Consider the following 54,642-nt stretch of genomic DNA (forward strand, 5'->3'; position numbering starts at 1 on the left):
CCCAGTCTCTCCCGAGCGTCCCACCGTCTCTCCGATGCGTCCGCGCCGTTCCCAGCGCCCCAACAACAACCTCAGCTGCGCCGGTGAAGGGCGTTCTAAGTATAACGCTTCCGGACCGCAAGAAGAAAAATCGGAAAATGGCAAAAAATCACGTACTTTATATTTTTATAAATTGAATCAATGACTTTGCTTCGCAACCAGCGACCACTTGGGCTTTAAATCGTCAGGCATTTTCTCGGGAAACAGGTTTTGCACAAGCTTACCCACAGACTCGGGGCCGGATCACGTGGAATCGGCTTGCCTCCACCGAGTCAGGAAGGCTGCAAACGGAACGCGCAGTGCCAGCAAACCACAGATCACTGCCAGATAGAGCAGAGGTTCAATCTGGAACCCTTTGGCCTGCATGACATAATGCACGCCACCCAGAATAGCTGCGGGATAAACAAGGCGCTGCAAACTGCGCCATCGTGAACCCAAACGCCTAACGGACATGTTGTTCGACGTGGCAACAAGCGGAATCATCAGGACGAAGGCCGCCATGCCCACAGTGATATAAGGTCGCTTAACGATGTCTGCCCAAATCTGGCTGGGAATCTGCACGTCCAGGACCAACCAAACCAACAAATGCAAGCTGACATAGACAAAGCTCAGCACACCCAAAGCGCGGCGGAACTTGAAAAGGTTTAATCCCACAAAGCGGCGTAGGGGTGAAACAGCCAGAACACTGATCAGAAGTTGAATCGCCAGTTCGCCATACCGATGCTCCAACGCCTCGATCGGATCGACGCCTAAACCGCCGGTCAGGCCAAGATAGAAGAGCCACAGGGCAGGAAGCACCCCCAATAGATAGACGGCCCAGACGGGGATATGGCGGAGTATCCGGTTAATGGTCTGCATGCGGTCAGTAGTATTTCGACAAATCCATGCCTTCGTAAAGGCCCGCAACCTCGGTCTCATAGCCGTTATACATCAGCGTCGGAATACGTTTCGAGAACAACCCCCCGCCAATCGTGCGTTCGGACGCCTGCGACCAGCGTGGATGGTCAACATTTGGGTTCACGTTGCTGTAAAATCCGTATTCACGCGCGTTGGCCATATTCCAACTGGTCGGCGGCTCTGTATTAGTCAGCGTAATCCGAACAATCGATTTGATCGATTTGAATCCGTATTTCCACGGCACCACCAGCCTTAAAGGCGCTCCGTTCTGGTTCGGAATTGGCCGATCATAGATACCTGTGGCCATAATGGTCAGCGGGTGCATCGCTTCGTCCAACCGCAGACCTTCGCGATAAGGCCAATCCAACACCGGATATTGAACGCCGGGCATTTCGTCGGGTCGGTACGCCGTTTCGAAAGCCACATATTTTGCGTCTTCCTGCACACCCGCCATGTTCAGCAAGTCCGCCAGTTCAAAACCGTTCCACGGGATGACCATCGACCACGCCTCGACGCAGCGGAATCGGTAGATGCGCTCCTCCACCGTCATCTCGGACATAATGTCCTGGAAGTCATACTCGCCCGGACGGTCTACCAACCCGTCGATCTTGACGCTCCACGGTTCAGTGACCAGCGTGTGGGCGTATTTAGCCGGGTCCTCCTTGCGGGTGCCGAACTCATAATAGTTGTTGTATGACGTGATTTCTTCCCAGCTGTTGGGTTCCAGTGCCTCTTCGGCGGCCCCTTTCTGCGCCAGACCAGCCAGTCCGACACCCGCAAGCCCGGCCATGACCTGCCGCCGGTTCAGAAACGCCAACCGGGGGGTTACGTCGGCATGTGTCAGTGTGTTGGTCCAGCGATGCGCCATTAAAGTCTCCGTCATCCTTATTTCTCAGCCAGCAAGTAATGCGGTCTTAGCACAGGACCAAGGCAACATGCGTCACGTTTGGGCGACGAGGCTGTAACGTTTGAGCGTCGCAAAGCGGTCGTTTGCCCTGCGCGACTATTCTGAACGGGGTGCCTTTCCCTGAGTTTTGAGCGTTTTTGACGCCAGAACCTAGCGTCAAGTACGCGATTGATGCTGGCCATAAAGCCAAACCGAGGCGTAAGTTTCATGATACGACGCAAAGGGACGGACCAATCGGAAGCTGCCGATTGATGACATGGAATGCGTCGGGACAGAACGTATACAGGTTTGGAAAGGACGAACGATGAAGATGAAGATGGCCGCTGGTCTTTCGCTGGTGCTGTTTGTTGCAGCTTGCGGTGAAAAAGAGACCTACCCGATCACCGGTTGTGACGCGAATGAGCAATTCCCGATCACATGTGAAGACATCGGTGAGGGCAGCCAACAGAAGGATTCCAACGCTCAGGACCTGAACGCTCTGCCCACCGGCGCGTAACTTCCGAACTTGATCGTCAGATTACATGTGATCTGGCTATATGGTATGAAAAAGCCCGCCGGACCGGCGGGCTTTTTTGGTTTTGCGCCTGTACGCGACGTCCGTCAGTGGACGACGGCGTCATCCGGGCGGGGCCGATCCGAGGTGCCCAACCGGTCACCAATGATCAAACCGTCGGCACCGGCGGATACTGGAACAGCTTCGCCATCCTTGATCTCACCAGCCAGCAGCGCCTCGGCCAGTGGGTTCTGCAAAGCGCGTTGGATCACGCGTTTCAACGGGCGGGCCCCGAAGACCGGGTCATAGCCTTCGTTGGCCAGCCATTCCTTGGCACCGCCGTCCAAAGCCAGTTCGATCTTGCGGGCGGCCAGACGTTTCTGCAAACGCGCCATCTGGATATCGACGATACCATCCATATCGGCCCGCTTGAGTCGGTCAAAGATGATCGTCTCATCCAGACGGTTCAGGAATTCCGGCCGGAAATGCGCCCGGACCGCATCCATCACATCCCTCCGTGCCTGCGCGCTGTCCGCCCCTTCGGGCAGTTGGCTGAGCGCCTGTGATCCAAGGTTCGACGTCAGGATGATCAGCGTCTGCTTGAAATCCACGGTGCGACCCTGACCATCGGTCAGAACGCCATCGTCCAGAACCTGCAACAGCACGTTGAACACATCCGGGTGCGCCTTTTCGACCTCATCAAACAGCACGACCTGATAGGGCCTGCGCCGCACGGCTTCGGTCAGCACACCGCCTTCATCATACCCGACATAGCCAGGAGGGGCACCGATCAAACGGGCGACCGCGTGTTTCTCCATGAACTCAGACATATCGATGCGCACCATCGCGTTGTCGTCGTCGAACAGGAAGTTCGCCACAGCCTTGGTCAGTTCGGTCTTACCCACGCCGGTCGGGCCGAGGAACAGGAACGAGCCCAACGGGCGGTTCTCGTCGTTCAAACCGGCGCGCGCACGGCGCACAGCATTGGCGACGGCGGTGACGGCGGCATCCTGCCCGATCACGCGGGAATGCAGATCGTCTTCCATCCGCAGCAACTTCTCGCGTTCCCCTTCCAGCATCTTGGCGGTTGGAATACCGGTCCAACGTTCGACCACGGATGCGATCTGTTCCGGTCGCACCGTTTCCTCGGCCATCATGGCGTTGCTTTCGGCGTTTTCCGCCTCGGTCAGCTGTTTCTCAAGCTCGGGGATGATGCCATAGGACAGCTCACCCGCCTTCGCCAAATTGCCTTCACGCTTGGCGATTTCCAGATCAGCACGGGCTTTGTCGAGCTGTTCTTTCAGATCACGCGCGCCTGCCAGCTTGTCGCGTTCAGCCTGCCATTGGGCGGTCATCTCGGCGGATTTCTCCTGCAGGTCGGCCAGATCCTTTTGCAAGGTTTCCAGACGATCCTTGGAGGCCGCATCGTCCTCAAGCTTCAGCGCTTCTTCCTCGATCTGCATTTGCAAGATCTGGCGATCCAGCTGATCGAGCTCCTCGGGCTTGCTGTCCACCTCCATCCGCAGACGCGACGCCGCTTCATCGACAAGGTCGATGGCTTTGTCGGGCAGGAACCGGTCGGTGATATAGCGATGCGACAAGGTCGCCGCCGAGACCAACGCCGAGTCCGAGATGCGCACGCCATGGTGCAGCTCATACTTTTCCTTGATGCCGCGCAGGATGCTGATCGTGTCCTCGACCGTGGGCTCCTGTACCATCACGGGTTGGAACCGGCGCGCGAGGGCCGCGTCTTTTTCGACGTATTTGCGGTACTCATCCAGCGTAGTCGCGCCGATACAGTGCAGCTCACCCCGGGCAAGCGCAGGCTTGATCAGGTTGGCGGCATCCATCGCGCCGTCGGATTTGCCCGCGCCGACCAACGTGTGCATCTCGTCGATGAACAGGATGATCTCACCGGCGGCGTCGGTTACCTCGGTCAGAACCGCCTTGAGGCGTTCTTCGAACTCACCGCGATACTTCGCCCCAGCGATCAGCGCGCCCATGTCGAGCGCGAGCAGCTTCTTGTCCTTCAGGGATTCCGGCACGTCACCATTGATGATGCGCAGGGCCATGCCCTCGGCAATCGCGGTTTTACCAACGCCGGGTTCCCCGATGAGAACCGGGTTGTTCTTGGTTCGACGCGACAGAACCTGCATCGAGCGACGGATTTCCTCATCCCGCCCGATGATAGGGTCAATCTTGCCTTCAGCCGCAGCCTCAGTCAGATCGCGCGCATATTTCTTGAGCGCGTCATAGCCCTCTTCCGCCGAAGCGGTGTCCGCGGTGCGGCCCTTACGGATATCATTGATGGCTTCGTTCAGTTTCTGAGCAGACACGGCCCCGGCCTCCAAAGCGTCCTTGGCTTTGGATTTGACCATGCAGAGCGCCATCAGCACCCGTTCCACGGGCACAAAGCTATCGCCCGCCTTGGTGGCGATCTTTTCGGCCTCGTCCAGAACCTTGGCGGTCTGGCCATCCATGTAAATCTGGCTCGCGTCGCCGCTGACCTTCGGGATTTTCCCCATCGCGGCATCCAATGCCTCAACCACGCGGTTCGGCGCGCCGCCCGCGCGGGTGATCAGGTTGCTCGCCAGCCCCTGATCGTCATCCATCAATGCCTTGAGTATATGTGTGGGCTCCAGCCTCTGGTGCCCCTCGCGCAGCGCAATGGTCTGCGCCGCCTGCACGAATCCCCGTGCCCGCTCCGTGAACTTGTTCAAGTCCATGTCGTTCTCCTTCGTCTCAAGCGCCCCTTATGATCTGCGCCCGCTTGGCGGCACGCGAGGGTTGGGGCCTCACATTCAATCTGGGAAATATCTTCGAAGGTTCAAGAGCCATCGTAGATTATCTGCGTGGCACGGAATAGACCGTGTAACCCCCTGTTTCCGCCACCTGTCGAGCGGTATTCATGTCCACCAACGAGACGGCCGCATCACTGCCGGTCGGACAGGATACCAAGTCCGCCGCATCGTCCAGAAAATCAATTGTGAACGCCGTTTCTCCGGTCAGCTGGCAATCATCATCAGTGGCGCGATATCCACCAACGAACCTGAGATCATCATTCGGCGGCACAACCGCTGGGACCGGGGTCTCGGACGGCGTTTCCTGACACGACATCAGTAAGAAACATGGCACGACAAGCTTTTTCATTTTGTCCCTTTCAAAGAATAGCGGAACCTTATCACAGAACCTGTGCACTGCATGGACAGATGCGCGCGAACCCGCTAGGACGCAGACGTTTGCCATAAACGGAGCCCGCCCCATGTCCGATGACCGCCTGATCGTAGCCCTCGATGTCCCGAACGCCCTGCAGGGGCTGGCCATGGCCGAACGGCTGGGGGACGCCGTGTCGTTCTACAAGATCGGGCTGGGCATGCTGACCGGTGGCGGGTTGGCGCTGGCTAATGAGCTGAAACAGGATCACGGCAAGCGGATCTTTCTGGACATGAAGTTGTTTGACATCGGCAACACGGTGGAAAATGCGGTGCGGGGATTGGCGCAGTTCGATCTGGACTTCCTGACCGTGCATGGCGACCCGCATGTGGTGCGGGCTGCCAAAGAAGGGGCGGCGGGTAAGGACCTCAAGATTCTCGCCGTGACCATCCTGACGTCTCTGAACCGCGACGACTTGGATGCAAGCCTTTTGAAAGAGGGCGACGTGCAGGAGCTTGTTGTGGAACGCGCCGCCAAAGCGCTTGAGGCCGGGGCAGATGGCGTCATCGCCAGCCCGCAAGAGGCCGCACTGATCCGTGCCCTGCCCCAGGCCGAAGGTCGTTTGATCGTAACCCCGGGTGTGCGCCCCGCTGGCGCTGAGCTTGGAGATCAAAAACGTGTGGCAACGCCCGCCAACGCGATTGCCGACGGTGCAGATCATGTGGTGGTGGGTCGCCCGATCTATCAGGCGGATGACCCGAAAGCCGCGGTTGAGGCGATTCTGGCCGAACTGTCTTCGCCTCAGGCCGCCATGCCCAACCGGGCTTAATGCCACAAAATTAGTCATGCGTTTCCGGCCGCCAACTTTGGTCATCGGGTAGGAAATCTGTCCGAAGCGACCCAAATTTTTACGCCAACCAGTTGACCTTGCGTCAATTTTTGGAGTTTCCGCGCCATTTTGTCCCTGTGCCTCAAAGCACACATGAAAAACACGAGTTATGAATGCGTCCGCTTGACCCTACCGAATTCCTCGATTTTGAGCGACTCTAAGGACGAGACACTCCCCGACGGACCGCTTCTTCCTGAGGTTCGTTACCTTCCCCCCGCAGCTGCGGGGGGTCTTCTTTTCGAAGGCGAAAATCCTAAGGCCGGTCTATTTCAGGGCTTTTGTTCCACGTCAGAGCTTGTGTAAAAATGAGTGCTCATCTGATCCAAGGAATTCGGAACTTGCCGCATGCCCGGTCTTTGCCGAGATTGCCTGACCACTTTTTCTGATCAAAAGCGTTGCCCGTCCTGTGGCAGCCCAAGGGTGACGATCCATCCCGAGCTATTTGACCTTAGAATTGCGCATATGGATTGCGATGCGTTCTATGCCTCGGTCGAAAAGCGCGACAATCCGGATCTGGCCGACAAACCGGTGATCATTGGCGGCGGCAAACGTGGCGTGGTGTCGACCGCCTGTTACGTGGCGCGCATTCGGGGCGTTCGATCCGCGATGCCGATGTTCAAAGCCCTAAACCTGTGTCCAGACGCCGTAGTGATCAAACCGCGCATGTCTGTCTATGCCGAGGTCTCTCGCCAGATCCGGGCGATGATGGACGAATTGACCCCGGATGTGGAACCTCTCTCGCTGGACGAAGCATTTATGGACCTCTCCGGAACGCAACGGCTGCACGGAGCGCCGCCCGCCGTAATGTTGGCGCGTCTCGTGAAGCGTATGAAGGACGAGTTGGGTCTGACCGGGTCCATCGGTCTGAGTCACAACAAGTTTCTGGCCAAGGTTGCCTCGGACCTCGATAAACCGCGCGGATTTTCCGTCATCGGTAAGGCGGAAACCGCCGATTTTCTGAACGACAAACCGGTGCGCTTGATCTGGGGGATTGGCCCTGCCGCGCAAGAATCGCTGGACCGAGCGGGCATTCGTACCTTTTCGGACCTTTTGCGCTGGGATCAGGAGGCGCTAACCGCCCGATTTGGCGCGATGGGGTACCGGTTATGGCACCTTGCACGCGGTCAGGACAAACGGCGTGTCTCGGCCCATGAGCCGATGAAATCCATCAGCAACGAGACCACGTTTTTCGAAGACACTGCGAATCTGGACATTCTGGACGGGCATCTGTGGCGCATGGCCGAAAAGGTCGCCGACAGGGCCAAGGCCAAGGGTCTGGCCGGTCGGGTGGTAACGCTGAAGCTCAAACGGGCCAACCACAAGATTATCACCCGCAGGGTTTCATTGCGCGACGCGACCCAGATCGCCGACCGCATTTATCGCACAGCGCGAGGTCTTTTTGACCAAGTCGGCGATCAGGGACCTTACCGACTCTTGGGATGCGGATTGTCCGATCTGTGCCCCGCCCAGGACGCGGATGTGTCAGGTGATCTGCTGGATCCGGGTGCTTCGCAGCGATCGCAGGCTGAAAGGGCAACCGACGAAATCAGAAAACGGTTCGGCACGGATGCAATCGTGAAAGGGCGCGCGCTGAGGTAGCGACTATTCTGCCGCCAACCGGGCTGGTTCAGCACCTATTCCTGCGATCTCGGCAATTACCGATCGCAGGATATTGCGGAACGCCTCAAAGTCCCCACTCGGCTGAATGGTGGCTTCGTTCATGTACAACGAACGGTCAATCTCGATCTGAACTGCGTGTTGATGACGTGCAGGGCGACCATAGGTTTGCGTAACATAGGCGCCGGCAAAGGGCGCGTTGCGCACCACCTTCAGGCCCGCTTGCGCAAAGGCGGCTTCGATCTGGTCTACGATCACGCCGGAAGCGGCAGCCCCAAATCGATCGCCAAGTACCACTTCGGGATGCTTGCCACTCCCGGTTCCGGCCATCGCAACGGCCTCGTGCGGCATGGAGTGACAGTCGATCAGAATCGCCTGCCCGAACGCATCATGCGACTCGGCCAACAAGGATTTCAGACGGGTATGATACGGGCGCCAGTAGGTGTCGATGCGCAGCCGCGCCTCGTCCATGGTCAGCTTACCGCTGTAGATTGCACGCCCGTTGGCGACAACCCGAGGGATCACCCCCAGGCCCGACGCGACCCTGGGATTGTGCCCGTGCCGACGCGCCCCTTCGATCAGAGCCGGGTCCAACTCGTCTGCGCTGCGGTTCAAATCCAGATATGCACGCGGCATCGCTGCGGAAATGAGCGGCGCGCCGCAAGATGCGGCCGCGTCAAACAGCTGATCGACATAGGCATCTTCGGATGATCGAATCATGTTGCGGTTCAAAACGGAACGCTGCAACAACGAAGCCGGATAGATTCGCCCGCTATGTGGCGAAGAGAATATCACGCAGGAACTGCGGTCCGCGGGCATATCCAGGGCATAGGCTGCGTTGGGCATGGGTTCTCCTTGTTCGGGTTGAACATAGACCGGAAAATAGTTCTTCCAAACCCCTTGATCCCCCTAACGACTCCTTTTATAGACCCCGCTACCGGCGCGGAGTTCCGCGCCCCATTTCGTTGTGGGGCAGGGCACGCAAAGGTTTCATGGGCGGTTAGCTCAGCGGTAGAGCACTTCGTTGACATCGAAGGGGTCACAAGTTCGATCCTTGTACCGCCCACCATGAATTCACTGTTCCGGGTTTCCGGGGCACCCGATTAACCCAGGCGCTGGCCACGTCTTTGATGAAGGCGCCGCAGATTGGAGACAGACCCATGAAGGTCAAGAACTCGCTCCGCTCGCTCAAGAACCGGCACCGTGATTGCCGGGTTGTGCGTCGCAAAGGCCGCGTCTACGTGATCAACAAGACGCAGCGCAAGTTCAAAGCTCGCCAGGGCTAAGAACGCCGCATACCAAATCCAAAAGCCGCGCCATCGAGCGCGGTTTTTTCTTGGTCGTCTGCACTTTTCAGATGCACACTGTGATTGTTGAACTTGTACCCATCACTGGTCGTTCGGTGCGGCGCCAAGAGCGGCTCGCGCCGTCGCGCTAACGCGGTCAAGTTCATCCGTTATGTGAAGCCAGGACAAGCGCTCCGCCTCGTGCGCGTGCACGCTTGGTGGCAGGTCCTCTGCCTGGTCAATGACGCCAATAGGGACATATACCTGGTTCGGAAGATAGTCGTAGCGCCCCGTGAGCGATGATCCGCAAGCCCCGCAAAACGTTCTGGTGACGCCCGGATTGACGGTGACACGCTGCCCTTCGTTCGGCTCGAACGCAATCGCGCCTTCGTCAAAGGCAGCAAATGCTGCAACCGGCCCGCCGGTGGATCGCCGACAATCATCGCAGTGACAATATGCGACCGTCAGTGGATCGCCTTGGCTATGAAACGTAATCGATCCGCAGTAACACCTGCCGGTAATTCTCGTTGTTGCGCGATCTGGCATGGGTTCACCGTCAATATGCCTCCAATGCTCAGCATGGCGGCGATGCCTTTTGTCCAACAACTACACATCAATTTCGCGGGTTTGCGCAAGCACTCAGTGGGTCGCGACCATTTGACCGACTAATTTTGTCGGAATTTCTTGCATCCCCCTCAGAATCGTTTAATTGACCAAATCAGTCGGGTTATTGCCCGACACGAATTTCAATGTTGGGACACATGATGCTGAAATCCTCTACTTGTATCGCCGCCGCTCTGACGGCCCTGATCGCAACGTCCGTTGCCGCCGAAGGCGAGCTGAACCTGTACTCATCGCGCCACTACGACACTGACGAGCGCCTCTATTCCGATTTTGAGGACGCCACCGGCATCACCATCAACCGGATCGAAGGCAAAGCCGACGAACTGATCGCGCGGATGGAGGCCGAAGGCGCAAATTCGCCGGCCGATATTCTGCTGACCGTCGATACCTCGCGGCTGGCGCGCGCCAAAGAGGCCGGTATCCTGCAGTCTGTCGACAGCGCAACTTTGGAAGAGCGTATCCCCGCAAACCTGCAAGACGAAGACAACCAGTGGTACGGATTCTCGCAGCGCGCGCGGATCATCTTCTATGACAAGGCAGAGGTCGCGAACCCGCCAGCGACTTATCTGGACCTTGCCAAGCCGGAATATGAAGGTTTGGTCTGTATCCGTTCGTCCAGCAATACCTACAACCAGACCCTGCTGGCCTCGATCATCACCAACCACGGTGCCGAGGCCGCTAAGAAATGGGCCGAAGGCATTGTCGCCAACATGGCCCGCGACCCACAAGGCGGTGATACAGACCAACTGCGCGGTATCGTTTCTGGTGAGTGCGAGATTGCGGTTTCGAACTCGTACTACTTCGCCCGCGCCCTGCGTAAGGATGTCAAAGGCCTGAGCGCAGATATCGACATGATCGGTGTGCAGTTCCCCTCGCAGGATGCAGAAGGTGCGCATATGAACCTGTCCGGTGCTGGCGTTGCGGCCCACGCACCCAACAAGGACAATGCGGTCAAATTCCTGGAATACCTGGCCAGCGATCAGGCGCAGGTCTATTTCTCAAACGGCAACGACGAATTCCCGGCTGTTCAGGGCGTGGCGCTGGCTGACAATGTCGCCGCGCTGGGTGAATTCAAAGCCGACGAAGTGAACCTGTCCAAGGTCGCCAAGAATATCCCCGAAGCTCAGAAAATCTTCAACGAGGTTGGTTGGAAGTAATCTACTGAGGCAACAGAGTTTGAATGGGCGCTGGTTTCCGCGCCCATTTTTTTCTTGAGAATCCATCGGATTTGAGAGATATTCCCATATACAGGAGATTTTCTCTTATCTGAACTATGCTCGACAACCTTTCACACCGCCTTGCTGCCCGCCTGAACGAACTTCGCCACGATCGGGGCTGGTCCCTGGATCAACTGGCCGAACACAGCGACATCAGCCGCGCCACCCTGTCCCGCATGGAAAAGGGTGAGGTGAGCCCAACCGCCGAGACGCTTGGTCGGTTATGCGCCGCCTATGGTCTTCCGATGTCGCGGCTGTTGATGATGGTTGAAGACAGTTTTGATGCGCGCGTTCCGACGGATCGGCAACCTGTGTGGCGCGATCCTGAAACCGGTTTCACGCGCTGCTCTGTCTCACCTCCCGCGCATGGCTTAAGCGGAGAAGTATTGGAAGGATACCTGCCTCCTGACACCGCCATTTCGTATGACGCGCCGCCAAGGCCCGGGCAGGAACATCACCTGATCATGCTAGAAGGAGAGCTGACCGTGACTGTTGATGACACACCCCACGCTCTGAGTGTCGGGGATTGCCTGCGCTACCACCTTTCCGGTCCGACACGGTTCCAAACACCCTCGACCCATGCGGCGCGCTATCTTCTGGTACTGATATGATCACACGCCTTTCTGAATCCTATTTTGACGAAACACTGGATGATCTGGCGGATATCCTTCACGCCTGCGTGCACAAAGGTGCCAGTATCGGGTTCATCCTGCCGTTCTCAGAACACGAGGCGCGGGCATATTGGCAAGACAAGGTCTTCCCCGGTCTGCAATCAGACGGCCTGGATTTGTTTGTGGCATATGACCGGGGACGCGTGATGGGCACCGTTCAACTGATCCCAGCGGTCATGCCAAATCAACCGCATCGGGCGGACGTAGCCAAGCTGTTGGTTCATCCGGATGCGCGACGTCGCGGACTTGCCCGGCGGCTCATGCAGGCCCTTGAGGCGCGCGCTAATGAACTAGGCCGGACCCTTCTTGTCCTGGATACACGCAGCAGCGATCCGTCGCGGATTCTCTACCAGAATATCGGATTTCAAATCGCCGGAGAGATTCCGCAATACTGCCGCAACCCATTCGAGAATCTCCTCGAACCCACGACATTCATGTATAAATCACTGGCCTAAGCGGTCGCACTTCGGCCGTTCGTAGCAATGCAATGGTCGCATCCGTGGGCCATCTTTGTGAATGTCGAGGCAGGTTAGCACGGCAAACAGGATGTGATCGACGGGGCATCTTCGGCGACAAGGATTATTCCCTGGCCATGCGAACACACCCGCTTTCATTGGGATTGGACGGGATCAGGAACCGGCAGGTTCGGCATTTGCATCGCGGCTCAAAACCGCAGGAAAGGCAGACGATGTCCGGCTGGCAAGGCCGCGGTTTCGGCGGGGATCACGGCAAGACCATCGGCCTGCGCCAGCAAGGCGACCCTTCCGCTGTAGGACGGGTCCATCAGATGCAGACGCACGGTGCCATCGGGGTTAGTACCGTCGATTGTGACGGGGCGATATTCTTCGCGCCCGGCGTGACGGACAAGCGGTTCTGACAAAACGGCCTGCTCTGGCGTCTGAGGCGCATGGCGCAACCCCGCGCGACGCGCCATCATCTGCGACCCGATGATTTTCCATGTGACAAAAGCCGAGACAGGATTGCCCGGCAGACCGACATACAAGGCACCTCCACGGCGACCGAACATGATCGGCTTGCCCGGCTTCATCGCGACTTTCATCACATCGGTTTGCCCGCCGATCTTGGTGAAGAGGCGCGGCATGTGGTCCTCATCCCCGACCGAGACGCCGCCCGTGGTGACAATCAGATCGGCACCGCCGCAGGCATCGCGAAGCACCTTTTCCAAAAGTGCCGGGTCGTCCTCGACCGGGCCTATGTCGGTCAGAGCGATCCACGGTTTGTTCAGCAGCGCTCGCAGCATATAGCGGTTCGAGTTGTAGATCTGACCGGGACGCAGCGCCTCGCCGGGTTCGCTCAGCTCGCTGCCGGTGGAAAAGATCGTGACCTTGAGCTTGCGGAAAACCGTGACTTCTCGGTAGCCCGCAGACGCCAACGCGGCGGCCTCGCGCGCAGTGATTTCGCAACCCCGGCGCAGGATCGGAGCACCGGCCTTAAGGTCTTCGCCCGCGCGCCGGATGTGCTGGCCGGGCTTGGGGCGGCGGTCAAATCGGATTGTGTTGGCGATCGTGTCGCAATCTTCCTGCATCAACACGGCATCGAAATCGGCAGGCACCGGTGCGCCGGTGAATATCCGCACCGCGCTGCCCGCTGGCGCGGCATGAGACCCGCTGTCCCCGGCGGCGATACGCCCCGCAACAGGCAATTCATAAAGTGGTCCATCACCCAGATCGTCCGTCCGGACCGCGTAGCCGTCCATCGCCGAATTGTCGAAGGCGGGCATGTCTACCTTGCTGGGGCAATCTTGGGCCAGCACCCGACCAGTGGCCTTAATCAAGGGCAAGGTCTCTGCATCGCGGATCGGATCAGCAACGGACAAGCCACGGGTCAGAGCTTCGGATACCGTCAGGTACATGTCAGCATGACTGTCGCAGGCGCACCCATCAGTCATTTTGGCCTGCCAGATGTTCGAACACCCCGGTTAACCCGGCCTGGCCCGGTTTCAGTGAAACATTCATCTGCCCCTCCGAGGCTTCACGCAACATGCGCGGGGTCTCCCGGCACGTCAGCCAATGCGCCGATTGTGACCAGCCAGCGCGCAGAAGTTATTGTCACGCAATTTGACCGGCAGTTCGCGACCAAAGGACACAAACGGCCGAGTATTGTCCTTGACATAGGTCACTATCCGCTGCTCGGGGTTGATCAGCAATGTGGCCGTCGCAAATTGGGGTCGCAGGGCGGTAGTGATCGTCATAGAGCCGATGTCACGCCTGCCGGGGTAAGGCTTCAATCTGCTCTTGTCCCGCCATCGTTCCCGCCCGCAAATGCTTAGACGTCGATATCCAGTGCCAAAGCGTGAATACGCGGCACGATATCACCAAGCGCAGCATGCACCGCTCGGTGACGCGCGATGCGGGATTGACCGGAAAACGCCTCTGACCGGATGCGCACGTTGAAATGACTTTCACCGCCGTCTTGATACCCGGCGTGGCCGCGATGGCTTTCGCTGTCGTCGATAACCTCAAGCTCGCGCGGGTCAAAAGCGGCCTGCAGCCGGGTGCGGATTTCATCGGTCACGGTCATTTTTCTGCTCAGCGGCAAATTTTTTGCCGCGCCCCTCTTCTACTCTGTGACACTTACGTTAAACTGCTGCCTCCGAGTCGAAAAGACGTGTTCGCAGGAGCAGGCCCATGGTGAAATCAGACCCTTTCGGATTCGATATGTCCGTATCCAGCGCAAAGAAAAAGAAGCCGCGCGGACGTCGGGGCATGTCGGGCGCGTCCGAAACATCGACCCGACTCTGCGATCACCCCGGCTGTGAAGAGGCTGGAAAATTTCGCGCACCCAAAGCGCCGGACGTGTTGGACGATTTCTACTGGTTCTGCCAGCAGCACGTGCGCGAATATAACCAGAAGTGGAACTTCTTCGACGGCACGACCGAGGCCGAGTTGAACGCGCAACGGTCGAAAGACAAGGTGTGGGAGCGTGAAACCAAACCGATGGGTGATCCCGAAGCCCGCGCGTGGGCCCGTCTTGGGATCGAGGACCCGCATCAGGTGCTGGGCGCAAACGGGACGCAGAACAAAGGTCGCACAACGGGTGGAGGCGGCCGCCGCCTGCCGCCGACCGAACGCCGCGCGATCGAGATTCTGGAGGCCAATGACAGCTGGACCAAGGCCGAGGTGCGCAAGGCGTACAAAAAGCTGATCAAAGTGCTGCACCCGGACATGAACGGTGGCGACCGATCTCAGGAAGAACAGCTGCAAGAGGTCGTCTGGGCCTGGGATCAGATCAAGGACAGCCGGAACTTCAAATAAGCGCAGCGCAACGTGTTGACAGCGCGGAATAAGTTTCCAAACTGACAACACGAGGTCGCAGAGGCCTTATCTGGCAGTTTAGTCTCAGGGGCCTGGTCAGTGGGGCGCAAAAAGCAAAAACCTCTTCGGGCCAAACTTACACCGGATCATCCGTTTTTTGAGATTGTCAGCGATGCCTATCGGGTGTTCTCTTACCCCAAACCACAAAGCATCGGGGTATGCGAAGGTTGCTGCATGGACGCGCGGATCGAAGCTGATTTCTTTGCACCACCAATCGAAGAACTGCCGCTGCACTATTTGCAGGATTGGTTCTTTGCCGCCTATGACCCGAACGGCATCTCCAAAACCACATGGGGCTATTTACTGCCAAGGGTGCTTGAAGTGCTGGCCGTGGGGGAAGAGTTGGCGAGTGTCGGCCTCGAAGTCAGTCTGAACCGTTTTGATACCGGAAACCCCGCCAAATGGTCAGAGGAAGAGTGGCAGGTTCTGGACCGGTTTCAACGCGCTTACCTAAAGCGCGAGATTGCGGGAACCGGCGATTATCTGGACGACACTCTGTGTATGTTCTCGCTTGCGGGCTGGTCGCTTGATGACTTGCTGCATCAGGTTGCCGCGACTCCGGATGAGTTGCTTGTCCCGCGGCTCTGGACTGACTGGTGCCGCGGCTGCGTGCCGGGACGTGAGGCCATTTGGATTACTGCATTCTGGAACAGCCCTGAGAATACGAAAGTCTATCAGTTCTATACCTCAAAAGCCTTGTACGACAGGGTTGCGAAACTGGCGCTGGACGACAAAACCCAACCTGACCTAGCGCAAAAAGCCGTGGCCATCGCGCAAGTCATCGAAGATGCAAACAGATAGCGCCAATGTAAGCAGGACATGTTGGCGCGTCGGCCATCCATTAAGACATCAACCAGCGCGGGCGCGCAAAACCGCTTTCGACCGGTCGTTAAGCCACCGATAATACCAGTTTGAAAGAAACCGCAGCCGAAGTCCCGCCACCGGTGTCTTTCCCTTGCCCTTGCCCGCAATATGTTGCACCACACACAGGTTCAAACCCGGCGACGCGGGCCAAAGTATAAGGACAAGGCAGATGGCTGACGGATCGATCGATATCAACGCAAAACCAACCGAGGACATCTCGGTCCGTGAGGTGTTCGGCATTGACAGCGACATGGCCGTCAAAGGCTTTGCCGACCGCAGCGATCGTGTGCCGGTCATTGACCACACCTACAAGTTCGACCCCGAAACGACGCTGGCGATTCTGGCGGGTTTTACTCACAATCGCCGGGTAATGATCCAAGGTTATCACGGCACCGGGAAATCCACCCATATCGAACAGGTCGCCGCTCGTTTGAACTGGCCTGCCGTGCGGGTGAATCTGGACAGCCATATCAGCCGGATCGACCTGATCGGCAAGGACGCAATCAAACTGCGCGACGGCAAGCAGGTAACGGAATTCCACGAAGGCATTCTGCCCTGGGCGCTGCGCAACCCTGTGGCCATTGTGTTCGATGAATACGATGCCGGCCGTGCCGACGTGATGTTCGTGATCCAGCGCGTGCTGGAGCATGATGGTAAGCTGACCCTGCTGGACCAGAACGAAATCATCACGCCGAACCCGAATTTCCGCCTGTTCGCGACGGCCAACACCGTGGGTCTGGGGGACACGACCGGCCTCTATCACGGCACGCAACAGATCAACCAGGCGCAGATGGACCGCTGGTCGCTGGTCTCGACGCTGAACTACCTCAGCCATGATGCCGAGACGATGATCGTGCTGTCGAAAGCCCCGCATTACAATACCGAGAAAGGCCGCAAGACCGTCAGCCAAATGGTAACCGTCGCCGATCTGACCCGGACCGCATTCATGAACGGCGACTTGTCCACCGTCATGAGCCCCCGCACGGTGATCAACTGGGCGCAAAATGCCGAGATTTTCCGCGACGTGGGCTACGCGTTCCGCCTGTCCTTCCTGAACAAATGTGATGAGTTGGAACGTCAGACTGTGGCCGAGTTCTATCAGCGCTGCTTTGACGAGGAACTGCCGGAAAGCGCGGCGAGTGCGAGTTTGGGTTAACCTGCTGAATTGCGCCCGTGCCGGGCGCATTGCCTCCGGCGGGGATATTTTTGGCCAGATGAAGGGGGATCCGGTTTCGCGTTAGGGCGGCGGGTCTGCGCAACACAAAGGGCGTTTGAACATGGTGCAGAAGAACGACAATCCTGCTGATCCGTTCAAGAAAGCCTTGGCCGAGGCCACCAAGGTCATGGCCGACGATCCCGAACTGAACGTAACCTATACGGTTGATCCCTCGGGTATGACGGGTGAATCGATGCGCTTGCCGCAAGTTTCGCGACGGATGACGCGGGAAGAGGTGTTGCTGGCGCGCGGGACGGCGGATGCCTTGGCTTTGCAGCGCAAATACCATGACGATGCGACCCATGCGCGTTATGCGCCTCCGGGCGACATGGCGCGCGATTTGTATGAGGCCATGGAGACCGCCCGGTGCGAGGCGATGGGTGCGCGGGATATGCCCGGCACGGCCTCGAATATCGACGTCAAGATCGGGCATGAGGCGATCCGACGGGGGTATGACCAGTGCAAGCAGCCTGCGGATGCGCCTCTGGCCGTCGCCGCCGGTTACCTGATCCGGCATCTGGCGACGGGGCGGGAAATGCCGCCTGCCGCCGAGAACGTCATGAACCTGTGGCGCGGGTTTATCGAGGAACAAGCCGGGGGTGTGTTGGAAAACCTCGACGAGGTGCTCTCGGACCAGGCCGAATTTGCCAAGTTCGCGCGCCAGATGATCAAGGATCTGGGCTATGGAGACCAGCTGGGCGATGACCCGGATGAGCTGGACGAAGATCAGGAAGATCAGGCCGAGGACGACGCCGAGGAACAGCCCGATCCCGACAGCACCGGGCAGGATGATCAGGACGAACAGGACGCCGACGCCACGCCTGAGCAGAGTCAGGAAGAGCAGCAGGATCAGTCCCAGGCCCAGGTCTCGATGGATGAGATGGCCGATGAAGAAATGGGCGATGAGGCGGAGATGCCCGAGGGCGAGGCTCCGTTGGAGCCCCCTGCCCCGCCGCCTGCATCCGAGGCTGACCCGGACTACAAGGTCTACCTGAACACCTATGACGAAGAGATCGCGGCTGAAGATTTGGCGGAACCTGCGGAGCTGGAACGCCTGCGCGCCTATCTGGACCAACAGCTTGAGCCGTTGAAAGGCGCCGTCAGCCGTTTGGCCAACAAGCTACAACGCCGCTTGCAAGCGCAGCAGAACCGTAGCTGGGAGTTCGACCGCGAAGAAGGCATTCTGGACGCGGGCCGTTTGGCGCGTGTTGTCGCGAACCCGACCACGCCGCTCAGCTTTAAGGTCGAGAAGGATACCGAGTTCCGCGATACAGTAGTGACGCTGCTACTGGACAATTCGGGCTCGATGCGCGGTCGTCCGATTTCCATCGCGGCAATTTGTGCCGATGTTCTGGCGAGAACGCTGGAACGCTGCAATGTGAAGGTCGAGATTCTGGGCTTTACGACCCGTGCTTGGAAAGGTGGTCAGGCGCGTGAGGCGTGGCTGAACGATGGCCGCCCTCAGCAGCCGGGGCGTCTGAACGATCTGCGCCACATTGTCTACAAGGGCGCGGATGCGCCTTGGCGGCGGGCGCGGCCCAATCTGGGCCTGATGATGAAAGAGGGCCTTCTGAAGGAGAACATCGACGGCGAAGCGCTGGAATGGGCGCACCGCCGGATGATTGCGCGGCGCGAGCAGCGTAAGATTCTGATGGTGATTTCAGACGGTGCGCCGGTTGATGACTCTACGCTGAGCGTGAACCCTGCGAATTACCTGGAAAAACACCTGCGCGATGTGATCGCGATGGTCGAGAAGCGCAATATGGTCGAATTGCTGGCCATTGGTATCGGACATGATGTGACCCGGTATTACGACCGCGCCGTGACGATCACGGATGTTGAACAACTGGCGGGCGCTATGACGGAACAACTGGCCGCACTGTTCGACAGCGACCCGCGCGCGCGGGCAAGAGTGATGGGAATGAAGAAGGCCAGCTAAGTCCGGCCTTGCCAATTTGGAGGTTTTCCAAAAACTATTGCGGGCAAATCCCCAGTTAAACGAGGTATGGCATGTTTCAATCCTTCGCAGTGACCGCGCGCCCCGAACAAGGGCCGCCAAGACTGGCGGCTTTGCGGGCCGAGATCGAACGCGAAGGGTTGGACGGGTTTCTTATCCCGCGTGCTGATGCACATCAGGGTGAATATGTTGCCCCTCGCGACGAACGCTTGTCCTGGTTGACAGGGTTCACCGGCTCGGCGGGATTTTGTGCGGCACTTGTCAACGTGGCGGGTGTCTTTATCGACGGGCGATACCGCACGCAGGTCAAGGCGCAGGTCGCATCCGACTTTACGCCGGTCCCATGGCCGGATGTCAGCCTGAGCGCTTGGCTGCGCGACCAGCTGCCTCAGGGTGGCAAGGTTGGGTTTGATCCGTGGTTGCATTCGACCGGTCAGATTTCCTCGACCCGGTCAGAGCTTGAAGGCAGCGGTGTCGAACTGATCCAGTGCGGCAATCTTGTAGATCGGGTGTGGGATGACCAACCAGGCCCGCCCATGAATCCCGTTAAAGTTCATCCCATTGAATTCGCAGGGGAAACGGCACAAAGCAAGATCGACCGGCTGGCTGCCGCCCTGCGCCAGGCCGAACATTCAGCAGCGGTGATTACACTGCCGGATTCGATCATGTGGCTTCTGAATATTCGGGGTTCGGACATCGCGTATAACCCCGTGGCGCATGGGTTTGCCATTTTGCATGCCGATGGCCGCGTTGATCTGTTCATGGCGAAAGAAAAACTGACCGAGGTGCGCGACTATCTTGGCGGTCTGGTTTCGCTTCATGATCCGGAAGAATTTCTGGATGCCCTTGGAACACTTGAAGGCCGTGTTCAAGTCGATCCGGGAACCGTGCCGCAGATCGTTGCGGAGGCGCTCGGTGAAAAGATGACCGATGGCGGTGATCCGTGTGCCTTACCGAAGGCGCGCAAGAACCCCGCTGAAATCGCGGGGACGGCCGAAGCACATCTGCGCGACGCAGTTGCCGTGGTCGAGACTTTGTGCTGGCTGGATGCACAGACTCCGGGAACGCTGAGTGAAACGCAGGTCGTGGCCCGACTGGAAGAGAACCGCCGCCGGGACAATGCGTTGCAGGACATTTCGTTCGATACGATTGCGGGGACCGGACCAAATGGCGCGATCATGCATTACCGGGTCACCGACGAAACGGACTCGCGCTTGGAAAACGGCCATTTGCTGGTGCTGGATAGCGGCGGCCAATATCTGGACGGGACCACCGACATCACGCGCACGATCGCGATCGGAGAGGTTGGTGATAACGAAAAGGCCTGCTTTACCCGCGTTCTCAAAGGCATGATCGACCTGTCTATGCTGCGTTGGCCTGTGGGTCTGGCTGGACGGGATATCGAGTGCGTTGCCCGCCTTCCGATCTGGGCTGCGGGACAGGATTTCAACCACGGCGTAGGCCATGGCGTCGGCACCTATCTCAGCGTCCACGAGGGCCCGCAGCGTCTTTCGCGCATCAGCCACGTGCCGCTTGAACCGGGCATGATCCTGTCCAACGAGCCGGGGTATTACCGCGAGGGCTCCTTTGGTATCCGGATAGAAAACCTTGTCGTCGTGCAAGAGGCACCGCCGCTGCCTGGCGCGGATCCCGAACGTGCCATGCTGACTTGGCGGACACTCACATATGTGCCCGTTGACCGTCGGTTGGTTGTGACCGACATGTTGACGCATGAGCAGCGCAACTGGCTGAACGCCTATCACCGTGACGTTGCGGAAAAAATTCGCTCAAGGCTAAGCGCTGAGGCGCAACTGTGGTTGGATGAAGCGACCGCGCCGATCTGACATCGGTCTGTTACAAGCAATTGGCAGAACGTTGGGCCTTGGCCCTGAAGGGAAGGAACAAAAATGTCTGAACATATCACGATCCGCAAGGCTCCCGGCAAATGGAGCGTCCGCTCCGGTGGTGCCATTCTGGGCGAGACAACGAACGCGCTGGAATTGCTTGAGGGTGATCGGGAACCCGTAATCTATTTTCCACGCGCGGACATTGCGATGGCCTTTCTGGATCAAACCGACAAGGTGACCCATTGTCCGCACAAGGGCGACGCGACGCATTTTTCGATCGTCAACAAGTCCTCGGTGACTGACAACGCGGTCTGGAGCTACGAGGACCCGATCCCGAGCGTCGTCGAGATCAAGGAACATCTTGCTTTCTATCGGACGGACTCCGTCAAGGTCGAACAATTGTAAGCTCTGAGGTAACGTCTGGGCGGTCCAGCAAACCCCACAGGTCCCGAGAATTTGCAGGTTTCGGCCACACCGCGGACCGTAGCCGAGAGGATGAGCGCATGACACGGAATGAGTTCAACACCTTCTGCGCCTCGCTCAAGGCGACCACCCATGTCGTGCAATGGGGCAATGCGGATGTGTGGAAGGTTGGCGGCAAGGTTTTTGCGCTCTGCGGCTGGAACGACGGCAAGGATGCGTTCACCTTCAAGGCCACCGATCTGGCCTTTGAGGTGCTGAGTGATGAACCCGGCATCCGCCCAGCGCCCTATCTGGCCTCACGTGGCATGAAATGGCTGCAGGTCTATGAGCCACGCGGGATGAGCGACGCGTCCCTGCGCGAGCATATCGTGACCTCTTATGAGATGGTTGCGGCGAAACTGACCAAGAAGGTCCGTGCAGAGTTGGGGCTATAGGAGGGGTGGCACCCCGTCCCACCTGCTAACCGCTTAGGAAAGCTGAGCGCCAGCGCAGTCACGAAAGATGCGAACCTGCGGTGCCGCACCGTCCAATGGAAACTCGGTAATTGTATCCTGCGTAAACGCATAGGCGGTCCGGTTGTATTCCAACCCATTCAAAACATTTCCGAACCCGGTATCCGTGACGGTCAGCGACGCGGCGTTTTCGGACAAAACATGACGCGGAGTTGCGATCTCAATGGGGTTCGGACCGTCAAACCGCATGGCGAACCACGGGGCTTGAGTCCAACCCTCGGCCTTGTGGGTGATGGTCAGCGTATAGAGCGGTTTCGCGGGGTCGTAGGTCAGGAAGATCTCTGCCGTGCTCGTGTCATGTGACAGGGTGCAGATTTGCCCGACCGTTGCCTCCCATGCAGCGGCTGGGGTGGCGAGGAGTAGAGAGAACAGGACGGCGCGCATGAGCGGGTATCTAGGTGACGATGGGCCTTGGGCAAGGGTGCTGATCTGCCTCAACGATGGGGGCTGGACTGTACGCGGCGGCCTGATTGAAGGCGCTGACGGATTTTCCGTAGAACCGCGCCAGATCCTCGGCCAGCACCACGCGGGTGCCGCGCACCCAGTGAATGGCGCTTTGGACCTCATGCGTGCTGGGCAGGGTGTTCGTCATGGCAACCGTTTGGAATCACAATTTGCGATTTCAAACGTGGAGGAGGGTGAGGTGGGGTGCAAGTTTGAAGTGTGGTGGATTTGGGGAAGACGCAGCAAATGAAACTGGAATGTAGATTGCACTTCTGCTCACCGAAACCCTGATGCCTTCACGAACTAGCCTTTGGAGTATTGGCTTCTTTGGTCCACCAACTAGCTCTTTTTCCAATACTCGGATTTGGAACTGCTAGAAGGCTGTGGAACATCCCATGCCATCCGTTGGTTTCGCTTATAAGACAATCATATACTCCGGCCTCGAATAAGCTGGGGTCCTCTTCTCCAACAACCATTTTGTGATTGTCCTGCCTAACGCTGTTCCAAACAGCGTCAATTTGACGAGGTTCAATTGGAACCAAGCGCCAGCGAAAAGAAACGTAGAGTTCAGGCTGTAGCTTCCACACACCTAAGATATTGCTATTCAACCAAACTTCTGATTCCCAATTGAGTGGGTCGGATTTCGAATAAAAAGCACATACTTCGGTGCAAGCACCATTCGGCGGGTACGGCAGTGGTTTCGAGTTATCACAGACACTGTGCCCAGAGGACACTCCCTTTGTTATGGGTACAAATCGGATCGAAAGAACCTGCGATTGGAGTATGTCCTCAAGGTTCATTTCTCGTCGCCATCTAAGAATTACACGGTCCGAATTCGGGAGGCCGGGATACTGTTTCCCTAAGTTTTCAGTAAGGGCGTAACGACACACACCGCTGGCGTGAAGACTAATCTTTGAAGTGCTCCCCAGACGACCAGTGGCCAAGTAAACATCAAGACCATTCCGAAAAACCGTCCATCTGTCGGAAAATGCACGGTTCTTAGATTGGATTTGAAAGCGTATTTTCGCGTTTTTGCCAAGCGAACGGATCAATTATTTTCTCCGCCGCTTCACATTCCCACCCCGCTGCCCCGGCCTGCCAGCCGTTGACCGTCCGCGCGACTTCACCGCATCCTCAGACGCCTTCTCGACCGCCCATTGGCGCGCCATGGGGTCGTCGGCGACGGCCAGATCGACCGCTTCCAGACGTTTGATCTCATCCCGGATATTGGCGGCCTCTTCGAATTCGAGGTTCTCGGCGGCTTTGCGCATTTGGTCCCGCAACCCGTCCAGATGGGCCTCGAGGTTCGCGCCGTGCATCGGTTTGTCGATGGTGGCGGTGACGCGATTCATGTCGACGTCGCCTTCGTAGAGACCGGCCAGAACGTCCTCGACATTCTTCTTCACCGTCTCGGGCGTGATGCCGTGTTCCTCATTATAGGCGAGCTGTTTGGCGCGGCGGCGGTTGGTCTCGCCCAAGGCGCGCTCCATGGAACCGGTGATCTTGTCGGCATACATGATCACCCGGCCATCGGCGTTCCGCGCGGCGCGGCCGATGGTCTGGATCAGCGACGTTTCTGAGCGCAGGAACCCCTCCTTATCCGCGTCCAGAATGGCGACCAGCCCACATTCGGGGATGTCGAGCCCCTCGCGCAGCAGGTTGATCCCGACCAGCACGTCGAACGCCCCCAGCCGCAGGTCGCGCAGAATCTCGATCCGTTCCAACGTGTCGATGTCCGAGTGCATGTAGCGCACCTTGATGCCCTGTTCGTGCAGGTATTCGGTCAGGTCCTCGGCCATGCGTTTGGTCAGAGTGGTGACCAGCGTGCGGAATCCATTGGCGGCCACCTTGCGCACTTCGTCCAGCAGGTCGTCCACCTGCATCGAGACAGGGCGGATTTCGACCTCGGGGTCCAAGAGGCCCGTGGGACGGATCACCTGTTCGGTGAAGACACCGCCGGTCTGTTCGATCTCCCACTTCGCAGGCGTGGCCGAGACGAAGACGGATTGCGGGCGCATGGCGTCCCATTCCTCGAACTTCAACGGACGGTTGTCCATGCAGGACGGCAGGCGGAACCCGTGTTCGGCCAACGTGAATTTGCGGCGGTAGTCGCCCCGGTACATGCCGCCGATCTGAGGGACGGAGACATGGGATTCATCGGCGAATACGATGGCGTTGTCGGGGATGAATTCGAACAAGGTCGGAGGCGGCTCGCCCGGCGCGCGACCAGTCAGATAGCGTGAGTAGTTCTCGATCCCGTTGCAGACACCGGTGGCCTCTAGCATTTCCAGATCGAAATTGGTGCGTTGCTCCAGACGTTGTGCTTCCAGCAGTTTGCCTTCGCCTACCAGTTGGTCCAGCCGGATGCGCAGTTCCTTTTTGATGCCGATGATCGCCTGCTGCATCGTCGGTTTCGGCGTCACGTAGTGCGAGTTTGCATAGACCCGCACATGCTCCATCGTGGCGGCGCGTTCTCCGGTCAGCGGGTCGAATTCGGTGATCTGTTCCAGTTCCTCACCGAAGAAGGATAGCTTCCAGGCGCGATCCTCAAGGTGGGCGGGCCAGATCTCCAGCGAGTCACCCCGAACCCGGAAGGACCCGCGCTGAAACGCCTGATCGTTGCGCCGATATTGCTGAGCGACGAGATCGGCCATGACTTGCCGCTGATCATATTCGCTGCCGACCTTCAGATCCTGCGTCATCGCTCCGTAGGTCTCAACCGAACCGATACCGTAGATGCAGGACACCGAGGCGACGATGATCACGTCATCGCGTTCCAGCAGCGCGCGGGTGGCCGAGTGGCGCATCCGGTCAATCTGTTCGTTGATCTGGGATTCTTTCTCGATATAGGTGTCCGACCGCGGCACATAGGCCTCGGGCTGGTAGTAGTCGTAGTAGGACACGAAGTATTCCACCGAGTTCTCGGGAAAGAATCCTTTGAACTCACCATAGAGCTGCGCGGCCAGCGTCTTGTTGGGCGCAAGGATGATGGCGGGGCGCTGAGTTTCCTCGATCACCTTGGCCATGGTAAAGGTCTTACCCGTCCCGGTCGCGCCCAGCAGCACCTGATCGCGCTCGCCCTCGTTTACGCCTTCTGCCAATTCCGTGATCGCCGTCGGCTGGTCACCTGCAGGCGCGAACTCTGTGTGCATGACGAACTGCTTGCCGCCCTCCAGTTTCAGGCGAGCGCGGACATCATCGGCGGTCAACTGGGTCTTGTCGGAATGGGCGTAGGGCATAGGCAAGCTCCGGGATCAGGCCCTTACATTTGTTCTTATTTTGTCCAACTGCAAGGGCTGATCCGGGGTGAAAGTTTAGATTCAGTAATAGGCCGGTTGCGCATCCGGAAGGAGATCCAGACTCACTTTGTCGTTCAGCGCTTTCAGGTTGCCTTCCAGCACCCTGGCAATCATCAATCTCAACACCGTTTGGCCCAAAAGCCAGCCAAGGAGGCCATGTTTCACAGCATAATCCATGCTCCATGCTACCTTGGCGCGATTTCCAGCGACTGGTTCGATGACAATCGTGGCATGGGCCTCAGTCAGAGGCATCGCAGACATCTCGGATAGTCGCACGCTGTAGCCGCTGTTGGGTTCCCATTTGGTGACCTCTTCAACCAGCGAGGTACCGTTCTTAAAGTAGCAGCGGCGTTTTGACCCGACGCCACCTGAACCATGGGTTAGGGCCTGGACCTGCGCAACCTGAGGGGCAATCTCATCAATCTGCATAAACCGGCTCAGTATCGCCCAGATAGCCTCTGGGCGGGCATCGATTTCCAGCCTGCGTTTGTGATAAATCATCTGTCTGGTCCTGTGGTTGATCTTTGTATGATCATAGGCGGGGCTAGTGTCAGATTTTGTCATCAGGCACCTCGGATGCCCGCGACATTTGTTATCTTGTCCCGAACCGCGCTGTGACGCATAAACACACTCAGCCAAGTGAGTACGGAGAGGCGACATGCGCGCACGGATTTACCAGCCCGCAAGAAATGCGATGACTTCAGGGATGGCCAAAACCCGGAAATGGGTTCTGGAATATGCACCGGCGTCGGCGCGTGAGGTCGATCCGCTGATGGGCTGGACGTCTTCGAACGACACGCAAACTCAAGTGCGGTTGAAATTCGACACTAAGGAAGAGGCGCTGGACTACGCCAAGGACAACGGCATCGATGCGCAGGTCAGCGAGCCGCACAGCCGCAAGCCAAATCTGCGTGCGCGTGGCTATGGTGAGAACTTTGCGACCGACCGGCGCGGTCCCTGGACACACTGAATGATCGAAATTCGCGAGGCGGACCCAACGTCGGACGCGCTGCGCCCGGTGATTGAGGCGCATTTTGCCCATAGCGAAACCGCCGGTCCCGCCGAAAGCAACCACACGATGGACGCAGAGACGCTGGCCGGTCCGGGATTACGCTTTTGGGCGATCTACGATTCCGAAAAGCCCGTTGGCTGCGGTGCGCTTAAGGCTCTTCCGGACGGAACGGCCGAGGTGAAATCGGTGCACATCATTGCCCAGGCACGTGGCCGCGGTTTGGCGCGTGTGATGATGCAGCATCTGGCGGAACTAGCGCGCAGCGAAGGAATTTCTGCGCTGGTTCTGGAAACCGGTGCAGCGCATCTGCCGGAATATGACGCGGCCCGCAAACTCTATGAGGCGCTGGGTTATTCCTATTGCGGTCCGATCTTTGGCTATACGGAAGACCCAAACAGCGCCTTCATGCGCTTGGCCCTTGAACCCCGCACGTAAAAACCGCAAGAAGGGCCCAGCGGTCCCTTAGCTCAACTGGATAGAGCAGCTGACTTCTAATCAGCAGGTTGAGGGTTCGAGTCCTTCAGGGATCGCCAAATGCAGACCGTGTTCATTTCGTGAATCCCACCTGAGGCGTTGGTGACATGGCCAGCAGGGCTTGCCAATTCCCTACCCGCCGGGCGATGTGGTCGCTTGCACAAGGGGCACGAGCCGAATGGTCTGAGCGCCGCTTTCGAACTCGCAAATATGAATCAGGTTGGGCTGTCGCTCTGCACCGCCTGCTTTGACAAAATCCACCTTATGTTCACCACCAGACAGGGCGCAGTCGGCCTTCCAGACTGCGGTGGCCTGTTCTTCTGTCATGGACCAGCCGAGGCCGGGCATCAGGATTAAGGTCAAAAGCAGTGTCTTTTTCATGATCGTTACCCTTTTTACAAAAAACAGTTTGCTAGCTGAACCACTTGCGTCGCCTAGACAAAGGCGACCTAAGTTCAACAGGCTATTCTTGACGCGGAATCGCTGGCCAGAATGTGTGAAGGCTCCGTTTCAGTCTGCAAAACGGCACCACCTGTGTTGGCCTTCAACAGCTGCTCGGCCTGATAGACGCAGATCGCGCGCTGATAGATTTTCTCAGCCAGAGGCGATCTTTTGTCGGTTTGCGCGCAGCAATCCAGCTCGCGTGAAAGCTCTTTCAGATTGGTCGGGGGAAAGCCCTGCAAAACAAAGCTAAGCGCCGAGGTTAACCCCGAATGCCCCTGGTCGAGACCTTGCTGAAAAGACGCGCTCGGCTCCGGACAGGTCGGCACAAAAAACTCATTACTCATACTCAATCACTTTCACGCTTTCCTGAGCGTCAAAACACCAGACGCTCAAAACTTGTTACTGGTTGGTTTTTGCCAATGACTGTGGCGAATACGTGACCGAAATCAGGTTTCAGTCAAGTTAACAGAAAAGTGAAAGTAACACGTTTTGTGCTTGTGGGTCGGCGAGGCTAAGTCAACACGCTGCCCGCCGCAAAGCCGATTGTGATCCAGATTGAGAAGGTCGCTATTGTTAAAACATAGTTAAACATCATACGGCCCGGCCTTTGACATTTACGAAGTTCAGGTTTCCGCCGCATTCGCGGTACAAGTTGAATATGCGCTCTGGCCGCTTAACGTTTGTGGAATGGATCGTTAACGTTCTGTTAACAATCGGGATGAAAGCAAGGGACTGACGAAATCGTCTAGAGGCATCACAACCAAATCGGACCGCCAGTCATTGCGCGCAGGCTATCTCGAAGTGAGCGGCACGTTTGCCGTTTTCTGCATGGAACGCCACTTGACCGGCTGCGCCTTTGAATACCCCTGTACCACCGACCACAGCCAGTTGGGTATCAAACTGCGGCACGGTGTCGGGCTGGCTGGGGGCTGGGTAGGAACCGGTATAGATCAATTGGTTGTCATCGAGTGTCAGGTAAGCATTAACAATAAGCCGTGTTTCACCGTTCCCTGCGCCAGGCGCGACCAGGGTCGTGACATTTTGCGTTCCGATTTCACTGCCATCTTCGCCGAAAACGGTGACATGCCCAACGGCGATATCGCCAATGTTTTTGCCACTGGACGTGACCGTAAGGTCCTCCAAATAGACGGTAAACGGGCCGCATTCCGGTCCATTTGCGGCTGACGCCGGAAGGGCCTGCAAAAATAGGGACAGCAAGGTAAGAAAACGCATTTTGACACTCCGATCTATATTTCAAACGACAAACACGTCGGACTACAGTTTTCGGTCGAAGGCCCCAGGTCCGTTTTGGTTTGCTTCAACCGCGCCCTATAATCCGCTCATTGTTTTTTTAGCTCGATCGTCAACAGCCAGATCTCAAAGGCGCATTTGCCTCGGTCTTCGCTGATGTACGTTTCAAAACGATTGTAGAACGAAGTCAGCATAGAGCTTTCCGTCTGGCCGGGTTCGTCACCGAACAAGAATTGCCTGAATGTCGATTCGGTAAAGGACCGAACGAACCCTTTGTAGCTTGCCGCATATTTCTGGCGTTCGCCTATTTGGTCCGCAAAGATGTCTTCTGGATTTTGCCGGGCCCGCGCGACCTCGGCTCTTTCAATTGAGAAACCCTCTGCCAGGTCCGCATTACGCTGAAACGGCATAAGCGCCTCTTCTTTGGACATAAACCAGACTGGCATCACAAATCGACTTAGTGCCTGCTCGGATATCAACCCGTCCTCTGCCATCGAGTTCGCAACTTGGTACAATGCGCGATAGGTGTGTCGGCCAGAGCAGCAAATTCCATTGATTTCATCATCATCCGGAATCGCGCCAAGCGTCGAGACAAAAAGCCGTCCTCCGCTGCGCATCTCATTGAGGCGCAGGGTCAGAAATTTCTCCCAATCTTTCTGGGCTTGCTTCTTCAATTCCAACCGGGCATTGCCCTGCAGGTCCGCGAACCAAAGCGTGCCCCTTGATGAGATTTCTGGCTGCACGCTGAGCCAATGGCTGGCACCAAATGATACCCCAACATCAATCGTTGAAGCTGGTGCAGCCGCTGAGAAAAAACTGCCCACACTTGCAGTGGGACGAATCTGTGCCGAGAGGTTCATGTAACCTTCCTGGCTGGCCGCAAATTCAAACAGCGTATTCCAATCGTTTTCCGCCTGATCGACATGATGAACAAAAACCGAGTGATCCGGATAGCGGTCCACAAAGGACTCGATTGCAGGTTTTATTGACAAAATCGCGTTTGAACCCGTTCCGCAGCCATAATCGGCAATGTGGATTTCATCTGATGTGGCGGCGACCTTGTCTGCCATCTCACGAACATCATCCGCGCGGGACTGAATGGAATGCTTCTGCGGGAGGGAATTTCCTGCGTAGTCAATCATTCCCTCGGTCGGGCTGCTGCGCTTGTTCATTCAAACCTCCCAATAACTGCAAGGTCGGCGGGTTCAGATTACACGACTTTTTGAGACCCCCAAAACATTTTGCGGCACCAGACTATCCCTCGACAAGGTATCGCTGGGACAAGGGCAGGCTTGCAGCACCCAGAGCGCGGGCGTCGGAACCGACAGCGCCCATGGCGATCTCGGGGCGCTCAAGACCGGTTAGGTTCAAGTCGGACAGCTGGGCCTCGACCGCCGCAATCAGCCGCGCCTTTACCGATGATGGCATCCAACCATCGATCTTTACGCAATGGAAATCGATCAGGCTGCAGGACGACACGATTGCGTATGCCAAACCAAACGCGGCTTTTTGCAGCCATGCCTCGACAAGGTCGTCTGGAATGTTCCAATGCGCGGGTTGTTCCCAGATCATGTCTGCGTCTTCGCCTGCAGACAGAAGCGATCGTTCGAGCACATAAAGGCTGGCCACATCGATCAGCGGCTGAACACGTCCGTCACTTGTAGGAACCGGCAGAGGCCCAAGCGCGCCTGCGTTTCCGCGACCGGAAAAGATCGACCCATTCAGCACCACACCGCCACCTATAAAGTAGCCAACGTAGAAATACAGGAAATCCCGCGGCCCGTCGGTGGGTCCGAAAACAAGCTCTGCTCCACAGGCAGCGGTGGCATCGTTTTGCTCGAATATCGGAATGTCATAGGTGGCCGCGAGCGCCGACTTGATATCCGCCGTTCGCCAGGGATTCATCTTGTCCTGCGGCACTTGCAGCGTCTGTGCCCAGTCCCACAAAAAGAACGGCATGGCGATGCCCAGCCCCGAAATCCTTGTTTGCGCTTCGGATCCAAGATTTGCAGTCATCTTGCCCAAGGCATCCGTGGCGAACTCCAAAGTCTCATCCGGGTTGGGGTATTCGTATGTCCGCCGTTGCCGCGCCTTTACACATCCCAGAAAATCCGTCAGCACCAATTCCGCACTGCGTCGACCGACCTTGAGGCCAAAGAACGACGCACCATCCGGATTGAGACGCATCGGAACCGAAGGTTGCCCGACCTTGCCGCGAACCGGCTCGCCCCGCAGCAGCAGGCCATCCTTTTCCAGGTGCCGCATGATGACCGAAACGGTTTGCGCGGAAAGTCCCGTCATCCTGGCGATTTCAGATTTTGCCAGCGCCTGGTGTCGCCTGACCAGCGACAGCACAAGGCGTTCATTATGCGCGCGCATGCCGCTTTGGTTTGTGCCACGCACCTGAGAAGCCCTTTCCAGCGCGGTGTTTTCGTTCGACGGCTGTGCAGGCAAATCAAACCCTCCCGGCATTAGAATGTGGGCCGGGGTGGGGTCTGTCAATAATAATTAAGAGTGATTTATTTATTGACTCTCAATTCGAAACTGAAGATGATTTTGCTGTGGGGTCGGGTCCAATTTCACCCGATTAAACATGTGCCCCTTGGGCGCGGGAGATACTGGGAGGATTATCAATGACGTTTTCGAAACTTGCAGGCGCATCCGCGCTTGCCTTGACTGTAATGGCTGGCGCTGCGATGGCGGACACGACCGTGTGCCTGATCACCAAAACGGACACCAACCCCTTCTTCGTTAAGATGAAAGAAGGCGCGACCGCAAAAGCCGAAGAGCTTGGCATGACGCTGAAGGCCTTCGCAGGCAAGGTGGATGGTGACCACGAAACACAAGTGCAGGCCATCGAGACCTGTATTCTGGATGGCGCAAAGGGCATTTTGCTGACAGCCTCAGACACGTCCTCGATCGTACCTGCCGTCAAGCAAGCGCGCGACGCAGGTGTATTGGTCATTGCTTTGGACACACCGCTAGAGCCGATTGACTCGGCAGATGCTACTTTTGCCACCGACAACTTCCTGGCCGGTTTGCTGATCGGACAATGGGCGAAAGCGACGCTTGGTGATGCGGCTGCGGACGCCAAAATCGCAACGCTGGATCTGGCGGTGAGCCAACCAACAGTCGACGTGCTGCGGAACCAGGGCTTCCTGGAAGGGTTTGGCGTTGATCTGGCCGATCCGAATGTCATCGGTGACGAAAGCGATTCACGTCTGGTCGGCAGCGACGTTACCGCCGGCAACGAAGAAGGTGGTCGCCGCGCGATGGAGAACCTTCTGGCCAAGGACCCAACCATCAATGTGGTTCATACGATCAACGAGCCTGCAGCAGCTGGTGCATATGAGGCGCTGAAGGCCATCGGACGCGAGAACGATGTGCTGATCGTGTCAGTCGACGGCGGCTGCCCCGGTGTTCAGAACGTGGCGGACGGCGTGATCGGTGCGACCTCGCAGCAATATCCGCTACTGATGGCATCGCTGGGTGTTGAAGCCGTCAAGAAATGGGCGGACGAAGGCACCAAGCCTGAGAACACGCCGGGCAAAGACTTCTATGACACCGGCGTTGCACTGGTGACGGACAAGGCCGCAGACGGAGTAGACTCGATCTCGGTCAAAGAAGGCATGGACCTCTGCTGGGGTTAACCTGATCTGTCGAGGGGCCAATTTGGCCCTTCGACACAAAACCCATTCTCACCCGAATTTTTGTTATTGTGGTCCGCAACCGGGCTCTTGACGCATGGGGGAAGCTTAATGTCCGACACGTCACGACAATCAGACGATTTCGAATCCGCGGCCCGTGGAAGCCCGGAACAGGTCGCTGAGTTTGAAGATCACCGTCGGGGCCTTGTTGGGACGATCCAGCATTTTCTGCATGTGAACCCTTCGCTTGTCCCGCTGATTGTTCTTGTCGCCGCGATTGTCATTTTTGGTCTGCTGCTCGGGGCCAAGTTCTTTTCGCCCTTCGCCCTGACCCTGATCCTGCAACAGGTTCAGATCGTGGGCATTGTGGCGGCCGCCCAAAGCCTGGTGATCCTGACCGCCGGCATCGACCTGAGCGTCGGTGCGATCATGGTGATGTCGTCGGTGGTTATGGGCCAGTTCACCTTTCGCTACGGGCTTCCGCCGTCGGTCGCAATTGTATGCGGTCTGTTCGTAGGCACCGCCATCGGAGCGTTGAATGGGTTCCTGGTCAGTCGCATCAAATTGCCGCCGTTCATCGTGACTTTGGGCATGTGGCAAATCATATTGGCCGCGAATTTCCTGTATTCGCAGAACGAAACCATTCGATCACAGGACATCGAGACAAACGCGCCGATCCTTCAGCTGTTCGGGGCCAAGTTCAGTATTGGCGGCGCGGTGTTCACAGTTGGCGTGGTCTTCATGCTGCTGCTCATTTTGGTTCTGGCATATGCATTGCGCCACACGGCGTGGGGCCGACATGTTTACGCGGTGGGCGACGACCCCGAAGCAGCGGAACTGTCGGGGGTCAATGTGCATCGCACCTTGATGTCGGTCTACATGCTGTCGGGGCTGATCTGTGCCTTCGCGGGATGGGCCCTGATCGGTCGGATTGGGTCGGTTTCGCCTACGTCTGGTCAACTGGCCAATATCGAAAGCATCACGGCCGTTGTGATCGGCGGTATATCCCTGTTCGGCGGGCGCGGGTCGATCCTGGGCTCCCTGTTCGGGGCACTGATCGTTGGCGTGTTCACGCTGGGCCTCAGGCTTTTGGGCGCGGACGCACAGTGGACCTTCTTGTTGATCGGTATCCTCATTATCGCAGCGGTCGCGGTCGATCAGTGGATCAGAAAGGTGGCAGCTTGATGGAACCCATTCTCAAAGGACGCAATCTGGTCAAACACTATGGGCGGGTTACTGCGCTGGACCATTGCGATTTCGATTTGATGCCCGGCGAGATTTTGGCTGTCATAGGGGACAACGGCGCTGGGAAGTCGACACTGATCAAGGCAGTTTCCGGAGCCGTCGCACCGGATGAGGGCGACGTTTGGCTGGATGGAAAGAAGGTCAATTTCCATTCGCCCATCGATGCCCGCGAGGCCGGGATCGAGACGGTATACCAGACCCTCGCCATGTCCCCTGCCCTGTCGATTGCTGACAACATGTTCATGGGCCGGGAAATCCGGCGCAAGGGCCCGCTGGGCTCGTGGTTCAGGATGCTCGACCGCCCGGCGATGGAGAAATTCGCCCGCGACAAACTCAGCGAGCTTGGTCTGATGACAATTCAGAACATCAATCAGGCGGTCGAAACCCTGTCTGGCGGCCAGCGGCAGGGCGTTGCGGTGGCACGCGCCGCGGCGTTCGGCTCGAAAGTGATCATTCTGGATGAACCGACGGCCGCTTTGGGTGTCAAGGAAAGCCGCAGGGTGTTGGAACTGATCATCGACGTGAAATCGCGAGGGATTCCGATCATCCTGATCAGCCACAATATGCCGCATGTCTTTGAGGTCGCAGATCGGATTCATGTGCATCGCCTGGGCAAAAGGCTTTGTGTGATCGATCCAAAGGATTACACGATGTCTGACGCCGTGGCTTTCATGACCGGCGCGAAGGATCCTTCGCAAGAGGATCAGGCAGCGTGAGCGGCACAAACTCAACTCCTGAAACGATCGCCAAAGGTATCGCGGATGCGGTTGCGGCGCTGCCCATAACGCAGGCGCGGTGCCTGATTGCCATTGCCGGTCCGCCCGGGTCCGGCAAGTCAACGGTGGCAGGGCTGGCACGAGACGAGTTGGAAGCGCGGGGAACGCGGACTGGTCTGGTTTGGATGGACGGGTTTCACTATGACAACGCGATCCTGTCTCAGCGGGGCATGCTGGATCGCAAAGGCGCGCCCGAGACTTTCGATGTTGCCGGTTTCCGCGCCATCCTGACCCGTCTACTTACCGAGGATGAGGTCGCCATCCCCGAATTCGACCGCCCCCTGGACAAGGCTATTGCCGCACGTGCGCTGATCCGCGCAGATCAGCGCATTGTCCTGGTCGAAGGGAATTACCTGCTGTTGAACGAACCGGATTGGACGGACCTGCAAAAGCTCTGGACCTTGGCAATTTACCTCAATGTGCCTCGTGAAACGCTTGAGGCGCGTTTGGTCGACAGGTGGGTTTCACTCGGCCTGTCCGACAAGGCGGCCAAAGAACGCGCGCAGTCGAACGATATCCCAAACGCAAACCGTATCCTGAAAAACTCGTCGACCGGTGACCTTGTGTTTACCTGAAGCGCTGGTCGCGGTCTGGCCTTGAAGCCTTGGAGGCCGAAGATTGAAAATTGTGTCGGGAGGACAAACAGGTGTTGACCTAGTCGCATTGGATTTCGCATTGGATCACGGAATTCCACACGGCGGCTGGGTTCCTAAAGGCCGTACAAATGAGGCTGGTAAAATCCCGCTGCGGTTCGACAATCTGACAGAAACCGAGACCAGAGATGTCCGTGAACGAACCAAGCTCAACGTCCGGTCCAGCGACGCAACGCTTATCTTCATCGACGGGTCAATCAGCCCGGGCACGCAATTGACGATTGAATTTGCAGCGAAAATCGGAAAGCCGCATCTGGTTGTTGATGTGCGGGACGGGGCGGCAACCAGCGCGCAACAAGTTCGCACCTGGATGACAAGATTTCCGATAACCGTCTTGAACGTCGCGGGCCCCAGGGCATCCGAGGCCCCTCAGATCGGTGCTTGCGTTCGGGCCATCCTGAAACTGGCTCTGGACACTGGCACGCGCGAATAGTGCTACGCCACAGGCCTTCACGAGTTTCGAAGCAGACTAATCAACCACCAACAATTCATCGATCAGCGCCCCAAGCAATTGGGTTCGCGACTTAACGCCCGCCTTTCGATAGATTGAGTTATTCTGTGACTTCACCGTTCCGGGACTGGTGTTTCGCAAACCTGCAATCTCGGCAACGGAAAGCCCTTTGATCGTGAACAGGGCGACGTCGCGTTCCGCCTCGCTCAGCCCCCAACGGTCGAAGAGCAACTGCACCATCGAAAAGAATTCGCCCTGCGCGGCCTTAAGATGCCGTTCGACCTCGCGGTTTCTCTGGGTGAGCAGACGGTTGCTTTGCCAGATCAGCGCGACACCAACGGCAAAACCGAACAGTGTTGCAAGTTGAATGAGTTCATGGACAAACCAGCTGTCGCTAAACAGAAAAAAGCCGGTTACTTCGCCGACAAATTCAGCGACAAACGCAAGCCCCGATGCAAGGAACAGCCCAGCCCCCAATCGGAACAGTAGCAAAGAGCGTTTTCTGATGCCGCGGGTGCCCATTATTTAGTCAGCGCCGATGAGCAGGATTAGTCGTCATCCTCTCGGTCATCGCTCTCGCCTTCGGAATCACTTTCAGAGTCGTTTTCGGAATCGTTTTCGCTGTCACCTTCGCCGTCGTTGCCTTCGCCGTCACTTTCACCATCGTCGTTTTCACCATCGTCGTTTTCACCATCGCCATCCGATTCACCTGAATCATCGGACTCATCAGATTCGTCGTTTTCCTCGTGATCGTTCAGGTCTTCTTCATCGTCGTCTTCTTCATCGTCTAACTCATCGTCGAATTCATTGTCGTCGAACGCATCATCCCGCTCCGTTCGGTCGCGCACCACTGTTCCGTTCTTTCGCAAAACGATCTCACGTTCCGCACCCGGTGCGGTCGCTTCGACCCTGGTATTGCCAAACAATGTGCGGCTGATCTCAATTCTTGTGTAACCTTCGTCGGTCAGCATCTTGATGATGTCGTCGGTGGTGACCTGAGCAAGCGCGGTACTTGCCAAAAGGGCAAAGCTGGTGCTCATCGCGATTGTCTTTTTCGGCATATCTTGGTCCTCCGCGTGTTGAAGAGTGTTCTTTGCCCCGAATGAGACCACAAGTGATATGTCCGAAGAATACAACTTTGGATGAAATCCGTTCTTCTAACCCTTTTGCCTATCCATCCGTCTGATGCTGGATCGTATCACTTTAGACAGCCGGTCCGTTGCCTGATGGATTGGCACGCATCAATGTGCATAGTGAATTCGAGAATTTGACAGCACAGATCTACACGAGCCCGCAGAATGATTCAGCAGACAAAATACGAAAAGCTATTTTCCACACCGATCATGCGCTTTGAAGTGCCTGGCCACACAGTGCTGAACGCAGAGCTTCTTTTCGAATACGAAAACCTGCGCGCGGCCGACGACGGGGTTTCCAAATCAAATCGCAATGGTTGGCATTCCAAAGGAAACCTGTTCGACAATGACGCCCCCGCGTTCCAAAAAGTTCGCTCAGCAGCGAAAGAGTCTGTTTTAGAGGTGACCCGAAAAGTCAGTTCCAAAATTGATCCCGAAACTTTGAACCTGAAACTCTTTGCTTGGATGAACGCAAATCCGACGGGTGGATATAACGCACCGCACACGCATCCGGGGGCGCATTGGTCCGGGGTCTATTATGTGTCCCAGCCGGATATTGAAACCGGTTCGTCGGGTATGATCGAGTTCATCGACCCCCGCGCCGAGCTTTCACACTGGAAAATTCTGGACTCCAGCGCTTTTCGCATGAAACGCACGTTCCGGCCATCGGCAGGGGAGTTGATCATCTTCCCATCCTATCTGCTGCACTGGGTTCATCCCAACGAAAGCGATCAGGAAAGAATAACCATCGCCTTCAATGGCACATTCCGCCGCCCGAAGGCATCCGGATAAAATTGGATCATGCGCGCTGGTTTCCCCAGTCACGGTGGAAAGGTATGCTTAGCAAGTGTTTGTTTTGATGTGATATAACCCGCCGAACCAACCTTTTCTGCATCCTCGCCCTCGGCGCGATACCTGATGTCAGCTGATAAAGACGTCGGTCGTTAAAGGGGTTCACTACAAAATGCTCAGCATATGCCGAATACTCCAAAACGGGTCCCGAAGGCAGCATCAACTCGACATGTGCAAGATCGTATAGGCGTTCCTGCGCTGCCCGAGGTAGCGTATTTTTCCAGCTTTCGTACCGTGCAAGTAAACTCTCATACCTGCGCGTGGCGCTTGGGCTGCGTTGTTTTCCCGGCCGCAACCCCGCGAGCGTACGAAGGCCGTCAACGCTGTTGCACGGAACAGATCGATTTTCTTCCGTCCACTTGTTGGCTCGCGTCATCTCCAATCCGGTGCCACGCAGAACAACCTCCACCGGCGGGGTTTGGGAGATGTACTGCACCCAGTCTTTACGCAGGCCGGAACAAAATCCGGTGCGCAACAGCATTTTTTCATACTCCTCGTCGATTTCCGAAGTGGTAAGCGCGCCCTTTATCGTGGGCGATCGCCGCGAGATCACCAACATGGGCACCGTAAGCTGTTCCGCAAGCCGAACGGCGGCAGCCGCGTCAATCAATGTCGATTGGTTGAGTCTGTAGCAATAGAAGGTGCTGATCCGTGACAAATACGGAGTCGCGCACGCCAGTATAATGCGAGAATCCATGCCGGCAGTCACAGGAAGACCGCATTTGAACGTCTGTGTCAAAGCGCCGACATTGCGGCTGAGGCGTTCAGCGATTTCGCCAATGCTGGCTGCCCTGTCCTGATCGAGTTCAGCAAACTTGGTCGCCGGCCTTGGCCAATGTCGGTATTCTTGGAAATTATCCAGGGAAATAAAATGGTTAGGCTTGGCCCGTGTCACTCGGCGGTCGCTTGTTTCTCCGAACAACAACCGTTCCTTCTTTTCCAGCACCAGTTCTTGATCGATATCTCTGTGCGGCGATAGGGCGTTCGTGGCCAGCAAATGCACGCTTGAAGCGATTGTTCTTTTGACCGGGTCATAGACGACCGACAAATTCCCCGCCGGATCCAGATAGAAGCGACCTTGGTTTTGATCAAAAGTCAGAGCAACAAAACGCCCGGAAAGGTCTTCCAACCACGCCTCAAAAGACTCGATGTCGCCGTCATAGGTCTCTTCTGTCTGCAGACAATTTCCGCCAGCTGAGATCGCTATTCCGAGGATTGCAGCAAGTTGGCGGCTCTCGGTATCGAAGATGTGGCAGACGGGCAGGCTTGGACAATGTTGAACCCGCCAACCGGCAAGAGTGAAACTCTCCCAGCTATCGCTGAGTTTCGGGGTCTGTTCGCCCTGTTCACCTATCTGGAATTGATAGCGAAAAACCTCGTCAAACGACCATCCGTTTTTCTCGCATTCGATATGCCCGAGGGTGCGATCGCCAACTTGTTTTTCCAAATGCAAACTTTGCTCGTTTCTCAGCGTTTGATGGGTTGTCCATCAATAGCGCTCACTCGCACGTGGATACAAATCTTTTTGCTGCAACTTGACGCTGGCAATGCACCAAAAAAGCCACGGGAGGATGGGAAGGGAGAACCCCTTCCCACTTTGTTTTTATGAGGGCGCTTTGGTCTTGCGCAGGTAAGGGAAGATCGTCTCGAATTCGCCGAACTTCTCTTTCGCCTCATCATTCGAGACCGCAGGTGGGATGATCACGTCTTCGCCCGGCACCCAGTTGGCTGGCGTTGCAACGCCCTTGGACGACATCTGCAAACCATCCAGAGCACGCAGGATTTCGGCAAAGTTCCGGCCAACAGTCATCGGATAGGTCATCGACAGCTTCAGTTGCTTGTCCGGACCGATGATAAAGACCGAACGCACGGTGGCGCTGTCGGCAGGCGTGCGGCCGTCGGGCAAGTATGCCTCGGCGGGCAGCATGTCGAAGGCTTTGGACACGGCCAGACCGTCATCCGCGATGATCGGGAAACCGGGGTTGGCGTTGCCATAGGCCTCGATATCCTTTTTCCACTTCTTGTGGTCTTCGACGCCATCGACCGAAACACCGATCACTTTGGTGCCGCGCGCTGCCCATTCGTCATTCAACTGAGCAACCGCCGAAAACTCGGTCGTGCATACAGGGGTGAAATCCTTGGGGTGCGAAAACAGAATGGCCCAGCTGTCGCCGATCCAGTCGTGAAACTGAATGGTGCCCTGATCCGTTTCTGCCGTGAAATTCGGAACGGTGTCATTGATACGCAAACCCATGGGGCATCTCCTCTCCTGATGACAATTGACCGAGTCGGTCGCGGTCAACTTAATCACTTTGGCCTCAGGTTAAAGCTTTCCGGTCCCGGGTACAGAAAATTTGATAGTTGTGCCCGTTGACCGAGTTCGAATTGGCACTTGCCCGAATGCACGCGCAATGACAGTGTGTCCAAAAACCGACCGATCGGTCGAATCAATTCCAGCTCAAAGGTGACGATATGATCGAGAAACGAGATTTTTACATCAACGGCCAGTGGGTTTCACCTGCCGAGGCGCGTGATTTCGACGTCATCGACCCCTCGACCGAAGAGCCCTGCGCGGTGATATCATTAGGCGCACAAGCGGATACGGATGCCGCCGTGACCGCCGCAAAAGCAGCGCTTCCAGGCTGGATGGCGACGCCGGTCGAAGATCGGATTGCGCGGGTGGAAAAGCTGATTGAGATTTACCAGAGCCGCTCGGAAGATCTGGCGCAGGCGATATCGTTGGAAATGGGCGCGCCGATCGATATGGCGCGCACCCAGCAATCCGGCGCTGGCATCTGGCATCTCAAGAACTTTGTCCGCGCCGCCAAGGCGTTCCAGTTTGAGCGCCCGCTGGGCGACCATGCACCCAATGACCGGATTATCTACGAGGCCGTTGGCGTGGCCGCGCTTATCACACCTTGGAACTGGCCGATGAACCAGATCACGCTCAAGGTCGGCGCGGCAGCGATTGCAGGGTGTACAATGGTTCTGAAACCTTCGGAGCAAAGCCCACTGAACGCGATGATCTTTGCTGAGTTGATGGACGATGCCGGGTTCCCCGCCGGTGTCTTCAACCTTGTGAACGGGGATGGCGCGGGCGTGGGCTCTCAGCTGTCCGCACATCCGGATGTCGACATGATTAGCTTCACCGGCTCGACCCGGGCGGGCACGGCGATTTCAAAGAATGCGGCGGACACGTTGAAGAAAGTTCATCTGGAGCTGGGCGGCAAAGGCGCGAATGTTGTGTTTGCCGACGCGGATGAAAAGGCCGTCAAACGCGGCGTCCTGCACATGATGAACAACACCGGCCAAAGCTGTAACGCGCCCAGCCGGATGCTCGTGCAGCGCCCGATCTACGATCAAGCCGTTGAAACCGCAGCTGAAGTGGCGAACAAGGTCTCGGTTGGCCCGGCAAGCGAAGAAGGGCGTCACATCGGACCGGTTGTGAATGAATTGCAGTGGACCAAAATTCAGGACCTGATTCAGACGGGCATCGACGAAGGTGCCCGACTGGTGGCAGGCGGCACCGGGCGGCCCGAGGGCCTGAACAAGGGCTACTATGTGCGCCCCACGGTCTTTGCCGATGCCAACAATCAGATGACCATCGCGCGAGAGGAAATCTTTGGCCCGGTCCTGACCATGATCCCGTTTGATACCGAGGAAGAGGCCGTCGAGATTGCCAACGACACACCCTATGGCCTGACCAACTACGTCCAGACGCAGGATGGCGCGCGCGCCAATCGTATGGCGCGGGTGCTGCGATCCGGCATGGTCGAAATGAACGGCCAATCCCGCAGCGCGGGATCACCCTTCGGCGGAATGAAGCAGTCCGGCAATGGTCGCGAAGGCGGCGTTTGGGGTCTGGAGGATTTCCTTGAGGTCAAGGCCGTTGGCGGCTGGGCCGCCGAGTAAGCGCCCCACGTAATCCAGTGGTGAGGCACCGTGCGGTGCCTCGCTCTTTTTCAGGCAGGCCGGACAACCAATTGAGGCTCTCCGTCCGATGTTTTGCGCGTCGACCGGCCGTCCCAACCGATTTCTCCGGTTACGCGCTGCCGCAAAGACGAAAAACTGTCGAACCGGACCACATCCACAGGCGCATCAAATTGCAGGGTGATCCTGCGATGTGCACCGTCGCCCAGCAGGGTCAAACCGCGAATTTCAGCCGTAAAGAGCTGACCGAGGTAATATCCCTGAACCCGGTCACCCACGTTCAGATGCATGCGGTTCCCGGCCTTTGACCGCAACGTATTCCAGTCACGCGCGCCGTATTGATGCGCCAGCATTTCCAACGCTTCGCTGTGTGAGACCGGAGCGCTTGCAAGACGCAGACTTTCGCGCAAACGCTTGGCCTGAGCTTTGAGCTCGCCAATTGGCGGGATCGTGTTTGATATCGTCATCATATGCCTCGTTTCCTTGAACGGGCGCTTATTCAGGATGGGGTTCGCATTGCCATCCGCGCGCCAGAAAAAAGGGCAACAGATGTTGTTTCAACCGGGTTTCACCAAAGCCAGACGGCCGCGAACAGCAGGGGACCCGAACCTGCCGCGCCTTTTGGCAGCGCCAGGGCGATCTGTCAATCAAGCATCCGCCTGCGCGGCCTCATAGGCCAGCATGGCGCGTTTGACTGGAAGGCCCCAATGATAACCTCCCAACCCGCCGGATTTGCGTAGCGCGCGGTGACAGGGGATCAGCCAACTGACGGGGTTTCGCCCGACCGCTGTGCCCACGGCGCGCACGGCCTGAGGTGACCCAACCCGCTGCGCGATTTCGGAATAGGTTGTGACCTGGCCCGAAGGGATATGCATCAGCGCCTCCCACACCTTGATCTGCAGTGGTGAGCCGATCAGGTAGATCGGTGTCGGTTCCAACCGATCACTGACCGATCCGAACGCGCTGAGAACCCACGGGCGCAGGCGCATAGGATCCTCAACAAACTCGGCCTGCGGCCAACGCGACAACATATCCTCCATCGCGTCCTCTTCACCGGTCTCGGCACCGAAGGCCATGCCGCAAATGCCTTTGTCGGTACCCATGACCAGAGCCGGGCCAAAGGGGCTTTCGAACCAACCCCAAAAAATCGTCAATCCCGCGCCTTTGCGAGCGTATTCACCGGGGCTCATGGATTCCCACTTCAGGAACAGATCGTGCAGGCGTCCGCTGCCAGACAGGCCAACATTGTGGGCAGTTTCCAACGTGGTGAACCGCTCACGCAGCAACGCCTTGGCGTGGCCCAGCGTCAGGTATTGCTGATAGCGCTTGGGCGACACACCGGTCCAGCGCGAGAACAGACGCTGGAAATGGGCGGGGCTCATGTCCATCTGGCGGGCCAGTTCATCGAGGCTCAGCGCCTCGCCCCCCTGATCGATCAGTTCAATCGCGCGGCGCATGACGTTGTAGTGATATCCGCTTTCGGGCGTCTGGACATTCATGGCATTCACCTCGTTTCGTTTCCAAGACCATACCGCCAGCGCAACGCCCAAGCGACCCGGAACTTGCGCATTGGCTTTTGGCTTGTGTCACCGCCCTGCTGTCGGCATTAAGGCGCGGATGGCCAAGCAACTCGATTATCACACGATCCGCGAGATCTTTACGCGTTTCCATGACGCCGACCCCGAACCCAAGGGCGAGTTGGAGCATGTGAACGTTTATACTCTGGTCGTTGCCGTGGCGCTGTCGGCGCAGGCGACCGATGCAGGCGTCAACAAAGCTACACGCGAATTGTTCAAGATCGCCGATACGCCGCAAAAGATGCTGGACCTTGGTGAAGAGGGCCTGACCCAGCACATCAAGACCATCGGCCTGTTTCGCCAAAAGGCCAAGAACGTGATCAAACTCAGCCGCATTCTTGTCGAAGAGTATGGAGGCGAGGTCCCCAACTCACGCGCGGCTCTGCAATCGCTGCCCGGTGTCGGGCGCAAAACGGCCAATGTGGTGCTGAACATGTGGTGGCGGCAACCGGCACAAGCTGTCGACACGCATATCTTTCGCGTCGGCAACCGCACTGGTATCTGCCCCGGAAAGGATGTGGATGCCGTCGAACGCGCCATCGAAGACAATGTCCCTGCCGACTTTCAACTCCATGCACATCACTGGCTGATCCTGCATGGCCGGTACCATTGCAAGGCACGCAAGCCGCAATGCCCGACCTGCATCATCCGTGATCTCTGTCAATTCGAGGACAAAACCCTATGAAAACTTACCAGCTCACCGGTATCGGCAACGCCGTTGTGGACGTGATCTCTCAGGCCGATGACAGTTTTCTGGAGCTGATGGGCATCGAGAAGGGCATCATGCAACTGATCGAGCAAGAGCGCGGTGAGGTTCTTTACGCCTCGATGGAAGGCCGGGTGCAGACACCCGGTGGTTCGGTCGCAAACACGATCGCGGGGGCCGGCGCACTGGGTCTGGATGCGGCTTTCATTGGCCGCGTTCATGATGACGCTTTGGGCCGGTTCTATGCGGATGCGATGAACGAGGATGGGGTGGACTTTGTGAACCCCCCTGTTCCGGGTGGCGAGTTGCCGACCTCGCGTTCAATGATCTTTGTGTCTCCAGATGGTGAACGGTCGATGAACACCTATCTGGGGATTTCCTCGGAACTGTCGTCGCAAGACGTCTCCGCTGATGTGTCCGGCAATAGTCGGATCATGTTCCTCGAAGGCTATCTGTTCGACAAGGAAAAGGGCAAGGCCGCGTTTCTAGAGGCCGCGCGCACCTGCCACAAGGGCGGCGGCAAGGCGGGTATTGCAATCTCAGATCCATTCTGTGTGGAACGTCACCGGGTCGATTTCCTGCTGCTGATCGAGAACGAACTGGATTTCGTGATCGGCAACGAGGCCGAGATCAAATCGCTGTTCGAAACCGACAATCTTGAAGAAGCTTTGGCCAAGACGGCCGAGATTTGTCCCCTTGTCATTTGCACACGCTCGGGCGACGGCGTGACCGTGCTGTATGACGGGAATCGGGTGGACGTGCCGGTTGAAAAGGTGGTTCCGGTGGATGCCACTGGCGCGGGCGATCAATTCGCCGCCGGGTTCCTGTTTGGCATGGCCACAGGCCGGGACTACGAAACCTGCGCCAAGATCGGCAATGTCTGTGCCCGCGAAGTGATCAGCCATATCGGCCCTCGCCCCGAGGCGAACATGCAGGAACTGCTGCGGGCGGAAGGGTTGTTGTAAAGCGCTGAGCCGCGCGTTCAGGACCCCTTTGCCGCATCGTTCAACGCCCAGTCATACTCATAGGCGCTGACGCGCGAAACATCCTGCAGGCGCGCTTTGAGCTGCGGGTCAGCCGCAGTTTTGATATAGGCCAGAACGGCCTGTTCGTTCGGCCCGAAATCCTCGCGGAACCAGATGAAGATTTTCGACAGGATCAGCGCGCCCTGATCATTGAACCGGACCCCGCGCGGATCATTGACATAGGCGCGTTCAGCAGCCGCGAAGTCACGCTCCAACGTCTCGGCCTGCCACGCGCGGGTCATCAGGTTGGGGCAACCTACGGCGGCACAGTTCAGGGCATAGTGGATGCGTGGCTCATGGAACTCTGGCCGGATGATGCGATGCTCAATATCGTTCAGGGTCAGGGTCTGTCCAGCGACCACCACCATAGGCCGGTTCCATGGACCAATCGACAGCGGCCCGTCCTTGATGTCGCGGATCGAGGCGACGGGGTAGTTCTCAAGGATCACATCCACCGTCACGGCGTTATACATGTTGATCCAGTAGGCAAGTTGTTGATCGCGGGTCAGATCGGCGGGATTCACCGCCTGCAATTCCGCCAGATACCCGTCCAACCGCGCCTTGTCGGCCTGAGTGACCCGCGCATAGGCCACGCGGTTCACACCTTGCGCATCCGGCGCGACATACCGGTTCAGCAAAGCGGTCCAGACGCGATGATCCACCCGCTCTCCGGGCGGTGGAGCAGTGCAGGTCAGCCTCCTATCCGGCAAAGGCGCAGCGGCGGGCAAAGCCAGGCGCTCAACGCTGGCGCACGCGGTCAGCAGGGGCAGAAAAAGCAGGATGAGTAGCCGTTTCATGAGGCATCCTTTCTGGCCCGGCGCTGCGCACGCATCTGCCCCTTCAATCGTTTCATCGGTGCCAGTGCCGGATCGCTCAGATCCGGCAGATCAGGGCCATCGGACATATGTGGAACGGCGGCATTCCACCATTTCGGACCGGAGGGTCCATCAATGCGATCGGGACGGGCCAGATGCATGTCGCGCTGTGCGTTGTGAACGCACATCGACAGTGGTCCATCCGAAGTAGCGACCATGAACACGCACGAGGCGCAGCGATCCTCTTCCAGCGCATCCGCGTCCATGAAGTTGTGGATGAACACCGCCTGTCGTCGCACCGGGCCACGCAGCAGGCCAAACCCAAGTCGCAGGGCACAGCCTGCCAGATGGACCCCGGCACGCAGAACCAGCAAGGGGTTGCGCAACGCCATCCGGCGCACGCTATCGCGGATCAGCATATGCCCGTCGATCGAACGATCGGCCTTCTCCAGCGCGGCAATCACCCGCTGCACCAAGGGCGCGTTTGACAGAAGGGATCTGGCACGCCCTCCGGCGGTGATGACACTGGCGTAGCGGTTACATTTCGCATGCCCCACCGCCGCCGTGTCAAAATGCAACGGCGTTTCGTACCCGTCTTCAACCGCCCGTGCGACGCTGAGCTGTGTGATCTGCTCGGGCCGTTCCCGCAATACGCCGCGCCCGGTGTCGGCCTGCATCTGGAAGGACACAAAGGCCACGTCGGGCTGGTCCCGAAAGAACCGCGCCAAAAGCGGAAGGTCGTCGAAATTACCCTCGAACACAGTGGTATTGAACAGAATACGCAGGCCTAGCCCGCGCGCCCGACGGATATAGGCGCGGCGGACCGTGTTCAGGTCGATCTCGGTGTCGAAGCCCTTGCGCTCTTGCGTCATGTCTACATGAAAGGCCACATCGTCCAGCCCCGCTGCCGCGAGACGGGTCAGAAGCGCCCGGCTGGCACGGATGCCGTTTGTCATCAGGCAAGACCGCATCCGCAGACGCCTGATCTCGCGGCAGAGCGCCTCAAGATCTTCGACTTTACGCAGGGTTGGATCACCACCCGTCAGTTGCACCGATACGCCGGGACCATAATGGCTGTGGATCATCGCAAGGCGCGCAAACAGGACCGAGAGGGGGGGATCATAAACTATCTCGGCCCTGTCCGAGAGGTAACACAAGGTACAATCCAGATTGCACCGCTGCGTGACCTCAAGTGCGACGCAGGCGACGGGGTAGAACCGCCCCGCCGTTTGCCCGGCGTGAAACTCACCACTGTGTTGCAGCCCCTCCCGCAGGGGCGCGCGGCGGTCGGAACCGCTGAATCTGCGCCCGGCGGGGGCAATGGCGGGAATGCTGTGGGCCGTGTCCTTCATGCGGATCAAGCTAGAGGGCGGATGCGACCCGAACCACGCCCCCTCACGGCAAGTTGTCGTGGGGTGAGCGACTAGGATTGGTGTTGCAATTCAGCGTATGAACTGCACCCATTGGAAAAAGAGGTTCACCGGGATGCAATGGCTGCTTCAGGACTTTGAAGACACGCAAAAGCTGGCCGAGGCGCTGGACAGGTTGGGCATTCCCTTTTCCTGGCACAAGGTCATCCCGTTTGTCGGCGACCTGACCCCGGAACCGGAGATTACCGACCCGGACAACGTAGTTCTGTTTGGCTCTTACACGTTGTGGCGCTACGCCGCCAAACGAGGCCTCAAACCCGGCGTGTTCAAATTGCGCCCTTTCGTTCATGAAACAACGTGGCACCCGTATCTGCTGAACGGGTCCGACTCCATATTCCTGCACCTGAAAGACATCCCCGGCCGATTGCCCGATGACGGCCGCAGCTGGTTTCTGCGCCCGGTTGATGACAGCAAAGAGGTGCCGGGAACCGTAAAGACGACCCGAGACATCATCAGCCTTGCTCAGAACGTTCTGGCACTGAGTGTGGATGAGATACCCAAAGGGTCGCTGCGCCATGACACGCTGCTGATGCTCAGCCAGCCTACCCGCATTCTCAGGGAATGGCGGCTGTGGGTCGTCGGCGGCAAAGTTGTCACCTATTCCTTGTACAAAGAGGGCAAACGCGTCGTCTATCGGCCCGAAATTGACGACGATGCGCTGAACTTTGCACAGCGGTTGGTGGACCTTAACCCGGATTATTCCCCGGCATTCGTCATCGAAATCTGCCGAACGGAAGATGGGCTGAGAATGCTCGAGACGAATTGTATCAACGCCGCAGGGTTCTACGCTGCCGATCTTATGCGTCTGGTCGATGCGATCGAAGGGTTGGCAGAGTGATCGTCAGCCAAGGTACTCTGCAAACGCCTCGATCACCTGTTCATAAACCTCACGCTTGAACGGCACGATTTCCGCGACCAAGCGCGACGGGTCCTGCCATTTCCAGCGCGTGAACTCGGGGTGATCGGTTTCGATGTTGATCTGCTCATCGCGACCAGTGAAGCGCAGCAGGAACCATTTCTGCTCCTGCCCGCGATAGCGGCCCTTCCAGATATTCGGCACGATCTCATGGGGTAGGTCATAGGGCAGCCAGCCGGGGGTTTCGGCCACCACCTCGACCAGATCGCCGGTCACGCCCGTTTCTTCCCACAGCTCGCGCAGCGCAGCATCGCGCGGATCTTCGCCCTTGTCCACGCCACCCTGCGGCATCTGCCAGGCGTCCTTGTGGCGGTCGTTGCGCTGACCGACAAAGATTTTACCTTCGGCATTCATCAGCATCAGCCCGACACAGGGACGATAGGGCAATCTGGCAATTTCATCAGGGGTCATGCGCGGCCTCTTTTTTTGTCACGTCTTGTCTGTATCAACTGCTGCAAGTACAGCAAAGGCTGTGACGTTAGGTTTCGCGTGACAAAGTTGACGTGAACGTCAATCTGTCGCTGAAAATTCGGGAGGGAGAGTTTGCCATGACTGCGTACCCAAACATGCTGGCCCCGCTGGATCTGGGCTTTACCAAATTAAAGAACCGTATCCTGATGGGATCGATGCACACCGGTCTGGAAGAGACCCATGACTGGAACCGCGTGGCCGAGTTCTATGCCGACCGCGCGCGCGGCGGTGTGGCGCTGATGGTCACCGGCGGCATTGGCCCGAACCTCGAAGGCTCGGTCCTGCCCGGTGCGGCGATGATGACCACCGAGGAAGACGTCTCCAACCATTCCATCGTCACCGACCGCGTGCACGAGGCGGGTGGCAAGATCGCCATGCAGATCCTGCATGCAGGCCGTTATGCCTATGGCCCCAAATGCGTTGCCCCCAGCCCGGTGAAAGCGCCAATCTCGCCCTTCCAGCCGAATGAACTGGATGAAGAAGGTATCGAGAAGCAGATCAGCGATATCGTCAATGCCTCGGTGCTGGCCCAGAAGGCAGGTTATGACGGCGTCGAGATCATGGGGTCCGAAGGGTATTTCATCAACCAGTTCCTGGTGACCCATACCAACAAACGCACCGACCGGTGGGGCGGGTCCTATGAGAACCGGATGCGCCTGCCGATCGAGATCGTCCGCCGCACGCGTGAGGCTGTAGGCACCGATTTCATCATCATCTACCGTCTGTCGATGATCGACCTGGTGCCCAATGGCTCGACCCATGACGAAGTCGTGCAACTGGCGCAGGAGATCGAGAAAGCCGGGGCGACGATCATCAACACCGGCATCGGCTGGCACGAGGCGCGGATTCCAACAATTGCCACCAGCGTGCCACGCGCGGCTTTTGCTTGGGTGACGAAAAAGCTGATGGGCAAGGTGGGCATCCCGTTGATCACCTCGAACCGGATAAACACGCCCGAAGTGGCCGAAGAGGTTCTTTCGACTGGCTGCGCCGACATGGTGTCGTTGGCGCGCCCGATGCTGGCGGATGCGGATTTCGTAAACAAAGCCATTGCGGGCCAGTCCGAACAGATCGCGCCTTGCATCGCCTGCAACCAGGCCTGTCTGGACCATACGTTCAGCGGCAAGCTGACATCGTGCCTTGTGAACCCGCGCGCCTGTCACGAGACCGAGCTGGTGATCGAACCGGCCAAGACCCCAAAAACCGTCGCCATTGTCGGCGCAGGCCCCGCCGGTTTGTCGACCGCAATGACAGCCGCCCAGCGCGGCCATGACGTAACCCTGTTCGACCGCGCGCCCGAGATCGGCGGGCAGCTGAACATGGCCAAACAGGTTCCGGGCAAAGAAGAGTTCTGGGGCCTGGTCGACTGGTTCCGTACGATGATTGCCGATCTGGGTGTGAAGGTGGAGCTGAACCGTGAAATCACTGCCGACGATCTGACCGGCTTTGACGAGGTGGTGATTGCCACCGGCGTCACCCCTCGCGACCCGCAGATACCCGGACAGGATCGCGACAACGTCATCGACTATATCGACGTGCTGCGCCACAAGGCCGAGGTCGGCAAATCCGTCGCCGTGATCGGCGCGGGCGGCATCGGTTTTGACGTGTCCGAGTTCCTGCTGGAAGAGGGCCACAGCATCACCACCGATCTGCCCGCCTGGATGAAGGAATGGGGTGTCACTGATCCTGCAGAACACCGTGCCGGTCTGGCCCCTGAGGGCCCACAACCCGCGGCACCTGCGCGCCAAGTCACCTTGTTGCAGCGCAAGAAACAGGCGCACGGCAAAGGGCTTGGCAAGACAACAGGCTGGATTCACCGCGCAACGCTGAAGATGAAGGACGTCAATTTCGTCGGCGGTGTGAATTATGAACGCATCGACGATGACGGATTGCATGTCAGCTTTGGCGAGGAACGCGCCGATCCGACCGTGATCGCTGCGGATACGATTGTTCTGTGCTCGGGCCAGCTGTCTGAGCGCAGCCTGGCGGATGCTTTGATCGAGCGCGGAGTCACTCCGCACGTGATCGGCGGCGCAGACGTGGCGGCGGAACTGGATGCCAAACGCGCGATCAATCAGGGTACGCGACTGGCCGCGACGTTCTGAACACACTGGCGCGGCTCAGGCCGGGCCAGAGGCTTGCCTAAGCCCTGTGCATATCGTGAAATCGCGTGACCGCCCCAAGGGCGGCAGCAACCGCGCGAGAGCATGACCCAACAGCGGCCAGACACCGATCACAGAAACATCCCGCTGATGACAGGTCAGGGGGCGCTTTCGGTCATGGCATGGTCGATGGCCAGCCCGCCGATTGTTTTGACCTTTCTGGCCGTGTCGATGGAACTGCCGATCTTTCTGGCCGGAATGCTCGTGTCGATCCGCCACGCGGCCGGAACACTGGCCGATCTGTTCGCGCCCAGCGCGGTTTCGCGACTTCCGCAAAAACGCTCGGCCCTGGCCCGGTTGGATCTGGCCATCGCATTGTGTTTTCTGACCGTGATCCTGTCGGTTCTTTTTGCCGGGCAATCCGCCGTCGTTTGGGCCTTTGTCATTGGCATCTTTGTGATCGGATTTCTGGAAGAAATCAAAAGCCTGATGATCCTGGAGTTCATGGGCGACAATTTCCGATCCGAAGACCGGATGCGTGTCAGCTATTGGCAAAAGGGGATCGGAGGTGCGGCGACGATTGCCGTCGTGCTGCTTTTGCATCAATTGTCGAAAGAAGCCCCCGCCCTGACGCGCCACAGTCTGGTCGTGAGTTTCGGAGCCTTGTGTTTTGTGCTGTCAGCCGGTCTTGTGGTGTCACTTCACGAAAAGGCGAAAACCGCTGGCGACACTGCGAACCGGCCAAAATCAACGGTCGCGTTTTGGCGAAATGCCGGCACGCTGCTGCGTGAAAACTGGTTTAAGAAATACATCGTGATCCGATTGTCCTTTGTGCTGGCTGGCCTGTCTGTTCCCTTCTTTGCCCTGATCGCCGCCGAATCGCATCACAGCTCCGCAGGTGGTCTGACGGCTTTGGTCGCATCCTCGGCGGCAGCGCTGTTGGTTGCCGCGCCGATGTGGCGCGCGTTGAACAGTTATTCCACCCGAATGGTCATGATATCCGGCGCAACCATGGTTGCCGTCTCGGGGTTTGGCCTGATCTATCTGCACGCAAAGGGCTTGGACCATACCGTTCACCTGCACGCGCTGTCACTGTTCATGGCCACCATTGCAACAACCGGGTTGGGCAGCGCGCGAACCCTGTATTTCATGGACATCGCCCCACCCGATCAAAGGATCACCGCGCAGGCGGTGTCGAAGACGATCATTCGCATCGCTATTATTACCTTTTCGGCCATCCTGGCGGCGGTCGCTCATACATTTGGCGTGACCTCTTCGGTCATTGTGATCTCGGTCGGCAGTTTGCTGGCTGTCCTGGTGATCCTGACGCTTGTCGAAAATCCTGGACCGCCAAAGAAGCAGCCAAAAACGCAACACTGAAGCTGGCGTTGGTCACTGGAGTCTGAGTTCCGCTTATTCCACCGTGATCGTAATCACCTCGGAAACGATCGGGTCGGCATGCGGGACGTGGCCTGCGTCACCCAGCACCAGTTGCAAGGTGTGTTCACCCGGAGTCATGTCCAGCGTGACCTCTGTCTGACCGCCGCCAAAGTGAATGTGATTGTCATCGGCTGGCAGACCATAGACGAGTTCGTCCGCGCCGTCTTCGCCCTGCCCCAGTGGCGGACGGTCAATCAGCAAGTGGTGATGGCCGGTGTTTTCCTTTTCAGTGCCCGCCGGTGCCACGCCCATTCCGCTTAGGCCAAAGACGATCGTTACCGGGGATGTGACGGTGTCACCGTCAGACAGATTCACGAAATAGACCTTCGCATCGGGATTCGACGGCGTTGTGCCTCCGGCGAGTGCAAGGCTCGCGGAAAGGAACAATGCGACAGTGGCTATAATGGCTTTCATGATCTCCTCCGTGGTCACAAATTTGCCATTCTCATGGTAGCACGTAATGGAAAAAATCGAGAAAACCCATCAATCACAGGGATTGCCGTTTGCGTCAGGCTGACTGTTTCCTCGTTTCCCAGACGCAAACGATCCGAATTGAAACCGTGATATTATCCCATATCTGCCCCGTTCTCGCCCAGATTGATCGCGATAGTGAGACAACGAACAGAACACCTGGGGTACGAGAATGGACCGATTGACCGAAATGGAGGCCTTTTCCAACGTGGTGGACCAAGGTGGGTTCACTGACGCGGCCAAAAAAATGGGTATCTCCAAATCGGCTGTATCCAAGCACGTGTCGAGCCTTGAGGCCCGGCTGGGCGCGCGACTGCTGAACCGGACGACGCGCCGAGTGTCGCCCACCGAGATTGGATTGGCTTATTACGACCGCGCGAGACGCGTTCTGAATGACGCAGGCGAAGCGGATGCGCTTGTCACATCCATGCAATCTGCCCCTTCTGGTCTGCTGCGGATCAGTGTGGCGACGGATTTCGGCGTCAATCATCTGTCCCCGGTCTTGTCCCGCTTTTTGTCGGCCTATCCCGAGATCACGGTGAACATGGTTTTGAATAACCGTTTCGTTGAGTTGATTTCAGAAGGATTCGATGTCGCGATCCGTATTGGCGAGCTGGAAGACAGCACTCTGCGCGCGCGCAAACTGACCGAAACCGTCAAGCGTATGGTTGCGGCACCCAGCTATGTGCAGCAATTCGGCAAGCCACAGAAAATCGACGACCTGAATGAACATAAGCTGCTGCATTACTCCAGCCAGTCTTCCGGCAATGTCTGGAAACTTACCGCGCCCTCAGGCGAAAAACGCCAGGTGCGGACCGCTGGCTGGCTGAGCGTCAATGACGGGCAGTCGCTGCTGAACGCGGCCATTTCCGGGTTGGGGATCGCGTATTTGCCCAGCTATCTTTACGCCGACGCGCTCAAGTCGGGCGAGGTTGTCGACGCCATGCCGTCGCTGCCCGACGAAATTCAGGGCATCTACGCGGTGTATCCTCCGGGCCGGTTCACCCAGCCCAAGGTGCGCGCGTTCATCGATTTCCTGATTGAGTCCTATGCCGAAAAAGGCCCGATGGATTGGTAGAATTCTCCCTGCGGTAACTGGCAGGCCCGTGCTGAATGGCACGGGCCTTTTTTTGCCCGATAGTCCGAATTTTCGAGCAACCAAAATCATCGCTTGATTTGAAGGGCTTACCGATAGCTGACCTTTCGAAAGGGCACATCGACAGAGCGGGCTGCCCCCTTGTCCGTTGGAGGTCAGTTGACCAGCAACACGGCCTCGACCCGACGGTTCAACTCGCGCCCCTCGGGCGTGGCGTTCGAAGTGATCGGGGCGAGGTAACCTGCGCCTTGCGCCTCGACCCTGTCGGGTGCTACGCCATGCGCATCTATCAGGCGGGTGCGCACGGCCTCGGCCCGCTTCATGCTGACGTCGATATTTGCCTGCAGCGCGCCGGTATCATCCGTGTGTCCGACCAGTGCTAAACGGGTCTCGGGGTTGTCCGACAAATAGCCCGCAATCAGGTTCAGCGAGGCGAAGGGACCTGCGCCCAACGTGGTCTCACCTGTGTGGAAATGCAGATCATCCAGGATCACATGCCCGTCGGCGCGAAGATCGGCAATCAGGCCGCCCGAGCCGTCCACTGTTTCTTCGATCACCAGCGGCGGCGCAGGCGGCGCATCGACCGGTGTCACGCGGATCATCTGGACATACCCTTCGGGCTCATTCCGGCTGACCAGCAGGCTCAGCACATCATCTCCACGGCTGGCGGACAGGAACCTGTAGTCATGGATGGCGACATACATGTCGGGCGTCGGAACAACCTCGGTGCCAAAGCGGAAATCGAAACCGCCGCATGTCTGCGCTTCGCATTCAAAGGTGACGTCAAAACCCTGCGCCTGCAACTGATCCCTGAGCGGTGCCAGTATCTGCAACGTCGTGCTGGACCCGGCTTGCAACCGCCATGTCAGGCGTTCGACACGCCCCTCAACGGTCCGGTAAGGGACCTGCCCGTCCGCAAAAACTCCGGTCGGCAGGTTGTAACTGTCCAATGCGCTGGTGCGATCTGACACCTGACGCGCGCCCGTCGGGAGGCTCAGATCCTGCGCCAATATCGGCGCGGGCAGCAGCATTAAA

Annotated in this window: 59 protein-coding genes and 2 tRNA genes; 32 read left to right on the top strand and 29 right to left on the bottom strand. The window is 57.8% G+C overall.

What is annotated here, in order from left to right:
- Positions 1 to 184 (top strand): hypothetical protein (locus tag ACR0CR_RS14330; RefSeq protein ID WP_480600167.1); only part of this gene is annotated, 184 nt, incomplete at its 5' end.
- 98 nt (positions 185 to 282) lie between these two features.
- On the opposite strand, the gene msrQ is transcribed toward ACR0CR_RS14330, so the two are convergent.
- The gene (msrQ, locus tag ACR0CR_RS14335) at positions 283 to 897 is read right to left on the bottom strand and encodes a protein-methionine-sulfoxide reductase heme-binding subunit MsrQ (RefSeq protein ID WP_480600169.1); all 615 of its coding nucleotides are present in this window, start codon (positions 895 to 897) and stop codon (positions 283 to 285) included.
- A 4-nt stretch (positions 898 to 901) separates the two neighbouring features.
- Positions 902 to 1,804, bottom strand: a complete 903-nt coding sequence (msrP, locus tag ACR0CR_RS14340; protein WP_480600570.1) for a protein-methionine-sulfoxide reductase catalytic subunit MsrP — start codon at positions 1,802 to 1,804, stop codon at positions 902 to 904.
- A gap of 343 nt (positions 1,805 to 2,147) precedes the next feature.
- Here msrP and ACR0CR_RS14345 point away from each other — a divergent pair, with 343 nt between their 5' ends.
- Positions 2,148 to 2,339, top strand: coding sequence for a hypothetical protein (locus tag ACR0CR_RS14345; RefSeq protein ID WP_480600171.1), 192 nt, complete (start codon positions 2,148 to 2,150; stop codon positions 2,337 to 2,339).
- A gap of 104 nt (positions 2,340 to 2,443) precedes the next feature.
- Here the strand turns inward: ACR0CR_RS14345 and clpB are convergent, their stop codons facing one another.
- Positions 2,444 to 5,062, bottom strand: a complete 2,619-nt coding sequence (gene clpB / locus ACR0CR_RS14350) for an ATP-dependent chaperone ClpB (RefSeq protein WP_480600173.1) — start codon at positions 5,060 to 5,062, stop codon at positions 2,444 to 2,446.
- A gap of 118 nt (positions 5,063 to 5,180) precedes the next feature.
- Positions 5,181 to 5,486: a hypothetical protein gene (locus tag ACR0CR_RS14355; RefSeq protein WP_480600175.1), complete on the bottom strand. Its 306-nt coding sequence runs from the start codon at positions 5,484 to 5,486 to the stop codon at positions 5,181 to 5,183.
- 112 nt (positions 5,487 to 5,598) lie between these two features.
- Here ACR0CR_RS14355 and pyrF point away from each other — a divergent pair, with 112 nt between their 5' ends.
- Positions 5,599 to 6,318 (top strand): orotidine-5'-phosphate decarboxylase, encoded by a 720-nt coding sequence (pyrF, locus tag ACR0CR_RS14360; RefSeq protein ID WP_480600177.1) that lies wholly within the window; start codon positions 5,599 to 5,601, stop codon positions 6,316 to 6,318.
- Positions 6,319 to 6,723: 405 nt separating this feature from the next.
- Entirely contained in the window at positions 6,724 to 7,977 is a 1,254-nt protein-coding gene (locus ACR0CR_RS14365; protein ID WP_480600179.1) for a DNA polymerase IV, read from the top strand.
- Between the two features lie 3 nt (positions 7,978 to 7,980).
- Here ACR0CR_RS14365 and ACR0CR_RS14370 read toward each other — a convergent pair whose 3' ends face one another.
- On the bottom strand, positions 7,981 to 8,841 hold the full coding sequence (locus tag ACR0CR_RS14370) for an N-formylglutamate amidohydrolase (RefSeq protein ID WP_480600181.1): 861 nt from the start codon (positions 8,839 to 8,841) through the stop codon (positions 7,981 to 7,983).
- A 148-nt stretch (positions 8,842 to 8,989) separates the two neighbouring features.
- Here ACR0CR_RS14370 and ACR0CR_RS14375 point away from each other — a divergent pair.
- Together ACR0CR_RS14375 and ykgO are read left to right on the top strand one after the other, a co-directional pair.
- A tRNA-Val gene (locus ACR0CR_RS14375) sits at positions 8,990 to 9,064 on the top strand.
- A 91-nt stretch (positions 9,065 to 9,155) separates the two neighbouring features.
- Positions 9,156 to 9,281 (top strand): type B 50S ribosomal protein L36, encoded by a 126-nt coding sequence (gene ykgO, locus ACR0CR_RS14380; protein ID WP_005648635.1) that lies wholly within the window; start codon positions 9,156 to 9,158, stop codon positions 9,279 to 9,281.
- 102 nt (positions 9,282 to 9,383) lie between these two features.
- Here ykgO and ACR0CR_RS14385 read toward each other — a convergent pair whose 3' ends face one another.
- Positions 9,384 to 9,827, bottom strand: a complete 444-nt coding sequence (locus tag ACR0CR_RS14385) for a GFA family protein (protein ID WP_480600183.1) — start codon at positions 9,825 to 9,827, stop codon at positions 9,384 to 9,386.
- Between the two features lie 218 nt (positions 9,828 to 10,045).
- Here ACR0CR_RS14385 and ACR0CR_RS14390 point away from each other — a divergent pair, with 218 nt between their 5' ends.
- The 3 genes from ACR0CR_RS14390 to ACR0CR_RS14400 all read left to right on the top strand — a co-directional run bounded on the left by ACR0CR_RS14390 (position 10,046) and on the right by ACR0CR_RS14400 (position 12,248).
- Complete coding sequence (locus ACR0CR_RS14390; RefSeq protein WP_480600185.1) at positions 10,046 to 11,062, top strand: Fe(3+) ABC transporter substrate-binding protein; 1,017 nt, start codon at positions 10,046 to 10,048, stop codon at positions 11,060 to 11,062.
- Positions 11,063 to 11,178: 116 nt separating this feature from the next.
- The gene (locus tag ACR0CR_RS14395) at positions 11,179 to 11,733 is read left to right on the top strand and encodes a helix-turn-helix domain-containing protein (RefSeq protein ID WP_480600187.1); all 555 of its coding nucleotides are present in this window, start codon (positions 11,179 to 11,181) and stop codon (positions 11,731 to 11,733) included.
- On the top strand, positions 11,730 to 12,248 hold the full coding sequence (locus ACR0CR_RS14400) for an N-acetyltransferase family protein (RefSeq protein ID WP_480600189.1): 519 nt from the start codon (positions 11,730 to 11,732) through the stop codon (positions 12,246 to 12,248). The genes ACR0CR_RS14395 and ACR0CR_RS14400 overlap by 4 nt, the downstream gene beginning before the upstream one ends.
- A gap of 209 nt (positions 12,249 to 12,457) precedes the next feature.
- Here ACR0CR_RS14400 and ACR0CR_RS14405 read toward each other — a convergent pair whose 3' ends face one another.
- The 3 genes from ACR0CR_RS14405 to ACR0CR_RS14415 all read right to left on the bottom strand — a co-directional run bounded on the left by ACR0CR_RS14405 (position 12,458) and on the right by ACR0CR_RS14415 (position 14,334).
- On the bottom strand, positions 12,458 to 13,702 hold the full coding sequence (locus tag ACR0CR_RS14405) for a molybdopterin molybdotransferase MoeA (RefSeq protein WP_480600191.1): 1,245 nt from the start codon (positions 13,700 to 13,702) through the stop codon (positions 12,458 to 12,460).
- Positions 13,703 to 13,816: 114 nt separating this feature from the next.
- The gene (locus ACR0CR_RS14410) at positions 13,817 to 14,005 is read right to left on the bottom strand and encodes a hypothetical protein (protein ID WP_480600193.1); all 189 of its coding nucleotides are present in this window, start codon (positions 14,003 to 14,005) and stop codon (positions 13,817 to 13,819) included.
- A gap of 74 nt (positions 14,006 to 14,079) precedes the next feature.
- Positions 14,080 to 14,334: a BolA family protein gene (locus ACR0CR_RS14415; protein ID WP_480600195.1), complete on the bottom strand. Its 255-nt coding sequence runs from the start codon at positions 14,332 to 14,334 to the stop codon at positions 14,080 to 14,082.
- Between the two features lie 107 nt (positions 14,335 to 14,441).
- On the opposite strand from ACR0CR_RS14415, the gene ACR0CR_RS14420 reads away from it, so the two are divergent.
- The 7 genes from ACR0CR_RS14420 to ACR0CR_RS14450 all read left to right on the top strand — a co-directional run bounded on the left by ACR0CR_RS14420 (position 14,442) and on the right by ACR0CR_RS14450 (position 21,869).
- Positions 14,442 to 15,068, top strand: coding sequence for a J domain-containing protein (locus tag ACR0CR_RS14420; protein WP_480600196.1), 627 nt, complete (start codon positions 14,442 to 14,444; stop codon positions 15,066 to 15,068).
- A 99-nt stretch (positions 15,069 to 15,167) separates the two neighbouring features.
- The gene (locus ACR0CR_RS14425; RefSeq protein WP_480600198.1) at positions 15,168 to 15,929 is read left to right on the top strand and encodes a hypothetical protein; all 762 of its coding nucleotides are present in this window, start codon (positions 15,168 to 15,170) and stop codon (positions 15,927 to 15,929) included.
- Between the two features lie 232 nt (positions 15,930 to 16,161).
- A complete protein-coding gene (gene cobS, locus ACR0CR_RS14430; protein WP_480600200.1) occupies positions 16,162 to 17,148 on the top strand; it encodes a cobaltochelatase subunit CobS in 987 nt (328 codons plus the stop codon).
- A 121-nt stretch (positions 17,149 to 17,269) separates the two neighbouring features.
- A complete protein-coding gene (gene cobT, locus ACR0CR_RS14435) occupies positions 17,270 to 19,147 on the top strand; it encodes a cobaltochelatase subunit CobT (protein WP_480600202.1) in 1,878 nt (625 codons plus the stop codon).
- Positions 19,148 to 19,218: 71 nt separating this feature from the next.
- On the top strand, positions 19,219 to 21,009 hold the full coding sequence (locus tag ACR0CR_RS14440) for an aminopeptidase P family protein (protein WP_480600204.1): 1,791 nt from the start codon (positions 19,219 to 19,221) through the stop codon (positions 21,007 to 21,009).
- Positions 21,010 to 21,072: 63 nt separating this feature from the next.
- Entirely contained in the window at positions 21,073 to 21,417 is a 345-nt protein-coding gene (locus ACR0CR_RS14445; protein ID WP_480600206.1) for a DUF427 domain-containing protein, read from the top strand.
- Between the two features lie 98 nt (positions 21,418 to 21,515).
- Positions 21,516 to 21,869 carry an MmcQ/YjbR family DNA-binding protein gene (locus ACR0CR_RS14450; RefSeq protein WP_480600208.1) on the top strand — a complete coding sequence of 118 codons (354 nt, stop codon included), beginning with the start codon at positions 21,516 to 21,518 and terminating at the stop codon, positions 21,867 to 21,869.
- 33 nt (positions 21,870 to 21,902) lie between these two features.
- Here ACR0CR_RS14450 and ACR0CR_RS14455 read toward each other — a convergent pair whose 3' ends face one another.
- The 4 genes from ACR0CR_RS14455 to ACR0CR_RS14470 form a co-directional block, all read right to left on the bottom strand.
- Positions 21,903 to 22,331 (bottom strand): hypothetical protein, encoded by a 429-nt coding sequence (locus ACR0CR_RS14455; RefSeq protein WP_480600210.1) that lies wholly within the window; start codon positions 22,329 to 22,331, stop codon positions 21,903 to 21,905.
- A 10-nt stretch (positions 22,332 to 22,341) separates the two neighbouring features.
- On the bottom strand, positions 22,342 to 22,539 hold the full coding sequence (locus ACR0CR_RS14460) for an ORF6N domain-containing protein (RefSeq protein ID WP_480600212.1): 198 nt from the start codon (positions 22,537 to 22,539) through the stop codon (positions 22,342 to 22,344).
- A 904-nt stretch (positions 22,540 to 23,443) separates the two neighbouring features.
- Positions 23,444 to 25,630, bottom strand: a complete 2,187-nt coding sequence (uvrB, locus tag ACR0CR_RS14465; protein WP_480600214.1) for an excinuclease ABC subunit UvrB — start codon at positions 25,628 to 25,630, stop codon at positions 23,444 to 23,446.
- A gap of 81 nt (positions 25,631 to 25,711) precedes the next feature.
- A complete protein-coding gene (locus tag ACR0CR_RS14470; protein WP_480600216.1) occupies positions 25,712 to 26,191 on the bottom strand; it encodes an SRPBCC family protein in 480 nt (159 codons plus the stop codon).
- Positions 26,192 to 26,348: 157 nt separating this feature from the next.
- Here ACR0CR_RS14470 and ACR0CR_RS14475 point away from each other — a divergent pair, with 157 nt between their 5' ends.
- The 3 genes from ACR0CR_RS14475 (at position 26,349) to ACR0CR_RS14485 (ending at position 27,235) form a co-directional block, all read left to right on the top strand.
- Entirely contained in the window at positions 26,349 to 26,660 is a 312-nt protein-coding gene (locus tag ACR0CR_RS14475) for an ETC complex I subunit (RefSeq protein WP_480600218.1), read from the top strand.
- Positions 26,661 to 27,137: a GNAT family N-acetyltransferase gene (locus ACR0CR_RS14480; RefSeq protein ID WP_480600220.1), complete on the top strand. Its 477-nt coding sequence runs from the start codon at positions 26,661 to 26,663 to the stop codon at positions 27,135 to 27,137.
- Between the two features lie 21 nt (positions 27,138 to 27,158).
- Positions 27,159 to 27,235, top strand: a tRNA-Arg gene (locus tag ACR0CR_RS14485).
- Between the two features lie 73 nt (positions 27,236 to 27,308).
- Here ACR0CR_RS14485 and ACR0CR_RS14490 read toward each other — a convergent pair.
- From ACR0CR_RS14490 to ACR0CR_RS14510, 5 genes are all read right to left on the bottom strand, one after another.
- Positions 27,309 to 27,557 carry a hypothetical protein gene (locus ACR0CR_RS14490; protein ID WP_480600222.1) on the bottom strand — a complete coding sequence of 83 codons (249 nt, stop codon included), beginning with the start codon at positions 27,555 to 27,557 and terminating at the stop codon, positions 27,309 to 27,311.
- Between the two features lie 74 nt (positions 27,558 to 27,631).
- Positions 27,632 to 27,964, bottom strand: a complete 333-nt coding sequence (locus ACR0CR_RS14495) for a hypothetical protein (protein ID WP_480600224.1) — start codon at positions 27,962 to 27,964, stop codon at positions 27,632 to 27,634.
- Positions 27,965 to 28,397: 433 nt separating this feature from the next.
- A complete protein-coding gene (locus tag ACR0CR_RS14500) occupies positions 28,398 to 28,853 on the bottom strand; it encodes a hypothetical protein (RefSeq protein WP_480600226.1) in 456 nt (151 codons plus the stop codon).
- A gap of 107 nt (positions 28,854 to 28,960) precedes the next feature.
- Positions 28,961 to 30,043, bottom strand: coding sequence for a class I SAM-dependent methyltransferase (locus ACR0CR_RS14505; RefSeq protein ID WP_480600228.1), 1,083 nt, complete (start codon positions 30,041 to 30,043; stop codon positions 28,961 to 28,963).
- 82 nt (positions 30,044 to 30,125) lie between these two features.
- Complete coding sequence (locus tag ACR0CR_RS14510; protein ID WP_480600572.1) at positions 30,126 to 31,250, bottom strand: ROK family transcriptional regulator; 1,125 nt, start codon at positions 31,248 to 31,250, stop codon at positions 30,126 to 30,128.
- Positions 31,251 to 31,504: 254 nt separating this feature from the next.
- On the opposite strand from ACR0CR_RS14510, the gene ACR0CR_RS14515 reads away from it, so the two are divergent.
- From ACR0CR_RS14515 to ACR0CR_RS14535, 5 genes are all read left to right on the top strand, one after another.
- Entirely contained in the window at positions 31,505 to 32,521 is a 1,017-nt protein-coding gene (locus ACR0CR_RS14515) for a substrate-binding domain-containing protein (RefSeq protein WP_480600230.1), read from the top strand.
- Between the two features lie 108 nt (positions 32,522 to 32,629).
- Positions 32,630 to 33,703 carry an ABC transporter permease gene (locus tag ACR0CR_RS14520; RefSeq protein WP_480600232.1) on the top strand — a complete coding sequence of 358 codons (1,074 nt, stop codon included), beginning with the start codon at positions 32,630 to 32,632 and terminating at the stop codon, positions 33,701 to 33,703.
- Positions 33,703 to 34,479, top strand: coding sequence for an ATP-binding cassette domain-containing protein (locus ACR0CR_RS14525; protein ID WP_480600234.1), 777 nt, complete (start codon positions 33,703 to 33,705; stop codon positions 34,477 to 34,479). Before ACR0CR_RS14520 ends, ACR0CR_RS14525 begins: the two co-directional genes overlap by 1 nt.
- The gene (locus ACR0CR_RS14530) at positions 34,476 to 35,114 is read left to right on the top strand and encodes an AAA family ATPase (protein ID WP_480600236.1); all 639 of its coding nucleotides are present in this window, start codon (positions 34,476 to 34,478) and stop codon (positions 35,112 to 35,114) included. The genes ACR0CR_RS14525 and ACR0CR_RS14530 overlap by 4 nt, the downstream gene beginning before the upstream one ends.
- 52 nt (positions 35,115 to 35,166) lie before the next feature.
- Complete coding sequence (locus ACR0CR_RS14535; protein ID WP_480600575.1) at positions 35,167 to 35,625, top strand: putative molybdenum carrier protein; 459 nt, start codon at positions 35,167 to 35,169, stop codon at positions 35,623 to 35,625.
- A 36-nt stretch (positions 35,626 to 35,661) separates the two neighbouring features.
- Here ACR0CR_RS14535 and ACR0CR_RS14540 read toward each other — a convergent pair whose 3' ends face one another.
- Both ACR0CR_RS14540 and ACR0CR_RS14545 read right to left on the bottom strand, forming a co-directional pair.
- Positions 35,662 to 36,135 carry a helix-turn-helix transcriptional regulator gene (locus tag ACR0CR_RS14540; protein WP_480600238.1) on the bottom strand — a complete coding sequence of 158 codons (474 nt, stop codon included), beginning with the start codon at positions 36,133 to 36,135 and terminating at the stop codon, positions 35,662 to 35,664.
- Between the two features lie 56 nt (positions 36,136 to 36,191).
- Complete coding sequence (locus ACR0CR_RS14545) at positions 36,192 to 36,704, bottom strand: hypothetical protein (RefSeq protein WP_480600240.1); 513 nt, start codon at positions 36,702 to 36,704, stop codon at positions 36,192 to 36,194.
- A gap of 237 nt (positions 36,705 to 36,941) precedes the next feature.
- Between ACR0CR_RS14545 and ACR0CR_RS14550 the strand changes: the two genes are divergently transcribed.
- Positions 36,942 to 37,568, top strand: coding sequence for a TIGR02466 family protein (locus ACR0CR_RS14550; protein ID WP_480600242.1), 627 nt, complete (start codon positions 36,942 to 36,944; stop codon positions 37,566 to 37,568).
- A gap of 7 nt (positions 37,569 to 37,575) precedes the next feature.
- On the opposite strand, the gene ACR0CR_RS14555 is transcribed toward ACR0CR_RS14550, so the two are convergent.
- Entirely contained in the window at positions 37,576 to 39,075 is a 1,500-nt protein-coding gene (locus tag ACR0CR_RS14555) for a hypothetical protein (protein ID WP_480600244.1), read from the bottom strand.
- Between the two features lie 156 nt (positions 39,076 to 39,231).
- Positions 39,232 to 39,882: a peroxiredoxin gene (locus ACR0CR_RS14560; protein ID WP_480600246.1), complete on the bottom strand. Its 651-nt coding sequence runs from the start codon at positions 39,880 to 39,882 to the stop codon at positions 39,232 to 39,234.
- Positions 39,883 to 40,100: 218 nt separating this feature from the next.
- On the opposite strand from ACR0CR_RS14560, the gene ACR0CR_RS14565 reads away from it, so the two are divergent.
- Positions 40,101 to 41,540 (top strand): aldehyde dehydrogenase family protein, encoded by a 1,440-nt coding sequence (locus ACR0CR_RS14565; protein ID WP_480600248.1) that lies wholly within the window; start codon positions 40,101 to 40,103, stop codon positions 41,538 to 41,540.
- A gap of 50 nt (positions 41,541 to 41,590) precedes the next feature.
- On the opposite strand, the gene ACR0CR_RS14570 is transcribed toward ACR0CR_RS14565, so the two are convergent.
- Positions 41,591 to 42,028 carry a glyoxalase superfamily protein gene (locus ACR0CR_RS14570; RefSeq protein ID WP_480600249.1) on the bottom strand — a complete coding sequence of 146 codons (438 nt, stop codon included), beginning with the start codon at positions 42,026 to 42,028 and terminating at the stop codon, positions 41,591 to 41,593.
- A gap of 177 nt (positions 42,029 to 42,205) precedes the next feature.
- On the bottom strand, positions 42,206 to 43,057 hold the full coding sequence (locus tag ACR0CR_RS14575; RefSeq protein ID WP_480600251.1) for a bifunctional helix-turn-helix domain-containing protein/methylated-DNA--[protein]-cysteine S-methyltransferase: 852 nt from the start codon (positions 43,055 to 43,057) through the stop codon (positions 42,206 to 42,208).
- Positions 43,058 to 43,175: 118 nt separating this feature from the next.
- On the opposite strand from ACR0CR_RS14575, the gene nth reads away from it, so the two are divergent.
- Positions 43,176 to 43,820 carry an endonuclease III gene (nth, locus tag ACR0CR_RS14580; RefSeq protein WP_480600577.1) on the top strand — a complete coding sequence of 215 codons (645 nt, stop codon included), beginning with the start codon at positions 43,176 to 43,178 and terminating at the stop codon, positions 43,818 to 43,820.
- The gene (locus ACR0CR_RS14585) at positions 43,817 to 44,806 is read left to right on the top strand and encodes an adenosine kinase (protein WP_480600253.1); all 990 of its coding nucleotides are present in this window, start codon (positions 43,817 to 43,819) and stop codon (positions 44,804 to 44,806) included. Before nth ends, ACR0CR_RS14585 begins: the two co-directional genes overlap by 4 nt.
- A 17-nt stretch (positions 44,807 to 44,823) precedes the next feature.
- Here the strand turns inward: ACR0CR_RS14585 and ACR0CR_RS14590 are convergent, their stop codons facing one another.
- Both ACR0CR_RS14590 and ACR0CR_RS14595 read right to left on the bottom strand, forming a co-directional pair.
- Positions 44,824 to 45,663 carry a DUF547 domain-containing protein gene (locus ACR0CR_RS14590; protein ID WP_480600255.1) on the bottom strand — a complete coding sequence of 280 codons (840 nt, stop codon included), beginning with the start codon at positions 45,661 to 45,663 and terminating at the stop codon, positions 44,824 to 44,826.
- Positions 45,660 to 47,033, bottom strand: a complete 1,374-nt coding sequence (locus ACR0CR_RS14595) for a radical SAM protein (protein WP_480600257.1) — start codon at positions 47,031 to 47,033, stop codon at positions 45,660 to 45,662. Before ACR0CR_RS14595 ends, ACR0CR_RS14590 begins: the two co-directional genes overlap by 4 nt.
- 133 nt (positions 47,034 to 47,166) lie before the next feature.
- On the opposite strand from ACR0CR_RS14595, the gene ACR0CR_RS14600 reads away from it, so the two are divergent.
- Entirely contained in the window at positions 47,167 to 47,949 is a 783-nt protein-coding gene (locus ACR0CR_RS14600; RefSeq protein ID WP_480600259.1) for an ATP-grasp domain-containing protein, read from the top strand.
- A gap of 3 nt (positions 47,950 to 47,952) precedes the next feature.
- Here the strand turns inward: ACR0CR_RS14600 and ACR0CR_RS14605 are convergent, their stop codons facing one another.
- Positions 47,953 to 48,438, bottom strand: coding sequence for an RNA pyrophosphohydrolase (locus tag ACR0CR_RS14605; RefSeq protein ID WP_480600261.1), 486 nt, complete (start codon positions 48,436 to 48,438; stop codon positions 47,953 to 47,955).
- A 137-nt stretch (positions 48,439 to 48,575) separates the two neighbouring features.
- Here ACR0CR_RS14605 and ACR0CR_RS14610 point away from each other — a divergent pair, with 137 nt between their 5' ends.
- Positions 48,576 to 50,603: an FAD-dependent oxidoreductase gene (locus tag ACR0CR_RS14610; protein ID WP_480600263.1), complete on the top strand. Its 2,028-nt coding sequence runs from the start codon at positions 48,576 to 48,578 to the stop codon at positions 50,601 to 50,603.
- Positions 50,604 to 50,705: 102 nt separating this feature from the next.
- Positions 50,706 to 51,980: an MFS transporter gene (locus ACR0CR_RS14615; protein ID WP_480600265.1), complete on the top strand. Its 1,275-nt coding sequence runs from the start codon at positions 50,706 to 50,708 to the stop codon at positions 51,978 to 51,980.
- Positions 51,981 to 52,013: 33 nt separating this feature from the next.
- On the opposite strand, the gene ACR0CR_RS14620 is transcribed toward ACR0CR_RS14615, so the two are convergent.
- Entirely contained in the window at positions 52,014 to 52,454 is a 441-nt protein-coding gene (locus tag ACR0CR_RS14620) for a DUF4399 domain-containing protein (protein ID WP_480600267.1), read from the bottom strand.
- Between the two features lie 229 nt (positions 52,455 to 52,683).
- Between ACR0CR_RS14620 and ACR0CR_RS14625 the strand changes: the two genes are divergently transcribed.
- On the top strand, positions 52,684 to 53,589 hold the full coding sequence (locus ACR0CR_RS14625) for a LysR family transcriptional regulator (protein ID WP_480600268.1): 906 nt from the start codon (positions 52,684 to 52,686) through the stop codon (positions 53,587 to 53,589).
- A 173-nt stretch (positions 53,590 to 53,762) separates the two neighbouring features.
- On the opposite strand, the gene ACR0CR_RS14630 is transcribed toward ACR0CR_RS14625, so the two are convergent.
- Complete coding sequence (locus ACR0CR_RS14630; protein ID WP_480600270.1) at positions 53,763 to 54,638, bottom strand: OmpA family protein; 876 nt, start codon at positions 54,636 to 54,638, stop codon at positions 53,763 to 53,765.
- Positions 54,639 to 54,642: the final 4 nt, after the last annotated feature.

This window comes from Ruegeria sp. AM2, from assembly GCF_056540685.1.

What these genes read in the sequence shown, in the direction of transcription:
- ACR0CR_RS14415 (WP_480600195.1), bottom strand. Translation starts at nt 14,334, where the DNA reads ATGACCGTGACCGATGAAATCCGCACCCGGCTGCAGGCCGCTTTTGAC.
- ACR0CR_RS14515 (WP_480600230.1), top strand. Translation starts at nt 31,505, where the DNA reads ATGACGTTTTCGAAACTTGCAGGCGCATCCGCGCTTGCCTTGACTGTA.
- ACR0CR_RS14605 (WP_480600261.1), bottom strand. Translation starts at nt 48,438, where the DNA reads ATGACCCCTGATGAAATTGCCAGATTGCCCTATCGTCCCTGTGTCGGG.
- nth (WP_480600577.1), top strand. Translation starts at nt 43,176, where the DNA reads ATGGCCAAGCAACTCGATTATCACACGATCCGCGAGATCTTTACGCGT.
- ACR0CR_RS14390 (WP_480600185.1), top strand. Translation starts at nt 10,046, where the DNA reads ATGCTGAAATCCTCTACTTGTATCGCCGCCGCTCTGACGGCCCTGATC.
- ACR0CR_RS14405 (WP_480600191.1), bottom strand. Translation starts at nt 13,702, where the DNA reads ATGACTGATGGGTGCGCCTGCGACAGTCATGCTGACATGTACCTGACG.
- ACR0CR_RS14440 (WP_480600204.1), top strand. Translation starts at nt 19,219, where the DNA reads ATGTTTCAATCCTTCGCAGTGACCGCGCGCCCCGAACAAGGGCCGCCA.
- ACR0CR_RS14470 (WP_480600216.1), bottom strand. Translation starts at nt 26,191, where the DNA reads ATGATTTATCACAAACGCAGGCTGGAAATCGATGCCCGCCCAGAGGCT.
- ACR0CR_RS14620 (WP_480600267.1), bottom strand. Translation starts at nt 52,454, where the DNA reads ATGAAAGCCATTATAGCCACTGTCGCATTGTTCCTTTCCGCGAGCCTT.
- cobS (WP_480600200.1), top strand. Translation starts at nt 16,162, where the DNA reads ATGGCTGACGGATCGATCGATATCAACGCAAAACCAACCGAGGACATC.
- msrQ (WP_480600169.1), bottom strand. Translation starts at nt 897, where the DNA reads ATGCAGACCATTAACCGGATACTCCGCCATATCCCCGTCTGGGCCGTC.
- ACR0CR_RS14525 (WP_480600234.1), top strand. Translation starts at nt 33,703, where the DNA reads ATGGAACCCATTCTCAAAGGACGCAATCTGGTCAAACACTATGGGCGG.
- clpB (WP_480600173.1), bottom strand. Translation starts at nt 5,062, where the DNA reads ATGGACTTGAACAAGTTCACGGAGCGGGCACGGGGATTCGTGCAGGCG.
- ACR0CR_RS14365 (WP_480600179.1), top strand. Translation starts at nt 6,724, where the DNA reads ATGCCCGGTCTTTGCCGAGATTGCCTGACCACTTTTTCTGATCAAAAG.
- ACR0CR_RS14370 (WP_480600181.1), bottom strand. Translation starts at nt 8,841, where the DNA reads ATGCCCAACGCAGCCTATGCCCTGGATATGCCCGCGGACCGCAGTTCC.
- ACR0CR_RS14610 (WP_480600263.1), top strand. Translation starts at nt 48,576, where the DNA reads ATGACTGCGTACCCAAACATGCTGGCCCCGCTGGATCTGGGCTTTACC.
- ACR0CR_RS14460 (WP_480600212.1), bottom strand. Translation starts at nt 22,539, where the DNA reads ATGACGAACACCCTGCCCAGCACGCATGAGGTCCAAAGCGCCATTCAC.
- ACR0CR_RS14630 (WP_480600270.1), bottom strand. Translation starts at nt 54,638, where the DNA reads ATGCTGCTGCCCGCGCCGATATTGGCGCAGGATCTGAGCCTCCCGACG.
- ACR0CR_RS14545 (WP_480600240.1), bottom strand. Translation starts at nt 36,704, where the DNA reads ATGCCGAAAAAGACAATCGCGATGAGCACCAGCTTTGCCCTTTTGGCA.
- ACR0CR_RS14590 (WP_480600255.1), bottom strand. Translation starts at nt 45,663, where the DNA reads ATGAAACGGCTACTCATCCTGCTTTTTCTGCCCCTGCTGACCGCGTGC.
- ACR0CR_RS14585 (WP_480600253.1), top strand. Translation starts at nt 43,817, where the DNA reads ATGAAAACTTACCAGCTCACCGGTATCGGCAACGCCGTTGTGGACGTG.
- ACR0CR_RS14445 (WP_480600206.1), top strand. Translation starts at nt 21,073, where the DNA reads ATGTCTGAACATATCACGATCCGCAAGGCTCCCGGCAAATGGAGCGTC.
- ACR0CR_RS14480 (WP_480600220.1), top strand. Translation starts at nt 26,661, where the DNA reads ATGATCGAAATTCGCGAGGCGGACCCAACGTCGGACGCGCTGCGCCCG.
- msrP (WP_480600570.1), bottom strand. Translation starts at nt 1,804, where the DNA reads ATGGCGCATCGCTGGACCAACACACTGACACATGCCGACGTAACCCCC.
- ACR0CR_RS14500 (WP_480600226.1), bottom strand. Translation starts at nt 28,853, where the DNA reads ATGCGTTTTCTTACCTTGCTGTCCCTATTTTTGCAGGCCCTTCCGGCG.
- ACR0CR_RS14510 (WP_480600572.1), bottom strand. Translation starts at nt 31,250, where the DNA reads ATGCGCGCGCATAATGAACGCCTTGTGCTGTCGCTGGTCAGGCGACAC.
- ACR0CR_RS14355 (WP_480600175.1), bottom strand. Translation starts at nt 5,486, where the DNA reads ATGAAAAAGCTTGTCGTGCCATGTTTCTTACTGATGTCGTGTCAGGAA.
- ACR0CR_RS14400 (WP_480600189.1), top strand. Translation starts at nt 11,730, where the DNA reads ATGATCACACGCCTTTCTGAATCCTATTTTGACGAAACACTGGATGAT.
- ACR0CR_RS14595 (WP_480600257.1), bottom strand. Translation starts at nt 47,033, where the DNA reads ATGAAGGACACGGCCCACAGCATTCCCGCCATTGCCCCCGCCGGGCGC.
- pyrF (WP_480600177.1), top strand. Translation starts at nt 5,599, where the DNA reads ATGTCCGATGACCGCCTGATCGTAGCCCTCGATGTCCCGAACGCCCTG.
- ACR0CR_RS14490 (WP_480600222.1), bottom strand. Translation starts at nt 27,557, where the DNA reads ATGAAAAAGACACTGCTTTTGACCTTAATCCTGATGCCCGGCCTCGGC.
- uvrB (WP_480600214.1), bottom strand. Translation starts at nt 25,630, where the DNA reads ATGCCCTACGCCCATTCCGACAAGACCCAGTTGACCGCCGATGATGTC.
- ACR0CR_RS14455 (WP_480600210.1), bottom strand. Translation starts at nt 22,331, where the DNA reads ATGCGCGCCGTCCTGTTCTCTCTACTCCTCGCCACCCCAGCCGCTGCA.
- ACR0CR_RS14520 (WP_480600232.1), top strand. Translation starts at nt 32,630, where the DNA reads ATGTCCGACACGTCACGACAATCAGACGATTTCGAATCCGCGGCCCGT.
- ACR0CR_RS14420 (WP_480600196.1), top strand. Translation starts at nt 14,442, where the DNA reads ATGGTGAAATCAGACCCTTTCGGATTCGATATGTCCGTATCCAGCGCA.
- ACR0CR_RS14565 (WP_480600248.1), top strand. Translation starts at nt 40,101, where the DNA reads ATGATCGAGAAACGAGATTTTTACATCAACGGCCAGTGGGTTTCACCT.
- ACR0CR_RS14345 (WP_480600171.1), top strand. Translation starts at nt 2,148, where the DNA reads ATGAAGATGAAGATGGCCGCTGGTCTTTCGCTGGTGCTGTTTGTTGCA.
- cobT (WP_480600202.1), top strand. Translation starts at nt 17,270, where the DNA reads ATGGTGCAGAAGAACGACAATCCTGCTGATCCGTTCAAGAAAGCCTTG.
- ACR0CR_RS14625 (WP_480600268.1), top strand. Translation starts at nt 52,684, where the DNA reads ATGGACCGATTGACCGAAATGGAGGCCTTTTCCAACGTGGTGGACCAA.
- ACR0CR_RS14495 (WP_480600224.1), bottom strand. Translation starts at nt 27,964, where the DNA reads ATGAGTAATGAGTTTTTTGTGCCGACCTGTCCGGAGCCGAGCGCGTCT.
- ykgO (WP_005648635.1), top strand. Translation starts at nt 9,156, where the DNA reads ATGAAGGTCAAGAACTCGCTCCGCTCGCTCAAGAACCGGCACCGTGAT.
- ACR0CR_RS14450 (WP_480600208.1), top strand. Translation starts at nt 21,516, where the DNA reads ATGACACGGAATGAGTTCAACACCTTCTGCGCCTCGCTCAAGGCGACC.
- ACR0CR_RS14560 (WP_480600246.1), bottom strand. Translation starts at nt 39,882, where the DNA reads ATGGGTTTGCGTATCAATGACACCGTTCCGAATTTCACGGCAGAAACG.
- ACR0CR_RS14575 (WP_480600251.1), bottom strand. Translation starts at nt 43,057, where the DNA reads ATGAATGTCCAGACGCCCGAAAGCGGATATCACTACAACGTCATGCGC.
- ACR0CR_RS14505 (WP_480600228.1), bottom strand. Translation starts at nt 30,043, where the DNA reads ATGAACAAGCGCAGCAGCCCGACCGAGGGAATGATTGACTACGCAGGA.
- ACR0CR_RS14475 (WP_480600218.1), top strand. Translation starts at nt 26,349, where the DNA reads ATGCGCGCACGGATTTACCAGCCCGCAAGAAATGCGATGACTTCAGGG.
- ACR0CR_RS14615 (WP_480600265.1), top strand. Translation starts at nt 50,706, where the DNA reads ATGACCCAACAGCGGCCAGACACCGATCACAGAAACATCCCGCTGATG.
- ACR0CR_RS14410 (WP_480600193.1), bottom strand. Translation starts at nt 14,005, where the DNA reads ATGACGATCACTACCGCCCTGCGACCCCAATTTGCGACGGCCACATTG.
- ACR0CR_RS14550 (WP_480600242.1), top strand. Translation starts at nt 36,942, where the DNA reads ATGATTCAGCAGACAAAATACGAAAAGCTATTTTCCACACCGATCATG.
- ACR0CR_RS14600 (WP_480600259.1), top strand. Translation starts at nt 47,167, where the DNA reads ATGCAATGGCTGCTTCAGGACTTTGAAGACACGCAAAAGCTGGCCGAG.
- ACR0CR_RS14570 (WP_480600249.1), bottom strand. Translation starts at nt 42,028, where the DNA reads ATGATGACGATATCAAACACGATCCCGCCAATTGGCGAGCTCAAAGCT.
- ACR0CR_RS14395 (WP_480600187.1), top strand. Translation starts at nt 11,179, where the DNA reads ATGCTCGACAACCTTTCACACCGCCTTGCTGCCCGCCTGAACGAACTT.
- ACR0CR_RS14385 (WP_480600183.1), bottom strand. Translation starts at nt 9,827, where the DNA reads ATGCCAGATCGCGCAACAACGAGAATTACCGGCAGGTGTTACTGCGGA.